The 57,671-nt window shown below is 38.9% G+C and carries 48 protein-coding genes and 1 pseudogene (2 of these 49 cut by a window edge); 21 read left to right on the top strand and 28 right to left on the bottom strand.

Translation table 11 applies throughout. The features are described 5' to 3' along the window. The 6 genes from benB to MSG66_RS08300 form a co-directional block, all read left to right on the top strand. Window positions 1-376, top strand: the 3' portion of a protein-coding gene (gene benB, locus MSG66_RS08325; protein ID WP_420714252.1) for a benzoate 1,2-dioxygenase small subunit. The gene continues 125 nt to the left of window position 1, outside the view; only the last 376 of its 501 coding nucleotides appear in the window; the start codon falls outside the window, past its left edge; its stop codon occupies window positions 374-376. Window positions 377-448: 72 nt separating this feature from the next. After that, a complete protein-coding gene (benC, locus tag MSG66_RS08320; RefSeq protein WP_324653571.1) occupies window positions 449-1,465 on the top strand; it encodes a benzoate 1,2-dioxygenase electron transfer component BenC in 1,017 nt (338 codons plus the stop codon). Window positions 1,466-1,486: 21 nt separating this feature from the next. Next, window positions 1,487-2,272 (top strand): 1,6-dihydroxycyclohexa-2,4-diene-1-carboxylate dehydrogenase, encoded by a 786-nt coding sequence (locus tag MSG66_RS08315; protein ID WP_324653569.1) that lies wholly within the window; start codon window positions 1,487-1,489, stop codon window positions 2,270-2,272. 58 nt (window positions 2,273-2,330) lie between these two features. Continuing rightward, entirely contained in the window at window positions 2,331-3,524 is a 1,194-nt protein-coding gene (gene benE / locus MSG66_RS08310) for a benzoate/H(+) symporter BenE (protein WP_324653567.1), read from the top strand. Window positions 3,525-3,999: 475 nt separating this feature from the next. After that, window positions 4,000-5,358 (top strand): aromatic acid/H+ symport family MFS transporter, encoded by a 1,359-nt coding sequence (locus MSG66_RS08305; protein ID WP_262472981.1) that lies wholly within the window; start codon window positions 4,000-4,002, stop codon window positions 5,356-5,358. Between the two features lie 45 nt (window positions 5,359-5,403). Beyond that, window positions 5,404-6,660, top strand: a complete 1,257-nt coding sequence (locus MSG66_RS08300) for an OprD family outer membrane porin (RefSeq protein WP_324653564.1) — start codon at window positions 5,404-5,406, stop codon at window positions 6,658-6,660. 104 nt (window positions 6,661-6,764) lie between these two features. Here MSG66_RS08300 and MSG66_RS08295 read toward each other — a convergent pair whose 3' ends face one another. Beyond that, window positions 6,765-7,871: a beta-ketoacyl-ACP synthase III gene (locus MSG66_RS08295; protein WP_004642034.1), complete on the bottom strand. Its 1,107-nt coding sequence runs from the start codon at window positions 7,869-7,871 to the stop codon at window positions 6,765-6,767. A gap of 94 nt (window positions 7,872-7,965) precedes the next feature. Next, on the bottom strand, window positions 7,966-11,823 hold the full coding sequence (gene hrpA, locus MSG66_RS08290; RefSeq protein ID WP_324653561.1) for an ATP-dependent RNA helicase HrpA: 3,858 nt from the start codon (window positions 11,821-11,823) through the stop codon (window positions 7,966-7,968). A gap of 351 nt (window positions 11,824-12,174) precedes the next feature. On the opposite strand from hrpA, the gene ahpC reads away from it, so the two are divergent. After that, on the top strand, window positions 12,175-12,738 hold the full coding sequence (gene ahpC / locus MSG66_RS08285; protein ID WP_016138759.1) for an alkyl hydroperoxide reductase subunit C: 564 nt from the start codon (window positions 12,175-12,177) through the stop codon (window positions 12,736-12,738). Between the two features lie 195 nt (window positions 12,739-12,933). Next, a complete protein-coding gene (locus tag MSG66_RS08280) occupies window positions 12,934-13,149 on the top strand; it encodes a KTSC domain-containing protein (protein WP_133974507.1) in 216 nt (71 codons plus the stop codon). A 67-nt stretch (window positions 13,150-13,216) separates the two neighbouring features. Here MSG66_RS08280 and MSG66_RS08275 read toward each other — a convergent pair whose 3' ends face one another. Then, window positions 13,217-13,804, bottom strand: a complete 588-nt coding sequence (locus tag MSG66_RS08275) for an O-methyltransferase (RefSeq protein ID WP_133974510.1) — start codon at window positions 13,802-13,804, stop codon at window positions 13,217-13,219. 44 nt (window positions 13,805-13,848) lie between these two features. Continuing rightward, on the bottom strand, window positions 13,849-14,067 hold the full coding sequence (locus tag MSG66_RS08270; RefSeq protein ID WP_133974512.1) for a DUF1653 domain-containing protein: 219 nt from the start codon (window positions 14,065-14,067) through the stop codon (window positions 13,849-13,851). A gap of 301 nt (window positions 14,068-14,368) precedes the next feature. Between MSG66_RS08270 and ahpF the strand changes: the two genes are divergently transcribed. Next, window positions 14,369-15,934: an alkyl hydroperoxide reductase subunit F gene (gene ahpF / locus MSG66_RS08265; protein ID WP_324653556.1), complete on the top strand. Its 1,566-nt coding sequence runs from the start codon at window positions 14,369-14,371 to the stop codon at window positions 15,932-15,934. A 173-nt stretch (window positions 15,935-16,107) separates the two neighbouring features. After that, entirely contained in the window at window positions 16,108-16,452 is a 345-nt protein-coding gene (locus tag MSG66_RS08260) for a hypothetical protein (protein ID WP_042897933.1), read from the top strand. A gap of 60 nt (window positions 16,453-16,512) precedes the next feature. On the opposite strand, the gene MSG66_RS08255 is transcribed toward MSG66_RS08260, so the two are convergent. Together MSG66_RS08255 and MSG66_RS08250 are read right to left on the bottom strand one after the other, a co-directional pair. Beyond that, window positions 16,513-17,124: a glutathione binding-like protein gene (locus tag MSG66_RS08255; RefSeq protein ID WP_133974516.1), complete on the bottom strand. Its 612-nt coding sequence runs from the start codon at window positions 17,122-17,124 to the stop codon at window positions 16,513-16,515. 207 nt (window positions 17,125-17,331) lie between these two features. Continuing rightward, window positions 17,332-19,770 carry an ExeM/NucH family extracellular endonuclease gene (locus MSG66_RS08250; protein ID WP_324653553.1) on the bottom strand — a complete coding sequence of 813 codons (2,439 nt, stop codon included), beginning with the start codon at window positions 19,768-19,770 and terminating at the stop codon, window positions 17,332-17,334. Between the two features lie 145 nt (window positions 19,771-19,915). Here MSG66_RS08250 and trmB point away from each other — a divergent pair, with 145 nt between their 5' ends. Continuing rightward, window positions 19,916-20,632, top strand: coding sequence for a tRNA (guanosine(46)-N7)-methyltransferase TrmB (gene trmB / locus MSG66_RS08245; RefSeq protein ID WP_004642023.1), 717 nt, complete (start codon window positions 19,916-19,918; stop codon window positions 20,630-20,632). 194 nt (window positions 20,633-20,826) lie between these two features. Further along, a complete protein-coding gene (locus MSG66_RS08240; RefSeq protein ID WP_202742871.1) occupies window positions 20,827-21,453 on the top strand; it encodes a glutathione S-transferase family protein in 627 nt (208 codons plus the stop codon). Window positions 21,454-21,461: 8 nt separating this feature from the next. Here MSG66_RS08240 and MSG66_RS08235 read toward each other — a convergent pair whose 3' ends face one another. The 5 genes from MSG66_RS08235 to MSG66_RS08215 all read right to left on the bottom strand — a co-directional run bounded on the left by MSG66_RS08235 (window position 21,462) and on the right by MSG66_RS08215 (window position 26,711). Next, entirely contained in the window at window positions 21,462-22,247 is a 786-nt protein-coding gene (locus MSG66_RS08235; RefSeq protein ID WP_324653550.1) for a Rossmann-like and DUF2520 domain-containing protein, read from the bottom strand. A gap of 95 nt (window positions 22,248-22,342) precedes the next feature. After that, on the bottom strand, window positions 22,343-23,764 hold the full coding sequence (locus MSG66_RS08230) for an OmpA family protein (RefSeq protein ID WP_324653548.1): 1,422 nt from the start codon (window positions 23,762-23,764) through the stop codon (window positions 22,343-22,345). A 213-nt stretch (window positions 23,765-23,977) separates the two neighbouring features. After that, entirely contained in the window at window positions 23,978-25,213 is a 1,236-nt protein-coding gene (locus tag MSG66_RS08225) for a dihydroorotase (protein ID WP_324653546.1), read from the bottom strand. A 12-nt stretch (window positions 25,214-25,225) separates the two neighbouring features. Continuing rightward, complete coding sequence (locus MSG66_RS08220) at window positions 25,226-26,242, bottom strand: aspartate carbamoyltransferase catalytic subunit (RefSeq protein ID WP_324653544.1); 1,017 nt, start codon at window positions 26,240-26,242, stop codon at window positions 25,226-25,228. A 124-nt stretch (window positions 26,243-26,366) separates the two neighbouring features. Further along, window positions 26,367-26,711 (bottom strand): hypothetical protein, encoded by a 345-nt coding sequence (locus MSG66_RS08215; RefSeq protein ID WP_324653542.1) that lies wholly within the window; start codon window positions 26,709-26,711, stop codon window positions 26,367-26,369. Window positions 26,712-26,950: 239 nt separating this feature from the next. Between MSG66_RS08215 and rlmKL the strand changes: the two genes are divergently transcribed. Continuing rightward, window positions 26,951-29,161 carry a bifunctional 23S rRNA (guanine(2069)-N(7))-methyltransferase RlmK/23S rRNA (guanine(2445)-N(2))-methyltransferase RlmL gene (rlmKL, locus tag MSG66_RS08210; RefSeq protein ID WP_042897915.1) on the top strand — a complete coding sequence of 737 codons (2,211 nt, stop codon included), beginning with the start codon at window positions 26,951-26,953 and terminating at the stop codon, window positions 29,159-29,161. 18 nt (window positions 29,162-29,179) lie between these two features. Here the strand turns inward: rlmKL and MSG66_RS08205 are convergent, their stop codons facing one another. After that, complete coding sequence (locus MSG66_RS08205) at window positions 29,180-29,596, bottom strand: hypothetical protein (RefSeq protein ID WP_042897912.1); 417 nt, start codon at window positions 29,594-29,596, stop codon at window positions 29,180-29,182. 267 nt (window positions 29,597-29,863) lie between these two features. Here MSG66_RS08205 and MSG66_RS08200 point away from each other — a divergent pair, with 267 nt between their 5' ends. Next, window positions 29,864-30,358 (top strand): CinA family protein, encoded by a 495-nt coding sequence (locus MSG66_RS08200; protein ID WP_324653539.1) that lies wholly within the window; start codon window positions 29,864-29,866, stop codon window positions 30,356-30,358. A gap of 50 nt (window positions 30,359-30,408) precedes the next feature. On the opposite strand, the gene clpB is transcribed toward MSG66_RS08200, so the two are convergent. After that, window positions 30,409-32,988, bottom strand: a complete 2,580-nt coding sequence (clpB, locus tag MSG66_RS08195) for an ATP-dependent chaperone ClpB (protein WP_262472970.1) — start codon at window positions 32,986-32,988, stop codon at window positions 30,409-30,411. A 327-nt stretch (window positions 32,989-33,315) separates the two neighbouring features. Then, window positions 33,316-37,236: a Dyp-type peroxidase gene (locus MSG66_RS08190; protein ID WP_324653535.1), complete on the bottom strand. Its 3,921-nt coding sequence runs from the start codon at window positions 37,234-37,236 to the stop codon at window positions 33,316-33,318. Between the two features lie 335 nt (window positions 37,237-37,571). On the opposite strand from MSG66_RS08190, the gene MSG66_RS08185 reads away from it, so the two are divergent. Next, on the top strand, window positions 37,572-38,381 hold the full coding sequence (locus tag MSG66_RS08185) for a M23 family metallopeptidase (protein WP_202742863.1): 810 nt from the start codon (window positions 37,572-37,574) through the stop codon (window positions 38,379-38,381). On the opposite strand, the gene MSG66_RS08180 is transcribed toward MSG66_RS08185, so the two are convergent. The 3 genes and pseudogenes from MSG66_RS08180 to MSG66_RS08170 form a co-directional block, all read right to left on the bottom strand. Beyond that, the gene (locus MSG66_RS08180; RefSeq protein ID WP_324653532.1) at window positions 38,378-38,803 is read right to left on the bottom strand and encodes a GNAT family N-acetyltransferase; all 426 of its coding nucleotides are present in this window, start codon (window positions 38,801-38,803) and stop codon (window positions 38,378-38,380) included. The two genes, MSG66_RS08185 and MSG66_RS08180, sit on opposite strands and share 4 nt — an antisense overlap. A 90-nt stretch (window positions 38,804-38,893) precedes the next feature. Then, a complete protein-coding gene (locus MSG66_RS08175) occupies window positions 38,894-39,316 on the bottom strand; it encodes an OsmC family protein (protein WP_324653530.1) in 423 nt (140 codons plus the stop codon). A 135-nt stretch (window positions 39,317-39,451) separates the two neighbouring features. Beyond that, window positions 39,452-39,514, bottom strand: a pseudogene (locus tag MSG66_RS08170) (hypothetical protein); the annotation flags it as partial. Window positions 39,515-39,755: 241 nt separating this feature from the next. Here MSG66_RS08170 and crp point away from each other — a divergent pair. Then, window positions 39,756-40,463, top strand: a complete 708-nt coding sequence (gene crp, locus MSG66_RS08165; RefSeq protein ID WP_042897906.1) for a cAMP-activated global transcriptional regulator CRP — start codon at window positions 39,756-39,758, stop codon at window positions 40,461-40,463. A 159-nt stretch (window positions 40,464-40,622) separates the two neighbouring features. Further along, window positions 40,623-41,672 (top strand): NADP(H)-dependent aldo-keto reductase, encoded by a 1,050-nt coding sequence (locus tag MSG66_RS08160; protein WP_202742861.1) that lies wholly within the window; start codon window positions 40,623-40,625, stop codon window positions 41,670-41,672. 54 nt (window positions 41,673-41,726) lie between these two features. Here the strand turns inward: MSG66_RS08160 and MSG66_RS08155 are convergent, their stop codons facing one another. The 6 genes from MSG66_RS08155 to MSG66_RS08130 all read right to left on the bottom strand — a co-directional run bounded on the left by MSG66_RS08155 (window position 41,727) and on the right by MSG66_RS08130 (window position 48,071). Beyond that, window positions 41,727-42,506, bottom strand: coding sequence for a M48 family metallopeptidase (locus tag MSG66_RS08155; RefSeq protein ID WP_133974544.1), 780 nt, complete (start codon window positions 42,504-42,506; stop codon window positions 41,727-41,729). 116 nt (window positions 42,507-42,622) lie between these two features. After that, on the bottom strand, window positions 42,623-42,940 hold the full coding sequence (locus tag MSG66_RS08150; RefSeq protein ID WP_133974546.1) for a hypothetical protein: 318 nt from the start codon (window positions 42,938-42,940) through the stop codon (window positions 42,623-42,625). 123 nt (window positions 42,941-43,063) lie between these two features. Further along, on the bottom strand, window positions 43,064-44,383 hold the full coding sequence (locus MSG66_RS08145) for an adenylosuccinate synthase (protein WP_042897899.1): 1,320 nt from the start codon (window positions 44,381-44,383) through the stop codon (window positions 43,064-43,066). A 62-nt stretch (window positions 44,384-44,445) separates the two neighbouring features. Further along, entirely contained in the window at window positions 44,446-45,612 is a 1,167-nt protein-coding gene (locus tag MSG66_RS08140; protein ID WP_324653524.1) for an ATP phosphoribosyltransferase regulatory subunit, read from the bottom strand. A 189-nt stretch (window positions 45,613-45,801) separates the two neighbouring features. After that, a complete protein-coding gene (locus MSG66_RS08135; protein WP_324653522.1) occupies window positions 45,802-46,884 on the bottom strand; it encodes a hypothetical protein in 1,083 nt (360 codons plus the stop codon). A 167-nt stretch (window positions 46,885-47,051) separates the two neighbouring features. Further along, window positions 47,052-48,071: a type I glyceraldehyde-3-phosphate dehydrogenase gene (locus MSG66_RS08130; protein WP_324653520.1), complete on the bottom strand. Its 1,020-nt coding sequence runs from the start codon at window positions 48,069-48,071 to the stop codon at window positions 47,052-47,054. Window positions 48,072-48,340: 269 nt separating this feature from the next. Here MSG66_RS08130 and alaS point away from each other — a divergent pair, with 269 nt between their 5' ends. The 3 genes from alaS to csrA all read left to right on the top strand — a co-directional run bounded on the left by alaS (window position 48,341) and on the right by csrA (window position 52,823). Next, complete coding sequence (alaS, locus tag MSG66_RS08125) at window positions 48,341-50,977, top strand: alanine--tRNA ligase (protein WP_324653643.1); 2,637 nt, start codon at window positions 48,341-48,343, stop codon at window positions 50,975-50,977. Window positions 50,978-51,042: 65 nt separating this feature from the next. After that, window positions 51,043-52,323, top strand: a complete 1,281-nt coding sequence (locus MSG66_RS08120; protein WP_009387738.1) for an aspartate kinase — start codon at window positions 51,043-51,045, stop codon at window positions 52,321-52,323. Between the two features lie 245 nt (window positions 52,324-52,568). Further along, a complete protein-coding gene (gene csrA, locus MSG66_RS08115) occupies window positions 52,569-52,823 on the top strand; it encodes a carbon storage regulator CsrA (RefSeq protein WP_009387775.1) in 255 nt (84 codons plus the stop codon). A 67-nt stretch (window positions 52,824-52,890) separates the two neighbouring features. On the opposite strand, the gene rnhB is transcribed toward csrA, so the two are convergent. Then, window positions 52,891-53,457: a ribonuclease HII gene (gene rnhB / locus MSG66_RS08110; protein ID WP_009387830.1), complete on the bottom strand. Its 567-nt coding sequence runs from the start codon at window positions 53,455-53,457 to the stop codon at window positions 52,891-52,893. A gap of 68 nt (window positions 53,458-53,525) precedes the next feature. Continuing rightward, a complete protein-coding gene (locus tag MSG66_RS08105) occupies window positions 53,526-53,915 on the bottom strand; it encodes a hypothetical protein (protein WP_324653516.1) in 390 nt (129 codons plus the stop codon). A 238-nt stretch (window positions 53,916-54,153) separates the two neighbouring features. On the opposite strand from MSG66_RS08105, the gene MSG66_RS08100 reads away from it, so the two are divergent. Continuing rightward, the gene (locus tag MSG66_RS08100; RefSeq protein WP_324653514.1) at window positions 54,154-54,711 is read left to right on the top strand and encodes a cytochrome b; all 558 of its coding nucleotides are present in this window, start codon (window positions 54,154-54,156) and stop codon (window positions 54,709-54,711) included. 43 nt (window positions 54,712-54,754) lie between these two features. Here the strand turns inward: MSG66_RS08100 and MSG66_RS08095 are convergent, their stop codons facing one another. The 3 genes from MSG66_RS08095 to MSG66_RS08085 form a co-directional block, all read right to left on the bottom strand. Next, the gene (locus MSG66_RS08095) at window positions 54,755-55,753 is read right to left on the bottom strand and encodes an adenosine deaminase (RefSeq protein WP_324653512.1); all 999 of its coding nucleotides are present in this window, start codon (window positions 55,751-55,753) and stop codon (window positions 54,755-54,757) included. 117 nt (window positions 55,754-55,870) lie between these two features. Continuing rightward, window positions 55,871-57,190 carry an NCS2 family permease gene (locus MSG66_RS08090; protein ID WP_042897881.1) on the bottom strand — a complete coding sequence of 440 codons (1,320 nt, stop codon included), beginning with the start codon at window positions 57,188-57,190 and terminating at the stop codon, window positions 55,871-55,873. Window positions 57,191-57,511: 321 nt separating this feature from the next. Next, window positions 57,512-57,671, bottom strand: partial view of a hypothetical protein gene (locus MSG66_RS08085; RefSeq protein ID WP_202742856.1) — the 3' portion only. Its footprint extends 68 nt past the window's final position; only the last 160 of its 228 coding nucleotides appear in the window; the start codon falls outside the window, past its right edge; the stop codon is at window positions 57,512-57,514.

The following is a 57,671-nucleotide window of genomic DNA, read 5'->3' as shown; positions in this document are numbered from 1 at the left end:
GATGCCAGCTTGGGATGACGACGATAAATTAACTGAAGATCCGCAATCTGAAATTTCACTCATTTATTACCCAGACCGTCAAGGTTTAGAAGATCGCGTGTTCCGTATTAAAACTGAGCGCTCATCTGCAACCATGCCAGACACACGCACAAGCCACAATATTGCCAACGTTGAAGTCGTAGAACGCGATGGAAATAAAGTTACCGTTCGCTTTAACTGGAATACCTTGAGTTTCCGTTACAAGACAAATTACAGCTATTTCGGTATGTCACGTTATGTGATCGATTTTTCAGGTGATCAACCAAAAATCTTGAGCAAGTATGTCGTTTTAAAAAATGACTACATCAATCAGGTTATTGATATTTACCACCTTTAAGACATACCCCCCTCAGTTAAACGGACTGTTGGCTGAGGGTAAAAGTTTCAAATATTTTGTAGGATACATGCCATGTCAAACCACAATGTTGCACTTCAATTTGAAGATGGTGTTACACGTTTCATTAACGTAGCTCAAGGTGAAACCTTATCTGATGCAGCCTATCGCCAAAAAATTAATATTCCTTTGGATTGCCGTGATGGTGCATGTGGAACTTGCCGCGCATTTTGCGAGTCAGGTCATTATGACATGCCAGAAGAAACCTATATTGAAGATGCGTTAACACCTGAAGAAGCCGAGCAAGGTTATATTCTTGCTTGCCAATGCCGCCCAACTTCAGACGCGGTGTTCAAGATTCAAGCATCGTCAGATGTTTGCAAAACAGAAATTCATAGCTTCCAAGGCACATTAGCCCGCGTTGAGAACTTATCAGACTCAACCATCACATTTGATATTCAACTTGACGAAGGCCAACCGGATATTCATTTCCTTGCAGGTCAGTATGTGAATGTTGCAATTCCAGAAACTGGCGAAACACGTTCATATTCATTTAGCTCAAAACCGGGCAATCGCTTAACAGGCTTTGTGGTACGTAACGTACCGAATGGCAAAATGAGTGAATTTTTAAGTAAGAATGCCCAAGCTGGCGACAAAATGACATTTACGGGTCCATTCGGTAGCTTCTATTTACGTAATGTAGCGCGTCCTGTGCTTATGCTGGCAGGCGGTACTGGCATTGCCCCATTTATGTCGATGTTACAAGTACTCGAAGAAAAAGGTTCAGAACAGCCTGTTCGTTTAGTCTTTGGCGTAACCAATGACTTTGATTTGGTTGCTCTAGAAAAACTCAATGAGTTGCAGGCGAAATTCCCATGGTTCGAATATCGAACTGTGGTTGCAAGCCCTGAAAGTAACCATGAACGTAAAGGCTATGTAACTGGTCATATTGAAAGTGAATGGTTAAACGGTGGCGATGTCGATGTTTATTTGTGTGGTCCAGTGCCAATGGTTGAAGCTGTACGTGGGTGGTTAGAAACTGAAAATATCAAACCTACTAACTTCCTGTTTGAAAAATTCTCTGCGAATTAATTTAAGGTGGAGAAGTTATCTATGTCAAACCGTCAAAGATTTACTGATAAAGTCGTGATTGTTACGGGTAGTGCCCAAGGTATTGGTCGCGGCGTGGCACTACAAGTCGCAGCTGAAGGCGGCCAAGTCGTCATGGCTGACCGCTCTGAATATGTTGAAGAAGTTCTCAAAGAAATTCAGAGTACAGGTGGTGATGCTGTTACGCTTAATGCCGACCTTGAAACATATGCGGGCGCACAAGCGGTTGTTGCAAAAGCCATTGAACACTATGGTCGGGTAGATATCCTGATTAATAATGTAGGCGGCGCGATCTGGATGAAACCTTTTGAAGAGTTTTCCGAAGAAGAAATCATTAAAGAAGTGAATCGCTCATTGTTTCCAACGTTATGGTGCTGCCGCGCTGTGTTGCCCGCCATGATTAAGCAACAATCGGGTGTTATTGTAAATGTATCTTCCATTGCAACCCGCGGTATTAATCGGATTCCCTACTCTGCATCTAAAGGGGGTGTAAATGCTCTAACAGCATCCCTCGCTTTTGAACATGCTAAAGACGGGATTCGTGTGAATGCAGTTGCGACGGGTGGAACCGAAGCACCGCCCCGAAAAGTACCTCGTAACGCCAAACCACTCAGTCAAAATGAAAAAGACTGGATGCAGCAAGTGGTAGATCAAACTGTAGATCGAACATTTATGGGGCGTTATGGCACAATTCATGAACAAGTAAATGCAATTTTATTTCTCGCATCAGATGATGCATCTTATATGACTGGATCAGTCATTCCAGTCGGAGGTGGAGATCAGGGTTAATCCTGATCTTTTTATATGATCTGATACATAATAGGATTTGCATGGAGGCAATCAAACAATGGCAACCCTGTTAAAAATATTAAAAAATGACTGGTCCATATCAGCAACTGTTGCGGGTTTTCTTGCGGTTTTAATTTCTTACTCTGGCCCACTGATTATTTTCTTTCAAGCTGCTCAGCGAGCCCATGTTTCTACCGATATGATGGTGTCATGGATTTGGGGAATTTCAATTGGTGCCGCCGTTTCAGGCATTTATCTTTCAATTAAATATAAAACGCCTGTCATTACCGCATGGTCTGCACCGGGTACTGCCCTGTTAGTTACTCTATTTCCGCATATCTCATTGAATGAAGCAGTAGCCGCCTATATTACTTCTGCGATTGTTATTTTTTTAATTGGCGTTACCGGTTACTTCGACAAATTACTCAAATGGATTCCGCAAGATGTCGCTGCCGGCATGATGGCAGGTATCCTTTTTCAATTTGGTATTGGCCTATTTACCGCATCTGATAGCATGCCTTTTATTGTCTTTAGCATGCTCATTGTGTTTTTAATTGCTAAACGTTTAATGCCCCGCTACACCATGATTTGGGTGTTAGGGGCCGGAGTTTTATTAAGCCTCATTTTAGGCAAAATGAATCCGGTTGATGTGAGTTTTAGTCTAGCTATCCCGCAGTGGATTAGCCCAGAATGGACGTGGAATTCAACACTTAACCTTGCCCTTCCTCTGATTCTAGTCAGCTTAACTGGTCAATTTTTACCGGGTATGGCGATTATGAAGCTCAGCGGTTACGACACGCCAGCCAAACCGATTATTAGTGTTACCAGCATTGCTTCTTTAGCTGTTGCCTGCGTGGGCGGTATTACCATTGTACTTGCCTCAATTACCGCGGCCTTATGTATGGGCAAAGACGCTCATGAACTTAAAGAAAAACGGTATATCGCAGGCATCGCCAACGGAATTTTTTATATTTTAGGTGGCTTATTTGCTGGCAGTATTGTCATGCTATTTAGCTTACTTCCTAAAGAGTTGGTTGCAGCACTTGCAGGTTTAGCTTTGCTTGGTGCAATTGCGACCAATATTTCTGTTGCCATGAGAAATGACAGCCAACGTGATGCTGCACTCATTACCTTTCTAGCTACAGCTTCGGGCATGCATTTTCTCGGATTAAGCTCGGTTTTTTGGGGCATTTTTATTGGTGTCATTGCTCATTTCATTCTTACGCCACGATCAGCTCCAGCCACAAATTAAATTTTACCTAAGTAATTCAACCCAAATAAAGCCTTAATAGTCAAATCAGGATGCAAATAATTTGCTATCCCTGTTTTGGCTATTTTTATTTATTGTCAATTAAATTTCTTTTTATAAAGTCAATTTCTAAAATAATTAAATAATAGATTTCAATCTTTCATCTTAGTATTTTTCCGATCAATTCATAATATTAACTAATCTATATTTTTAGTGGTGATTCTCAGCAATAAAATCAAGAATAAAACACCAATAAAACCCTTAAAATTCTCATAATATAATATTTAAACCCATTTAAAAAATAAAAACCCCAGTTCACACATTAAAAATAAAATTATACTTTTCAAACAATTAAACTATTAAAAACCCAATACCTTAAAGACATAAAGATATATCAATTAGGTTTTTGACTCTAACTCAATAACAAAATAGTTTATTAAACAATAACGCGATACTTCACAAATTGGAGGTGAAGAAAATGGATGCGAGTAAGGTTAATATTAATGAGCTCATTGATAAGGCCCGTTTTACAGCTTTTCATTGGAAAGTTTTAATCTGGTGTTTACTTATTATTATTTTTGATGGGTATGATTTAGTCATTTATGGCGTTGCACTTCCTTTATTAATGCAACAATGGTCGTTAACTGCTGTTGAAGCTGGTTTGCTGGCAAGTGCTGCTTTATTTGGCATGATGTTTGGTGCCATGATTTTTGGCACACTTTCGGACAAACTCGGGCGTAAAAAAACCATTCTGATTTGCGTGACTTTATTTAGCGGATTTACCTTTTTAGGTGCTTTTGCTAAAGGGCCAGCTGAGTTTGCAATTCTTCGCTTTATTGCTGGCCTTGGTATTGGCGGGGTCATGCCAAACGTGGTCGCGCTTATGACTGAATATGCACCTAAAAAAATCCGCAGTACATTGGTGGCAATCATGTTTAGCGGATATGCGATTGGTGGCATGACATCTGCACTACTCGGTGCATGGCTCGTTAAGGATATGGGCTGGCAAATCATGTTTTTAATTGCGGGTGTTCCACTTTTACTACTCCCACTGATCTGGAAATTTTTGCCTGAATCTCTCACATTTTTAGTGAAATCTAACCAAAGTGAACAGGCAAAAAGTGTTGTCAGCAAAATTGCGCCTCAAACTCAGGTAAATGCCAATACTCAACTGGTGTTAAACGAAAGCACTATAACAGATGCACCTGTCCGCGCGCTTTTTCAACAAGGCCGTACCTTCAGCACATTTATGTTCTGGATTGCTTTCTTTATGTGTTTACTCATGGTGTACGCCTTAGGAAGCTGGTTACCTAAACTCATGTTGCAAGCAGGCTATTCGTTGGGTGCGAGTATGTTGTTCCTGTTTGCACTCAACATTGGTGGCATGGTCGGTGCAATTGGTGGCGGTGCTTTAGCAGATAGATTTCATTTAAAACCTGTCATTACCATCATGTTTATTGTGGGTTCAGCAGCTCTAATCTTACTTGGCATTAATAGTCCACAATTTATTTTATATAGCCTGATTGCCATTGCTGGCGCTGCCACAATTGGTTCACAAATCTTACTCTACACGTTTGTTGCACAGTTCTACCCGACAGCACTTCGCTCAACAGGCATGGGCTGGGCATCAGGAATTGGTCGCATTGGTGCAATTATCGGTCCAGTTTTAACTGGAGCCCTACTCACATTTGAACTTCCTCACCAAATCAATTTCTTGGCGATTGCGATTCCTGGTGTGATTGCTGCACTTGCAATATTTATGGTCAATCTTAAAGCCTCTGTTGGTGCGCAAGCTCCATCAACATTTAACACTCAAAACACACTTACCCAGCAGTAAACATACATGCGCCGAGGACTGGCGCATTTATCTCGGAAATGGATTATGGAATTAATACACCGTTTTAAACCGCAGACTTTAGCTGTAGCAACTTTAGTATTGATGTGTGGCAATTCATGGGCAGCAGATACCGCGCAACAAAGTGAAGATGAATGGAAATTCACTTTAAAGAATGCCTACGTTAATCGTAATTTTGACAATGATGCACTCAAAGATACAGGTAGCTGGTCTCAGGCAGCGTCGTTATTTTATAAATCGAAAATGCATAACACCCCGCTGCAAATTGCAGATAAGCCCATTACCATTGGTGCAGATGCCTCTGTTCAATACGCAGTACGTTTAAGTTCAGACAAACATGTCGCCGATACAGTTTTGCCTTTTAATAAGGAAACACAATCTCAGGCATCAGATTATCTAAAATACGGCGCTACATTAAAGCTGGGTTATGACAAAACGCTTTTGAGTGTAGGTGAACTGTGGTTAGATTTGCCAGTTACAGCGGTAGATACGAGTCGTCAATTACTTACTTCGTATTGGGGAACCAATTTAAAGTCTCAACTTTCAGATCAGCTTTATGCGGAAATTGGTCGGGTTGAAAAAGTATCTCCACGAAATGAAGAAGACTTTAAAAAGTTTTCCTTCACGGCCAATGGGGTTACCAAAGAATCTGATGGCTTAAACTACTTAGACCTTCTTTATCAATTTACGCCGTCACTCAAGGGTGAGTACTACTTTGGTAATTTAGAGGATTTGTATAACAAGTATTATGTGGGACTTGAGCATACATGGAAGCAGCCAACTTTTGCCCTGACTTCCAAGTTTAAATACTTCAATGCCAAAGATGATGGCAATACTTTTGATATTGATGCGCAAAACATTGGAGTGCTAGAAACCCTCAAAGTAAAAAACCATACCTTTGGTTTAGGCTACCAACAAATCATGGGTGAATCGGCTTATCCATTACCGGATGGTTTCTTGCCAGAAACCTATTTTATTAACTGGAACGCTACTGGTTTCTTTAAAGAAGATGAAAAGTCTTACCATGTGATGTACGGCTATGACTTTAAGGACTATGTACCGGGCTTAAATGCAATGGTGAAATATGTGTATGGGCATGATTTTAAAGCAGCCAATGGCCAAAAAAACAATGAAACTGAGTCGAATGTGATTGTTAACTATGCGTTTCAGCAGCCGTTCTTAAAAGGCGTTGCTCTTCAATACATTCGTATTGATTATAATGTTAAACATGGCAATGACTTTGGTGAAGATCGCCTATTCGTCAATTACACCAAAAAGTTCTAAAGTTTTTTAATTTAATCTAAGCGGGCTACTTTTGGTCCGCTTTTTCTATATTATTTCACCCATAAAAAAACGCCCTTACGAGCGTTTTTAATCAAACTTCTAACTTAAGCCACATGCTTTTGAACAACAATCGAACCTACTGAATAACCAGCACCGAAAGATGAAATCACACCATATTCGCCATCATTCACTTCATGACCTGTGCGGTGTAAAGCAATAATTACGCCTGCTGAAGAAGTGTTTGCAAACTCATCTAAAATAATTGGCGCACGGCTTAAATCTGCTTCTTTACCAGCCACATATTTCAAGATTAATTCATTCATGTTGGCATTGGCTTGGTGTAACCAGAAACGCTTAATATCGTTTGCAGTTAACTGCATTTTTTCCAACTGTGCATTAATGATTTTAGCCACTAACGGACAAACATCTTTAAATACTTTGCGGCCATCTTGACGGAATAACTTGTCGTCAACGATCGCATCTTCGCTACGGTTTAAGAAACCGAAGTTATTACGAATGTTGTTTGAAAATTGAGTAAATAGATGAATATCTAAAATTTCAAAACCAGTTTTAGTCGTAGTCTCTTCAATAATAGAAGCTGTTGCAACATCACCAAAAATAAAGTGGCAATCACGGTTACGGTAGTCTAGGTGACCAGAGGTAATCTCAACATTCACCAATAAAACACGGCGAGCACCTGAACGAATTGCATCTGCTGCTTGTTTCAAACCAAAAGTGGCGGCTGAACACGCAACATTCATGTCATATGCATAACCTTGAATACCGAGCGCTGATTGAATTTCAATCGCAACTGCTGGATAAGCACGCTGCATGTTTGAACATGCCAAGATGACGACATCGATATCTTCAGCAGTCACGCCTGCATTTTCCATGGCTTGTTTAGCCGCAATAACACCCCATTCAGCCTGAAGTGACAACTCGTCATTTGAGCGCTCAGACAAACGAGGACGTAAACGAGTCGGATCGAGAATTCCTGATTTTTCGATGACGTAACGGCTTTTAATACCAGAAGCTTTTTCAATAAATTCAGCACTTGAACCACGTAACTCTTCAAGTTCACCAGATGCAATTTTCTCTGCATTGTCTTGGTTATATTGTTCCACATAAGCATTTAAACTGACGGCCAGTTCTTCATTAGAAATGGTTTCTGTTGGATGAAATAGCCCAGTACCTGTAATACGAATGCCCATGTAAAACTCCTAAAAAAATGAAAAGGGTCTATTAATCTTTCATTTATAAATTGCGTTGTTCGCTAAAAACAACATAAACAGACCCATATCTATTTTAACTGATTCCCAAACGATCCCATAACTTTTGCAGTCGAGTTGGCGAAATAGGCATCTTGGTTTTCATCGGTTGAGAAAATAAAGAAATGCGAAATTCTTCCAACATCAAATACAATTCTTTGATTTTAGGATCATTTTTAAATTTAAATACCTTGTCCATCCATGGATCGACATCATCAATAGCGGCATGATCTCGCTGTAGATTATTGGGCAATCGATCTAAACGCAATAGCAGCGCTTTTAAATAACGCGGGTATTCCTGCCAAAGATCGACAGGCTGGCAATAAACAAAATTACTCAGTGACATTAAATCTAGCTGATCTTCAATATCATCAACGCTACGGCCAAATATGTCTCGGTCGAGCACCAAAAGCTGACGGCGAATTTGCTGCCATTGAATATAAATATCACTCAATTGCTCAAGTGCTTGCTGACCATAACTCAAAAATTGTTTTTTGACATGCTCTAACAGTTTATTAAATTCATCAGCATTAATTGGCAAAGTCGTAATCGCCATTTGCAGGGTTGCATAAACTAGCATCTGCTCAAGTTTAGCTTTATCACCCAGCGGTGAGTATGCCAAAGCAAGCGGTTTTGAAATCTGCTTTTTCAATTGACGGACCAAATCACCAAGCTGCATGTGAACCAGACGAATAATGCCTTCACGATGCTGTTTAATAGCTTCAGCCTGATCATTAAAAGTCTGGATGACAATACCAGATTCGTCTTTCGCTTCAAGGTCAGCAAAAGCTTTGGTCGGTACTAAAGCCTGATATTGTTTTACAACAACACCCGTGACTTTATGAGAAGCCTCAAAATTAAAGTTTTCAGGAAAGTCTTTAAACTCACCTTTTTGCTGTTTTACTGGACGATGAGTTTCAACGCGACAACGCGCTTTTAGCTCTGGCAAATCACGGCCTTTCGCAATCAGCTTTCCTTTTTCATCAATGACCTTAATGAAAGGCACCAAATATGGATCAATGCGCTCAAACGAAAAATCTTTTTCAGTAATTTGCTCACCACGTAAGGCAAAAGCTAAATAACTAAAAATATGCTGTCGTAAATGTACAGCATCAATGCCTTGCATGAGTTTACGAGTTGTATCTGGAATAGGCACTACATTACGGCGTTTATCTTTTGGTAGAGCTTTGAGTAAAGCCTCAATTAAATCTTGGCGCCAACCCGGAATTCCCCATGACCAGATATTTTCGTCAACCTGAGGCAGTGCCTGAACAGGAATCTGAACTGTTGCACCATCTTCGTCATGGCTTGGGTCAAAATGATATGTTGTCGCTAAACGTAGCTGACCGTTATGTAAATAATCTGGAAATTGTTGGGTAGTTGGTCGGTCATTCAACCAAAGTGAATCATCCTCAACAAATAAATAACGTGGATTATTTGCTTCTACCGTCGCCCGCCAGTCTTCAAAACTACGACGGCTTGCAATTTCTTCAGGAATTTTAGAGGCATAAAACTGATAAATTGTTTCTTCATCAACCACCAAATCACGGCGACGCAATTTATCTTCAACTCGCTCCACTTCTTCAAGTTTAAGCAGATTATGTTTTAGAAATGGTGGGACTATACCCAAATTACCTGTAGTTAATGCATCACGTAAGAAAATCTCATGTGCAGCAGGTTGATCAACTTTCTCAAAATTAATCAAACGCTTTGGTTCAATAATTAAACCAAACAAAGAAATTTGTGCATAGGCATTTACAATGCCAGCTTTTTTAGACCAATGCGGCTCAAAATAGTGATATTTCAACAGGTCACGTGCAGCAAGCAAAATCCATTCAGGGTCAATTTTTGCCAAAGTACGTAAATATACCTGAGACGTTTCGACCATCTCAAAAGCCATGACCCAAGAGGTATTGGTTTTGTGCAAAGTACTTGCCGGAAAAACTTTTGCCTTTTGCTGACGCACAGCCATAAAGGTGTTGCGTTCATCAGTTTTATTGGCAATGAAAGATAATAAACCAGTCAATAATGCGCGATGCAAGTTTTCATAGTTTGCAGTTTTTTCATTAAAGCTGAGTTTTAAACCTTCCGCCAATTCAACCAATTGTTGATGTGTCTGTTTCCATTCACGTAAACGCAACCAACTTAAAAAATTCTGCTTTGCAAACTGACGTCGTTTATTTTCCGACATTCCAGCTTCACCTTTAGGATTTAGAGTATCCCAAAGTTTCAAATAAAACAGAAAATCTGAATCTGCTTCTTTGAACAATGCATGTTTTTGATCGGCCTGCATTTGTTTGTCTGCTGGACGTTCACGTGGGTCTTGAACAGCCAAAGCACTGACTACCACTAAAATTTCTTTTAGCACGCCAAAATGAGCACCACCAATAATCATACGTGCTAAACGTGGGTCGATCGGCATACGTGCCATCATTTGCCCGATTTTAGTCAACTCACTTTTCTTTTCGTTCAGTGCCCCTAACTCAATCAAGAGCTTTCGGCCATCATTTACAAGGCGGAAATCTGGTGGCTCAATAAAATCAAAGTTTTCTAGTTCACCCAACCCCAAACTTTGCATTTGCAAAATGACGGAAGCCAAGTTTGTCCGTTTAATTTCTGGTTCAGTAAATTCAGGACGGCTTAAAAAGTCTTCTTCGCTATATAAACGGATACACACACCAGCAGCAATACGACCACAACGTCCTTTACGCTGGTTTGCAGCCGCTTGGGAAATAGCTTCGATCGGTAAACGTTGAACCCGTGAACGGTAGTTATAACGGGAAATACGTGCAAAACCACTATCAATCACATAGCGAATATTTGGGACCGTAAGCGCAGTTTCAGCAACGTTGGTCGCAATAATAATACGACGTCCCTTTCCGCTTGGACTGAAAATCTTTTGTTGTTCAGAAACCGCTAAGCGCGCATATAGAGGAAGAATTTCTGTATGTTTCGGTCCGTACTTTTGCAAGGTTTCTTGTAATTCACGAATTTCTTGTTCGGTGCTTGAGAAAATCAGAATATCGGCATATTCAGGATGACCTTTTGCCTCTGCATCCGCAAAGCACTCTTCAACTGCTTGTACGACTGCACGTGGTAGATTTTCTTCAAAATCATCAAATTCGTCGTCGTCACTTCCGCCAATATTCATCTCGGAAATTGGACGATAAATTACTTCAACCGGAAAACTACGACCCTCAACTTCGAAAACTGGCGCATCGTTAAAATAGCTGCTAAAACGATTAACATCTAAAGTTGCCGAAGTCACAATGACTTTTAAGTCTGGGCGTTTTGGTAGTAATTGTTTTAAATAGCCCATAATAAAATCAATATTGAGCGAGCGTTCATGTGCTTCATCAATAATGATCGTGTCATATTTAGACAAATAACGGTCATTGCCTAATTCTGCCAGCAAAATACCGTCAGTCATTAACCTTACAATTGAGTCTTGCGAACCTTGTTCATTAAAACGGATTTTAAAACCAATCGATTCGCCAAGCTTTTCGCCGACTTCTTCAGCAATACGCTGTGACACACTACGCGCAGCCAAACGTCGTGGCTGGGTATGACCAATCATGCCTGTTAGGCCACGGCCCGCTAACATAGCAATTTGGGGAAGCTGCGTGGTTTTACCTGAACCAGTTTCACCTGCCACAATAATGATCTGATGTTTTTGAATTGCATCAATTAAACGGTCAGCGTATTGAGAAACAGGTAAATCCTGATTTAATTTAATTTTAGGTAAACGTTCAAACCGTTGTCTTACTTTGGCATTAGACTGTTCAAATAATTTCTCAATCTCTGCTGTATTCGCTTTTTTATCTTTACGTAAACGATTTAAACGGTAACGATCTCTCGCCATCACCCATTGATCTATATTTAAACCATTCTGCACAGACAAACTTTCCTGAAAATACACCAATCCGCTATTTTACGCTTTAATGACCTTAAGGTAAAACAGTTGATTTTTTATATATTTTTAATTTTTTACATTTTACCCTTGAATTTTAACTAAGTAGACTTCATGTTGTTAGGCAAGTTTCTTTTACTATAACTGTCATTTGATTTACATGTTTTTGCAGTCAAATCGAATACAGTGTTTGGGGACTTAAAAATCGTAAATTTATCACTTATTCAATTTTCCGATTTTAGTCATGTAAAAATACTATTTCCCCAATAAAGAATTTTTATTTATTCTACATCTCGTAAACAAGTTTAAATATAAACCTCAATCATGGAGACAATGATGAGCTTGATTAATACTGAAGTTAAACCATTCCAAGCAACTGCTTACCACAACGGCCAATTTGTTGAAGTTAACGAAACTAACCTTAAAGGTAAGTGGTCTGTTGTATTCTTCTATCCAGCTGACTTCACTTTCGTTTGCCCAACTGAACTTGGTGACTTAGCTGACAACTACGCTGAATTCCAAAAACTTGGTGTTGAAATTTATGCTGTATCTACTGATACACACTTCACACACAAAGCTTGGCACGACACTTCTGAAGAAATCAAAAAAATCCAATATCCATTAGTTGGCGACCCAACTTGGACTCTTTCTAAAAACTTTGACGTTCTTATCGAATCTGAAGGTTTAGCTGACCGCGGTACTTTCGTTATCGATCCAGAAGGTAAAATCCAAATCGTTGAACTCAACGCTGGCGGTATCGGCCGTGACGCATCTGAACTTCTTCGTAAAGTAAAAGCTGCTCAATACGTTCACTCTCACCCAGGTGAAGTTTGCCCAGCTAAATGGAAAGAAGGCGAAGCAACTCTTGCTCCATCTATCGACCTAGTTGGTAAAATCTAATCTCTAATTAGATTTTAAAAACCTAAAGAACCATCCTTCATCGGATGGTTCTTTTGTTTTGAATAAGCACATCACATTTTCTACTGATACTTTTACAATTCTGCCCTTCCCGATTACATGAACTTTGAGTAATGTCAAATACAGAACTGATGTTTTTTTGAGCTTAAGTAATATGAAATAAAAGGGGAAAAATTTATGACGAATACAGTGGCAGTCACTTCATGGAAATACAATGCAACATCACGTCATTTAAAAATATTTTATAGCGATGGTTCAGGCGACCTTTATCATCCTGTGCCTGTATTTATTTATGACAATTTACTACGCTCAACTGATAAAACTGCTTTTGTGCATAAATATTTAGAATTTGATTTACATTTTACGCGTCTATCTTTAGTGAACGCTTCTTAGCAGGAACAAAAAAAGGCCTGATTTGAACAGACCTTTTTTTAAAACATTGATGATGACTTTACTCAACTCATTTTGCGACCACAACACATAAACCAGCGCCAACAGGTAAAATAGTACTCATAAAAGTACTATCTTTTTTAATTAAAGAAAGTAAAGGCTTTACTTCAGCAGCATGTGAAATGACATTATCAATAATCAATACACCACCTTTTGGCTTGATAAGACGTTTTAAGTCGGGCCAATAATTCTCATAAGCATTGCGCTCAGCATCTAATAAAATGAAATCATAAGTTTCTTGAGCTTCTTTTAAATAATCGGCTGCATCTCCTACCCAAAAACTAACCATTTCACTCAACTCTAATTCAGTAACGTGGCGTTTTGCTTCCGCACTACGAGTTGCATCGATTTCGAGAGTTATAACTTGTCCATGAGTAGCCTGAGCTGCTTCTGCGAGCCATAAAGTAGAATAGCCTGTTGAGGTTCCAATTTCTAAAATTGTCTTAGCTTGCTGCATTCGAATAAGTTGAGAAAGCAGTTGGGCTGATTCGGCCTCAATATTACGATAACGCTGTAAGCGATCTGCCTGTTGGGCGTCATGTCGTTTAAAGGTGTCATATAAATCTGCAACTCTTTCTAAGAAAACAGTATTTGTCATACATTCACCCTTTAAATTGTTATTTTATATGACAGCCGTTTGGATTAAGTGCTTTGGACTAATTTAAACCGCGGTACGATACTTCCATCTACCACTTGAACGGTTTCAGTAAACATATCTAGTGGACGTACCCAAGTTGAATAATCACCATAAAGACACTGATAAACGACCAACTCCTCTTCAGTCTCACTATGTTTTGCCACAGAAAAAACTTGATAGAGATTACCTTTATAATGCTGATAAATGCCGCGTTGCAATGCCATGAAGTTACCTTTTAAAGTTATAATATAAAATCTTTACAGCCTTATAACATATATAAAATTTCACATATTTTCATTAAAAAGCATCTCAAAAATTAGAGTTAGAATTTAAATTGCTCAAATACTATGATTTAGATAGAAATAACAATTTTTTTCTTATAAAAGCATTCTATAACAGCTATAAATCTCAAAACAACATTCAAAAAACCGATCAAATCTATAAAAACATACTGTTTTACCTATTTTGTGTTTTGACGTACTATGCATCTATTGAAAGAATTTGGATGCATTGGAGTAAAAACAGATGTTAGATCAAAACATTAAAACTCAATTAAAAGCTTATTTAGAACGTTTAGAAAGTCCAATCGAATTAGTTGCCGCTTTAGATGAATCGGATAAAGCTGCTCAAATTAAAGAGCTAGTGAGTGAAATTGCTGAACTTTCTGAGAAGGTGACTGCCCGTTTTGATGGCAACAATACACGCCGTCCAAGCTTTGGTGTGGCTAACGCAGGTGAACAACCTCGTGTGTTCTTTGCCGGCTTACCAATGGGTCATGAGTTTACGTCTTTGATCTTGGCACTGTTACAGGTGTCTGGTTATGCGCCTAAAGTTTCTGATGAAGTGCTGAACCAGATTAAAGGTTTAAACCTGAAAGCCAACTTCGATGTATTTGTATCGCTAAGCTGTCATAACTGTCCGGACGTGGTGCAAGCGCTTAACCTGATTGCCATTTATAACCCGAACACAACCGCAACCATGATTGATGGTTCATTCTTCCAAGACGAAGTGGAACAACGCAAAATCATGGCGGTTCCAATGGTGTTCCAAGACAACGAACACATTGGTCAAGGCCGTATGACCCTTGAAGAAATCGTGGCGAAACTCGACACCAACTCTGCTGAAAAAAATGCAGCAGCGCTTAATGCCAAAGATGCCTTTGATGTATTGGTGATTGGTGGTGGCCCTGCGGGTGCAACGGCTGCAATCTATGCGGCACGTAAAGGCATTAACACAGGTATTGTGGCTGAACGCTTCGGTGGTCAGGTCATGGATACCATGGACATTGAAAACTTCACGTCTGTGCAAAAGACTCAAGGTCCTAAGTTTGCTGCCGAAATGGAAGCACATGTCCGTGAATACGATGTCGATATCATGAACCTGCAACGTGTCAGCAAAATCGTTGGTGCAGATCAGACTACAAATGGTCTGGTCGAAGTTGAACTTGAAAATGGTGCAAAGCTTGAATCAAAAACAGTGATCCTTTCAACAGGTGCACGTTGGAGAGAAATGAATGTACCGGGTGAACAAGAATACCGTACTCGTGGTGTAGCGTATTGCCCACACTGTGATGGTCCATTGTTCAAAGGCAAACGTGTTGCAGTGATTGGTGGTGGTAACTCTGGGGTTGAAGCTGCAATTGACCTTGCGGGAATTGTTGAGCATGTCACTTTGGTTGAGTTCGACACCAAACTTCGTGCTGACCAAGTCTTGCAAAACAAATTGCATAGCTTGCCAAACACGACTGTGATTCTAAATGCATTAAGTACAGAAGTGTTAGGTGACGGATCACAAGTGACAGGTCTTAAATATAAAGATCGAGCGACTGATCAAGAGCATGTGGTTGAGCTTGCAGGCATCTTTGTACAGATTGGTTTATTGCCAAACACTGACTTCTTGAAAGACAGTGAGCTTGAATTAACCAATCGTGGTGAGATCATGGTGAATGACCGCAACGAAACCAATGTGAAAGGTGTGTTTGCTGCGGGTGACTGTACGACAGTTCCGTACAAGCAAATCATTATTGCCACAGGTGAAGGTGCTAAAGCATCACTCTCTGCTTTTGACTACATCATTCGTTCTGGCCAGTAAAATCATCAAACCATAATTATTTAAATCAAGCCTAGCATTACAAAATGCTAGGCTTTTTTAATATTAGAGTTACAACTCTTTAACAATTTTCGATCTTTATTAATTAGTTAGTTTATGTTTATATTTTAAACATCCATTTTTTGGATGCCTTAAATTAAAAAAGGAAAAACACAATGAATAAATTACTTGTTGCTTTAGGTCTTGCTGCGACCGTTGCTCTTGTTGGTTGTAATAAAGATAAAGCTCCAGAAACAGGTGCGACAACGGGTGAACACTTAGAAAATGCAGCTCAACAAGCAAGTGCAGATATCAAATCTGCTGGTGATAAGGCTGCAGACGATATTGCAACTGCAACTGATAATGCTACTGATAAAATCGATGCTGCTACAGATCACGCTGCTGATGCAACTGCTAATGCCGCTGCTCAAACTGAAGCGACTGCACGTAAAGCAACTGCTGATACAGCTCAAGCTGTTGAAAATACCGCTGCTGAAGTAAAAAAAGATGCTCAGCACTAATCTCCAGAATTAAAAAAGCCCCTGTTCATACAGGGGCTTTTTTTTAGGCTTTAAAATCTTTTATGAAATTAAGCCTTCATCACGCATCGCAATTTGTACAGATTGACGTTCTGCTACTTTATTACGCAATGCAATAATGTGTTTATATGGTGTTAAGTCATGCTCAATTGAGTTTGACCAATTTGTTAAAACAAATAGATAAGCATCTGCTGGACCGAAATTATCATTTACCAAATAATCGTAATCAGATTCAGATAAATAATTATCGATATATTTTAAAAGGCGATCAATTTCTGCATAAGCTTTGGTTTTTTCATCAGTTGTTAAAGGCGCCCCAAAGAAGACTGCATAAGCATCATGTAATTCAGAGTTTAAATACCCCAACCACTCCAATACTTTCGCACGACCCATACCAGATGGCGGAATTAAATCCTGCTTAGGGTCATGCTGAGCAAGAAACGGTAAAATCGCAACGTTTTCAGTTAACATTAAACCCGGGTTAATTTCTAAAGCAGGTACATATCCTTTTGGGTTAATCTCGTAATAATCTGCGCCTTTTTCTGTTTTATGTGTTTTTAAATTTACCCGTTCTAAGTCAAAATCAACATTAATTTCATTTAAAATAATATGTGCAGCTAAAGAACATGCGCCTGGCGAATAATATAATTTCATATCTGATCCTTGTTATCTGATATTAACGTTTTAAATTGCTTCTAGAAAACCTGCAAGGTTTGCACAATTCTTTAATTGTAAAAAAGCGTAAACTTATAAAATACTTACACCATCTAATATTCTTGAAAAAGTCATTCCTTGCAAGTTGTCTTGCGTGACGATTGTTTAAAATATGATAAAACACATTTGCGTCACGCAATTTTTCCGTTAATTACGCTTAAAAAGCTGGCTAAGCCAGTTCATTAATTCAGATAAGAAATCAAAAATACCATTTTTCTTATCATCATCGGGATGGCTTGAGTCTTTTCCATTTAAATCCAGATCTACAATTACAGGGTCATGATCCGAAGAACGATAAGCATCTTCACCATAGAACAATGCCTTCTGCTCATCCGTTTTATATTCTTCGTTGTAATCTAGAACTGTTGGCTCATCTGCATTGATATGCCATGCAAAGGTTCTGACCACTTTTGGATATAAAGCTGCATCAGCAATTGCATGATCTAAGTTACCTGCTCCACCATTACCATTGGCATCACTCGCAACACCAAAAACATAGCTATATGCCTGAGTGCCCTGACCTACTTTAGCGTCATTAAGTAAAACTTTATAATTCGCTTTTTCAAATGACAAAATAGGCTCTTCTTTTGCATAACTGTTCATATCCCCGACAAGCAAAGCATTTTGCTTAGGTACTTGAGTTGGATTTTTCGCTAACCATTGAACAATTTGATCAACTGCTTTCACACGAGTTGGATTCCAGCAACCTTGACCATCTTTTTGGTCTGCATCACTAGAGTTAGCATCCACCCCACTACAGCTTTTCGATTTAAGATGGTTTGGAATAACGGTAAAGGTTTTATTACCACGAACTGCTTGGAAACTTTGCGCCAATGTCGTTCTGTTCTTGTCCCCTAAATCAAGCACAACAGGCTTATTTAATGGTTTAACACGTTTGCTGTTATAGATAATGGCAACCGCAATTGCATCAGTACCTAAACGATCCAGATTTTCAGGAATGACGTATTTCCAATCACTACCTAAAGCTTTGGTCAAATTAGCAATAGCACTGTCTGGACCATAACCGTTGTTGGCAATTTCCATCAAACCGTATACATCGGCATCAATCGCTTTGAGTGCACTCACAATTTTACGATGCTGTTTATCAAACTCAGCTTGGGTCGTTGCACCACGTTCTGTTGGGAAACCTGTTGCGCCGTTGTCATAATTCAAAACGTTAAATGAAGCAACACGAATATGATTGGCATTTTTGGTAAGGACACTTTGACGTGGATTTGTTTGAGCAATAACTTCAGGTTGATTGCGCCCAAGCACAGGTTGCACACGCCAACCATTAAAACGGTACTCTAAAATACCTTCAGCATTTTTAAGTTGATAACCCGAGCGTAGCGTATTGGCAGCACTAAAATTACTTGGTAACCATGGCGTACGGTTTTGGTTGTTATAACCATCATCAAAAATAATTTTCGATAATAAGTTTTTCTGAGCTAGAGTTTTAGCTTCAGGAGACAGCGCTGGATATAAATTGGTTGGAATATATAAACGGCCTAAACTTAGCGATAACTCACCATAACGGCCATAATTATAGTTCTCACTCACCGTTAAAGTCTGAGGCAATTTGACCAACATACCTTGATAACGCTGCGGAGAATTAATTGAGCCACCTGTTAAGCTAGCAAACGGAAGTTCAAGGCTAATCGGCTGAACCTGATTTACCATATTGCTATTACAGGTTTGAATATCTTGTTGTAATTGATCTATCTGTAGCTGGTTTTGATAAGACGTTAAACGGCCACGTAAAATAACTTCATCGCCAACTTGTCCACCTTTTACAGCGCTGCTATTTGGAATATAAATAAAAATTGCATTACTGACATTTGCTCTAGCCTTCGTATCAGGCGTCTGAACATAAAAACCAGAGAATCCATTGGCATAACGATAGTCAGCCGTAATCACACCACGCACAGTATAAGTCTGGTCTTGAGTTGCTGCCGCTAAGTCAGCAATCGCTGTATCTGAGCTTGAACAACTGACTGATTCAACTGGAGGCTGTGTTGTAGAGCCCGATAAATTTGAAAAGTCATTTCGGTTTGTCCAAGCAGACCATGAATGGTCCAAATCAAATGCTGCTGTTGCATCAACACTTAAAGCTGGGTTTTCTGTTTCAATACGCTTAAAACTATTTCCTAAGCTTGAAACTGCCGTCCCCCATCCCGCTGCTGGGCGTTCACCAATACGGCCAAAACGGTCTACAGGTGTACCTTTATAAACGAGTACAATGGCATCGTCACCATTAAAAGATAGCGCTGCAACCTGATTAACTTTGCTTCCAAGTTCTGTTTGCAACTCAGAGCGACCCACCAAAAACTTTTGCTTACTGGTTAACGTACCTTGTAAACGAAAAGTTGCTGTTTTTGCAGTTCCGCCATTATTAAATTGTTGAATCTCATAATCGGCTAAATTGACTGTAGTGCCATCTGGATTATAAATTTCCAAACCTTTTTTATTGCTGCTGCCATCAACATATTGGCTAAACATGAGCTGTGCCTGAGCAACAGAACTATATGAAAATGCGCCTAATGCACTTAAAAAGACAGAAAGTGTTCTTAATTGAAAAGTTTTCATGAGTAAAAATGTTCATTTGAAATTTATATAGATTCATAGATTAAATATTGAACATGACATCTACATGAAGAAAAACACCGAAACATTTGACTTGACCACCCGAAGACTTAAAATACCGCATTTGAATTTCAATATTGCCAAGGTTATGTCGATCGATCAGTTAGAAACGCAAATTGCAGACTTAGACAATTTGCCTGAACACCGTGAAATTGTGACGTTTATGCGTCGTTCAGCACCACTTAATACGTCTCAACGCACGGCATTAGAACAACATCGCGATTTAATTTTGGAATATCCTGTTGGCGACTTACGTCAACACTTCGAACATCCAGAGCGCCCTTTAACTGTTGAAATCGGTTTTGGTATGGGTCGTTCGTTAGTTCTTATGGCAAAAGCGAACCCTGAACGCAACTATGTGGGTATTGAAGTCCATGTACCTGGTATTGCTCAGTGTCTTTATGAAGCTGGTATAGCAGAAGTTAAAAACTTACGTGTACTTGATGCAGACGCGATTCAGGTTTTACGTGAAATGCCAGACAACAGCATTAACTGCGTACAACTTTACTTCCCAGATCCTTGGCAAAAGAAACGTCATTTTAAACGTCGTTTTGTTGCTCATGAGCGTATGCCATTGGTTGAACAAAAGCTTGAGCTTGGCGGTACATTCCATGCTGCAACAGATTGGGAACCGTATGCAGAATGGATGCTAGATGTATTAGACAACCGTCCAGACCTTGAAAACTTGGCAGGTAAAGGCAACAGCTACCCACGTCCAGACTGGCGCCCAGTGACTAAGTTCGAACGCCGTGGTATTGAGTCAGGCCATAAGATTAATGACTTTATCTTTAAAAAGATTAAGTAAATAATAAAAAGGCTTAGTAATTAACTAGGCCTTTTTTCTTTTGATCATAAAAAATTATATAACTAAAAATCTATCTTATTCACTGCGCCAATCTATTCATTTCTTCTTTCCAATTAATCATTGCCAACATGACAGAATCTAGCTATTTATAGAAATACTTACTTGCCATAGCTAGAAATCGATAAGGACAACACATGCTAAAAATCTTAGGGCGCGATAACTCCATTAATGTTCGCAAAGTCTTATGGCTCTGCGAAGAATTAAATCTTGAATATGAAAGAGAAGATTGGGGAAGAGGCGTTCGTTCAGCACAATCACCTGAATTTTTGCAATTAAACCCAAATGGGCAAATCCCTGTTGTTTTAGATGGTGATTTAGTACTTTGGCAATCCAATAGTATTATCCGTTATCTAGCAAATGCCTACGATAAAGAAAAACAGCTTTACCCTACTCAAGCGAAAGAAAGATTTTTTGTAGACCAGTGGCTTGATTGGCAAGCGATCGAGCTGAATAACAGCTGGACTTATACCATTATGTCCCTGTTGAGACATTCACCAAATCACCAAGATCCAAATTTATTACAACAAGGTATTGATAACTGGAATCATCATATGCAGATTCTTGATCAACAACTTGCAAAAACTCAAGCCTATGTTGCAGGTACAGAGTTCACTCTAGCTGATATTCCAATTGGTCTGTCTGTACAACGCTGGAAGGCAACGCCTTTTGACCATCCAACGCTTAACCATGTTGACCAATATTTTGAACGTTTAAATCAACGTGCGGGCTTTTTAAAATGGGGAAATAACGGCGAGCCTTAACTTTTAAATCAGCTTGAAGCTGAGTGATGGCGTTGTAAGATGCCATCACTTAAAAGTTGATAGACCTGTTTTAAATCATCTCGTTCTGCTTGAGCTAATAGATTTTGATGCATGGCCAAGATATTTTGATCGCTTCGTACTGCGGGCCCTGTCTGCATTTGCTTTGGATCATTTTCAGTAGCTTTTTTTGCTGTTTCCACAATTAATGGATAAAGTAAACTAAAGTCGACCTGCTCTTCATCTGTAACCTGCTTTGCCATGTCAAAACAATAATTACTAAAATTACAGGCAAACACGGCTGCTAGATGCAAAGTTAAGCGCTGTTTTGAGGTGTATTGATATACTCGACTGCTTAGGCTATTTGCTAAATTAGAAAGTAAGGCTAAGTCATCTTTATAAATTGCTTCAACAAACAACGGCGTTGCAGACCAGTCAACCTCTCTTTCAAAGCTAAATGTTTGTAATGGATAAAACACCCCTGCTTTTTTATGCACATGACTGATGACTTCAATATTGGTGCTACCCGAAGTGTGAACAATAAGTATTTCAGGAAATAACTCATGAACCTGTTTTGCAAGCTCAGCAATTGCACTATCTGAAACTGCCATAATAATTAAATCAGTTGGCTGAAATTGCTGTAGAGACTGGCATGCTTTCGCTTGAATTTTCTCTGCAAATTTTTGGGTTTTATCAAAATCACGTGCATAGACTTGTACGATGTTATGCCCTTGAGCCAATAAAGCCTGTGCCAAATGAAAGGCAACTCGTCCACTTCCTAATAAACTGATTCTCATATCAACCCAACACTATTTATCTCTATAAAAAAAAGCTTCTCAAAATGAGAAGCTTTTTTCAAATTAAAATAACTAATTTTTCATAAATCATTCGATTATTGAGCTACTGAAAACTCAATACGACGGTTTTTGAAACGTCCTTCGTCAGTTGTATTTTCTGCAACTGGCTGATCAGAACCATGGCCTTGTGCAACTAGTTTAGACGCGTCTACACCTTTAGATGTTAAATAATCTACTACGGCTTGAGCACGGCGTTGAGACAAAGCTTTATTTGCAGCAGCATTACCAGTTGAGTCGGTATGTCCGCCGACATTTAATTTCACTCCAGACACTTTATTTAAAAGGGTTGCAGCTTGATCAAGAATGGCTTTGTTATCTGCAGGTATATCACTTGAACCACTCGCAAAATTAATAATTTGCAAGTTAAGTGCTTTGACCAAAGCATTTACATCGACATTGTTCGGGTCAATTGAGCCTAGAGCAGTTTGCGAAGCAGTTAAGCTATTGCTTACAGATTGCTCAGCTGTTGCTGGTGCGGCGCCTACAACTTCAGTATGTGGCACCAATGCTTTTACTTTTGCAGTTAAAGCTTCTAATGTTGCCGCATCACCCGCTTTCAAAGTAATTTTGTCACCCACCCATTCTAAAGATGCATTTGGCACGCCTTTTAATGCACCAAGCACACCAGCAAGTGCATCTTTGTCTGTAAATGAAGCTGCATAAGTTTGGCTTGTATCCACATTACAATCTTGAGTTGTCGAAAAAACCTTTTTAACGTTTGTTTGTAGCGTTGCCAAGAAGCCTTGGTCGCCAATCCCAGCCTGACACTGACTCACTGCTCCTTTATCATCTGTGCTTAAAGTTAAACTAGCAGGTGCAGCAGCGGCTTCAACACCACTTGCAGCTGATGGTTCTGGTGCTGGTACAGCTTCTTTATGCTGACAAGAACGCCATAACCACGCAATGATAAGACCCAGAATAATTAGAGCGATAATGGGCAAAAACCCACGAGACTTACCTGTTTTTTCGCTGGCTGCGGCTAATGGTGGAGCTGTTGAAGTTGAATGTGTAACCGAAGATAAGCCTGCTCCAACACCTAAAGGTGCTAATAGACCCACTGCCCATGCAGGTAAATATGAACGAATTGTTTCTGCATGTTGACGTAAATAATTCACGATACTTTGCTGGTCATTTCCGGCAACATCTGAAATTGCATTAAGGCTGGGTTTAATCGCGCTGTTGAGTGTACTTTCAATTTCATTATTTGGTGCTGTACCGCTTAAATGGGTAAGCACGGTATTCTTGATTTGGTCATTATGAGAAAAAAGGTCTGATAAAGAAGGAGCCAAACTGTTTTTCAATTGTCCGATAAGATCAGGTTTAGCAGCTAATAATGAAAGTAAAATTGGATAAAACTTAGATAAAGCATTCGATTTTTCGCCTAGGTATCCATCCTGTTCATCTAATAATATTGAAGATACTTTTTCTTTAAGCAATTCTATAGGGTTTATCGACATTGGTTATTCTCCCGAATCTTATACGTCGTAACCAGCAACTTTTGATTATTCAAATAGTTCTCTTTGCTGATAGTTTTTTATTCTAATCTTCCTTCAACCTTTTGTTGTTTTTTATATAATTTATATACAATTTTCCATCTAGTATTTACAAAACAGGCAGATCGTATTGATCTGCCTGTTTATATTTTAAAATTACTTTAACTAATCGTCTGATTATTTAGCAAAAGTCTGAAGCACTTTACCCGTTAAGGTTTGTCCTAACAAAGGGGTGTTTTTCCCTTGCGATAAAATAGTATCTTTGCTTACTGTCCAGTTTAAAGCAGGATCTACCAATACCCATCCGGCTTCATCTTCCCAACGTGAGGTCATATTGGCAACCTGCGCTGGTACGCTCGTTACTTTAGCAACCCATTCGAGTGGTTCGAATAAACCCTCATTAATGAGTTGAATCCCTAAAGATACATAGGTATCAAAAGCTGTAATACCCGGCTGAGTTTCTGCAAATGGTGCCATTTTTGCCGAACTGCTTAAAGGCTCATGGTGCGTACAAATTGCATCAATTACACCTTCTTTTAATCCTTGACGTAAAAGTTCTTTATCTTGCTCAGAACGCAATGGTGGGCGAACGTGTGCAAGTGAATTAAAACCGTCTATTAAATGTTCAGTTAAATGTAGCTGGTGCATTGCAACATCGGCAGTCACAGGTAAGCCCTTTGCTTTAGCAGCACGAATTAGGTCAACCGATGCACCACAAGACAACAAACCAAAGTGAGCTTTTACGCCAGTTGCTTCAATCATAAGCAAATATTTGGCAATCGCTACAGTTTCAGCAAGCGCCGGAATCATTGGCAGACCTTGGCGAGAAGCAATAAAACCTTCGTGTGTACATCCATCTTTAGCAATCTGTGGTTCTTCGGCATAGAACACAACCGTTAAGCCAAGACCCGCTGCATATTCCAAAGTACGAATAACCACATCATCATTTTCAAAAGCGGCGTTGGCATTTGAAACAGCAGTACAACCACCCTTTTTCAGGCCAGCCATATTTGCAGGTTGTTTACCATTTAAGCCTTGCGTCTGAGCACCAATGATATGCATATGAATGCCACCATCAAGCCATGCCTTTTCAATCAAGCCATGAATAAGCGCACCGTTGTCTTGTACAATCGGCTTTGAATCTGGTGGGGTAATGACATGCAGAATACCATTAGTACGTGCTGCCTTACCTTCAGATTTAAGTGTACCGTGTTGCTGTTGACCAGGTTCACGTAAACGTGCGCACAAATCAACCATGGTTGGCATTAACCATTTGCCTTGGCCATCAAGTGTTTGTTCAACTTGCTCTACCGCAGCAACCAGTTTGCCATTTTGAATATATACGGTTTGTACGTTGTCGGTTTTCTGGATTGGGTCTAACACACGTACATTTTCAATTTTTACAATACTCATGTGATCCATTCCTTACAACGTAATCGCTTCAATTAAACCTTGCTCTTGGAGTTGGCCTTGCATTGACAGTGCCAACACAGCCATACGAACAGCAATACCGTTAGTTACTTGTTTTAAAATAACCGACTGGTCTCCATCCGCCACACTTGAGTCAATTTCCACACCACGATTCATTGGTCCCGGATGCATCACAATACAGTCTGGTTTAGCCAAACCAAGACGTTCTTTGTTTAAGCCATACATTCGGTAAAATTCAGACTGTGAAGATAATGCTGGAGAGTCAATACGCTCATTTTGAATACGTAGAGCAATAATCACATCACAATCTGCGATTCCTGCATCCATGTTGTTAAACAAGCGGACATGCTCGCCATATTCAGGAAAGCCCACTGGTAATAACGTATTCGGTGCAATCACACGAATATCTTTACAGCCTAGTGTTTGTAATGCTGCAACATCAGAACGTGCTACACGAGAATGTTTAATGTCACCAATAATGGCAACGCTCAACTCTTCAAACGGTTTCTTTGTTTCACGGCGAATTGTAAGCATATCGAGCATCGCTTGCGTTGGATGGGCATGACGACCATCTCCAGCATTAATAATCGCGACCTTTGGACACACATCTTTAGCAATGAAATGTGCAGCACCCGAAGATGAATGGCGGACAACAAAAATATCGGCAGCCATTGCCTCAAGGTTCCAGAGCGTATCTCGTAGCGTTTCACCTTTTGATGTACTTGAACGTGCAATATCAATATTCAATACATTGGCAGACAAGCGTTTTGCTGCTGCTTCAAAAGTAGTACGAGTACGGGTGGAGTTTTCAAAGAAAAGATTCATCACCGTCAACCCTTCTAAGAGCGGACGGTTAATTAAATTATTATTATCATCTAAAAAGCTTTGTGCGGTATCTAAAATCTTAGTGAGGTTTTCTTTTGAAAGCCCCTCAATTGTTAAAAAATGTTTTAAATTTCCGTCTTGATTGAGCTGAACCTGACTCGGCTGATGCAACGCTGCAATATGCATAATGGATTCCTATGGGTCGAATCGCGAAAACGTGCATAGTGTAGCTGAATTCCGCTCTTTTCGCAGAAGAACTTTACAGAATAAGGCCCTAAATTGACCAGAAAATTTAAGACCGTGATCTAGACTATCTCAATGCACCTATATAATGGTGTGGAACTTGTGCCCGATAAATGTCTTCGGCGGTGATTTCTGAATCTTCATTGGCTTTAACAACAGCAATTTTTTCTTTTTCAGAAGGTTCAGGTAGCGTGTCTACCAACATTTTTAATCTCTCAACGCATCGTCTTAAATCGTCATCTTCTGTTTCTAATGCCAGCGCAATTACATACTTTGCGTAATCTTTATTTTGAATCACGTACATTGCATCTATTACTCGCCCTGTCACTCTACGCATACGTACATATATTTGTGTGGTTACTGAGAAAGCATCCGCATTAGCAATAAAACCTTTCCCCATCATGTCTTTCATTTATAACATCCCCATCCATTAAAATTATAAAAATGGTTAAAAACCGACTATGTCTGTTAAATAAATAACCATCCATAATATTGGTCTAGCAAAATACATACCATTTTCAAGCTATTCCTCTTTAAAAATCAGTTTATTGGTTGCTAAATGATAGGTTGCAATAATTTAAAAACCTTTAGGCATCAAAATACGTTAAACTTTGCATCGTTAATATTTATATGTTTTGGTCAATCGAGTTTATGAATACCTCTTTACGTTTAAACCACTATTGGATTACTTGTGCTGATGGTTTAGAACCCCTCTTACAAGAAGAAATAGAACAACTTGGCACCAAAGTGACAGAACGTAAAGCAGGACGTTTAATCATTGAAGGGACGCTTGAAGAAGCTTACCGCATTTGTATGTGGTCGCGTCTCGCTTCTCGTGTTTTACTTCCTATTCATACGTATGAACTTGAATTTACGCATGATGCCCGTGATGTAGCAGAAGAGCTTTATGAAGGCGCAATGAGCTTTGATTGGTCGCTTATTTTTGCACCACAAAGTACTTTCGCAATCCGCTTACATGCAGAACGTGAAATTATGGTAAATACGCAATTTGCTACATTGCGTGTAAAAGATGGCGTTGTTGATTCCTTTATGGAAGCTGTAGGTCGCCGTCCTAGCATTGACACCAAACAACCAGAAATTACGATATATGCTTTGGCAGGTAAAACTGAACATACTTACTGCCTAGATTTATCAGGTGACTCGCTACATAAACGTGGCTACCGTCGTTTTATGACGGATGCACCAATTAAAGAAAACCTTGCTGCTGCAATTTTACAAAAAGCTCAGCTCAAACAGCGTAATCCAGAGATTATACTTGACCCTATGTGTGGTTCAGGCACATTTATCATTGAAGCATTAATGATTTTAACTGACCGTGCACCCGGACTTGTTCGCCGTTTCGGATTTAATGGCTGGCATGGTCATGACCGCGACCTTTGGCTTTCAATTAAAGCAGAAGCAGCAGAGCGTCACGAAAAGGCACTTGAGTTACCTTTACCTAAATTTTATGCCTACGATGCAGACTGGGAAGCAATTAAAGCAACCCGTGAAAATATTATTGCGGCAGGCTTTGAAAATGTATTAGGTCAGATTCAAATCGAAGAACGTACTTTAGCTGACTGGCCAGATTTTGCTGCTGAAGGCAAAACTGCATTTATTGTGACTAACCCGCCGTATGGTGAACGTTTAGGTGAAAAAGCTTCAAACCGTTCTCTATACCTAGGTTTATCAGCACTTTTACAAAAACATTTTCCAAATCAATATGCAGCAATTATTGCAGCTCAAATTGAACAATCTGATGTTTTAGCGTTTGAAGCACCTGAAACTTTACGTTTAATGAATGGTAAGTTGCCAATCTATATTCGTTTCGGTGTAATCAAACCAGAAAAAGTGAATCAACCATTTTTAGTAAATTGGCAAGCCCAACCTATTGAGATGGAAGAAGCACAAGACTTCGCTAATCGCTTGCAAAAAAATATGATTGCCTTGAAAAAATGGGCAACTAAAGAAAATATTTATTGCTTACGTTTGTATGATGCAGACTTACCTGACTTTAATGTCGCTGTTGACTTATATGGTGACCGTTTACACGTTCAGGAATATGCACCACCAAAAACAATTGATCCTGAAAAAGCTAAAAAACGTTTTAATTTAGCGCTTGCTGCGATTCGTGCTGTTACTGGTTTAAACCGCGATGCCATCTTTATTAAGACACGTGCACGTCAAACTGGTACAACTCAATATACGAAACAAAGTACGGCTTCAAAACGTTTTATCGTTCAAGAAGGTAAAGCTAAAATTTTAGTTAACCTGACTGACTATCTCGATACAGGTTTGTTCCTTGATCACCGTCAGATGCGTTTACGTATTGCTCAAGAAGCACGTGGCAAACACTTCTTGAACTTATATAGTTATACGTCTACTGCAAGCTTACATGCTGCGCTGGGCGGTGCTGCCAGCACAACAAGTGTAGATTTGTCGAATACCTACTTAAACTGGTCAAAAGAAAACTTCGTTTTAAATGGCTTAACTGTAGATCACCCAGATGAACAACACATGTTCTTTGCCAGTGACTGTTTTGAGTGGTTAAAAGAGGGTCATGAACAATACGATCTTATTTTTATTGACCCACCGACATTCTCAAACTCGAAAAAATTCTATGGTACATTCGATGTACAACGTGACCATGTTTCACTTATTAAACGCGCAATGAACCGTTTGCACAGTGAAGGTACGCTCTATTTCTCGAATAACTATCGCGGTTTTGAAATGGACGAAGAAATTGAAGCTATTTTTCAGATTGAAGAAATCACTTCTGAAACTATCGGTCTTGATTTTAAACGTAACCAAAAAATCCACCGTGCATGGAAAATTCAGCACCCTGCTCTAGATCAATATTAATGAAACCAGAGGTTATTATTACTTCACGGTAATAATAACCTCGCCATGAACATTTTTTGACTCAAAATCATATTTAGTAAATCGATCTGCTCTTTCAGGTAATGCAATCATTTCTAACTTCTTCTTTTCTTTATTATCAATAACATGATTCTGTTTTTGTTCTTGATAAGGCGAAAGTACGCTAGTTCTAAGCGCATTCCATCGAACTTGCTGTAAATAGTTATCTCCTAATGCCTGCCGCACTTGTTGTTGTTCTATCGCAGGTTTTTTGGCATCGTCCTGAGCTTTCGCAATAATGACGGGTAAAGACGTGGTTATCGCTCCTGTTTGAGTTGCAAGCGCACTTTCTGACATTGGTTGTGCTGCCCATGTATTTGATAATAATACAGATACACCGCTCAAAATTCCCAGCATATACCCTTGTTTATTGTTCATTTCATTCATCCTAAAATTGTTATTGTTTGTTATATCGAACAAAATTAACAATTTTTTGAGCATGTCGCAATGTTATAAATAAACTTCCCGACCATTAACATGGATCATTTTAAAATCTGATTTTTTTCACAGAGATTTTTGAATATTCAATTCGTTTTATAGATTGTTATCTCAGACTTGAACGATACCTCTAAATCACTTACTGTGATTTTATAATTTATTTGTATTTGATTTTATTTATAAGTAGACACAATACGAGGTGACATAATGCTTCAGCAGTGCTGCCAATTATTAGAAAATCTTCAACTTAAAGTCGCATTTATTGAAAGTGCCAGTTCTGGTTATTTGACTAGCCAATTTTCCATTCATAAAAATAGCGGTGCAGATATTTTACTCGGCGGTTTAGTCAGTTATGACCCCAGCATTAAAGTTAGTATTTTAAATATCAATCCAAAGTTAATAGAGACTTACACAGCAGAGTCACCACAAGTCACAGAAGAAATGTGTAAGCTGGGTCAAACGTTATTTCAACAAGCCGATCTTATTGTAAGTTGTACTGGTCTATTAAAATCTGGAGGGAGTGAAACTCCAGAAAAGCCTGTAGGTACTTTTTTTATCTGCATTTCTTACCAAGAGCATATTTATCATTACCATTATTTTTTATCTGGCCACCCCGAACAAAAATTAAGAACATTAACTCAGAAAGTTTCAGATGCCGTAGTTGCTTTACTCACATCAACAACACAAACAGCCTCACCATAAAAAAAGAGAATATGTTTCCATATTCTCTTTTCGGTTTTAGCAGAAAAAGCTTAGCTGAGTTTCATTTTATCGAAGACTAAATGCCCATTTTCGCCTTTAACCAAAATGGTATCGCCTGCGACAAAATCACCCGACAAGATTTTTTGAGCTAATGTGTTTTCAATCTGTTGTTGAATCGCACGTTTCAATGGGCGCGCTCCATATACAGGGTCGAAACCAGCATCAATCAATAAATCAAAGGCAGTATCATCTACAGTTAAACTCATATCACGATCAACAAGTCGTGAACGTAATCGATCCAACTGAATATCGGCAATGCCTCGAATTTGTGCTTTCTTGAGTGAATGGAAAATCACAAGCTCATCAATCCGGTTAATAAATTCCGGACGGAAATGCTGACTTACCGCATTCATTACAATGGCACGCACGTCATCATCTGTTGCACCCTCACCTAGCTCACGTACATCTTGTGAACCTAAGTTGGATGTCATCACAATAACCGTGTTTTTAAAGTCGACTACTCGACCCTGTGAGTCTGTTAAACGTCCGTCGTCCAACACTTGTAGCAAGATATTGAATACATCTGGATGCGCTTTTTCAACCTCATCAAACAACACCACACTATATGGTTTACGGCGAACAGCTTCAGTTAAAACCCCACCTTCTTCATAACCCACATATCCTGGAGGCGCACCAACCAAACGGCTGACCGAATGTTTCTCCATGAATTCACTCATATCGATACGAATCATAGCATCATCACTGTCAAACAAGAAGTTCGCTAGCGCTTTTGTTAACTCAGTTTTACCAACACCTGTTGGCCCCAAGAACAAGAATGAACCACTTGGACGATTCGGATCGGACAAGCCTGCACGCGAACGACGAACTGCATTCGAAACGGCAACCACAGCTTCATCTTGCCCTACAACGCGGTCGTGTAAAAAACCTTCCATATTAAGTAGCTTTTCACGCTCGCCTTGCAGCATTTTCGCAACTGGAATTCCGGTTGCAGCACTCACGACTTCAGCAATTTCATTTTCAGTTACTTTAGTACGAATAAGTTTTGGCTCTTCGTTCTCTTCTGCAACTTCATCTTGCTCAAGTTGTTTTTGAAGCTCTGGAATTACACCATACTGTAAACGTGCTGCTTCAGCCAAATCACCCTCACGCTGAGCCTTTTCAAATGCAATACGCGCTTTATCAAGTTCAACCTGAGCTTGTTTAGTACCTTCTACAAGAGTCTTCTCAGATTTCCAGATTTCTTCCAGATCGTTGTATTCTTTCTCGACTTCAGCAATCTGTTTTTCAAGATGAGTAACTTCGGCTTTACTGCCTACATCTTCATCTTTTTTTACAGCTTCCAATTGCATTTTCAACTGAATTAAACGGCGATCGAGCTTATCAAGCGCTTCTGGTTTGGAGTCAATTTCCATCTTAATACGAGAAGCTGCTTCATCAATCAAGTCAATTGCTTTGTCTGGTAATTGACGATCTGTAATGTAGCGATGAGACATTTTTGCCGCAGCAATAATCGCTGAGTCTAAAATCTGCACACCATGGTGAGTGGCATATTTCTCTTTTAGACCACGTAAAATCGCAATGGTATCTTCAACACTTGGTTCATCAACCAACACTTTTTGGAAGCGACGCTCTAATGCAGCATCTTTTTCAATATATTGGCGATACTCATCTAAGGTTGTTGCACCTACACAGCGCAACTCACCGCGCGCCAATGCAGGTTTTAACATGTTCCCTGCATCCATTGCGCCATCACCTTTACCTGCGCCTACAAGCGTATGTAGCTCGTCAATAAACAGGATGATTTCGCCTTCATGTTTTGCCAAATCTTTTAAAACAGCTTTTAAGCGCTCTTCAAACTCACCACGATATTTAGCACCAGCAAGTAATGAACCTAAATCTAATGATAAAACTCGTTTGCTTTTTAAGCCTTCTGGTACTTCACCATTTACAATACGCTGTGCCAAACCTTCAACAATAGCGGTTTTACCAACACCCGGCTCACCAATGAGTACAGGGTTGTTTTTTGTACGACGCGATAAGACCTGAATAGTACGACGAATTTCATCATCACGCCCAATCACTGGATCAAGTTTTCCCGCTAAGGCACGTTCAGTTAAATCAATCGTATATTTATTAAGTGAGTCACGCTGATCTTCGTGATTATTACTCATGACTTTGTCACTACCTCGAATATGTTCAATAACTTTACGTAAGCTGTCAGGAGTTACACCTACGGCACTTAAAATATTTTTAGTTTCGCCTGTCTCTGCTAAGCCTAATAGAACCCAGTCAGTTGATAAAAATTCATCACCCGCTTTTTGCGCATATCTATCTGCCAGATTAAGTGCTTTAACGGCTTCAGGGTTTAAATTGACATCTCCAGTCGGATTCGCAATGATCGGAGCATCTTTTATAGCTTGCTCAAGCTTTTGTTTAAGTTCAGGTAACCGTGCACCTGCTTGTTGCAACAAACTAATATTTGATGGCTCTTGTAATAGGGTAGACAAAATATGAATACCTGCGATCGCGGTATGGTCTTTACCCATCGCTAAAGATTGAGCATCTGAAAGGGCTTGCTGCAAGCGGTTTGTAAATTTTTCAAAACGCATTCTTGTTATTCCTCACAACAAATTTGTACTTGTCTAATAGATGGGAACACTTCTTCAGATTTCAAATAAATTTTTATATATTTTTCATAATGTTATTAAAACAACAATGAGTAAAACTCCATTATAATATGGGTTTATGAATGATCTATTTCAAGTACATTTTGTATAATTTTTAAGAGACAGCAAAAATGTCATGTTTTTATCTGAATTTTTATAACAAATGGCAATTTGAAAGCTGTGATATTTTTAAAAGTTATAAATATTAAAATAATTGAAGGCAGCCTTTATTTAAAAAGACTGCCTTAACAAAATGATTAATCAATTAATCTATTGATGAAATGGGCATCTTGCTTGTTCTGTTTTTTCTTTGGGTAAGTCTGGCGTTGACACTGGACGACGCTGATGTTGCTCTTGAATAGTAGGGAACACAGATGTAAAGAAGTTTGACCAACCACCAGTACGTACTCTTAACAAATTATATTGCTCAGGTGATGTCACAGCTTGAGCAAATGTTTCTGGGTCAGCTACTGTTATTGTTAAAATATTAGATGAACTACCTTGACTGAATTGCTTCAGGATAGCTACAAGTTCTTTAACTCCAAAGTCTTCACCAATATTAAAATCTGTAGGTGCTCCATCAGCCATTAAGTCTGTGCCGATACCATCAAAACCTTGTAAAGCACGGCTAAACTCAACTTTTTGATGATCAATTTCCAAATCTGCTGGACTTGGTGATGGACTTAGATCAGAAGCTACTGTCGTACCTAAACGGCGACCATCAGCACTCGCACCATTCCATGCCCCCATTTCTACATGATTTTCAAAAGTTCCTACACCCGGTTGAATCTGAATACCAAATGGATGCTCTGTTGAACCATAGCGTTCAGCCAAACTTTTAAGACTTTGTGCGAATTGTGGCCATGGATGAGTAAATGTCTTGACTGATATCTCAGCAATCATTTTAACAATCTCATCACCTAGTTTATCAACTTCAGAACTCCCTCGCCCATAACGTGGTTGTGCCAAAGCAATTTCACGTAAGCGCTTATAACGATCCGCTTGAGCAGCAATACGGGCATGACCAGCTAAATTGCTAATAAATGGCTCAGTCATTTTATATCCCCAGTCACAGCACAGACACTCTAATAGTTCAGGCAATGTAGTAACTGCAGTTAACGGGTCAAAAACCATCGCCTTAATGGCATACAACGAGTTAATCGTATTACTGAGCGAGATATAACACGGTCCATAAATATTATATTTAGCACCGCCACTATAAAAATCTTGCCCTTTAGCCAAGCAGTCATCCATCAAGATATTTAGAATTGGAGATGGACAAATATCTGTATTGGCACCGTAACCTAGAATTTGCCCATTGAATGCCTTGCGATTGAGCAATTCAAAATGCTGTTTGTATAACTCTAATAATTCTTCAAAGCTATCAATCTGATCGGCAGGTTTAGTATTTAATGAAACAGTTTGCCCAAACAGATAACTTTGTCCGGCACTTGAAATTGTTTTACCCTGATTTAGTGCACACTCCAACGGCTGTAAAGTTGAGAAACCACCTAAAGAGAACCAGTTTTCGCCTGGGAACTGAGGTTCATAACAACCATCGCAAGCATAATTTTGAGCTGAACGAATATCGACTTTAGAATTCCAAGTTGGCAAATTAGTGAGTGTATCTCCCCCTACACCATTTCCACTCTGGTGAAGACTAGGAATGAGTTTTTCATCATTTAATAAAATTGGATGAGCACCACCAGATAAAATTGCATGGGCAGCTTCTTCTAAAATATCTTCAGGAATATCTTTTCGGGTTCTTAAAGACAAACACGGGGCATTTAATGGTAAGCGACCTGATGCACGAATGAATAATTTGGTGACCTCATTGTAAGCTGGTTTGGTTTTTAAAAAATCTGCTTCACCATCAGCTACTGTGCCACCCACTGTAATCTGTTGAATCCATTGCCCCAATGATGCTCCTTGAGGATAAGGGCCTGAACTGCCACCCATCGCAAGATTACCGAAAGGTTGATGATCTTCCATAAAAATACGGTTCTGCTGTACTTTTTCATCTAACTTAATATAGAACGCATCGATAATTTCTTGCGCTTCTTCAAGCGTAGCCGAATGGTTGTCCAAGAAAGGTTGCAACAGTTGATCCATTCGTCCAAATGCGGTTGGTTCCCCATTTAAATGCAAACAGCTATGCAATGTAAAAATAAATTGAACTGCCTCAATAAATGTCTCTGGTTTACCCTTCGACAACTTTTCCATTCGATGACCAATCGCAGTTAAATTATCTTTTTCAAATTTTTGTCCTTCTTGCATCTGCCCTGCAATTTTAAATGCGAGTTTTGAGTAATTTAAAAAATATTCAGAAATACCTTTCAATGCCAATACTGAAGCTTGATAGAAATCTTTCTTCTCTGGAGTCTGAGCATTATTTGCATGTTTAGCAATTTCTTGTTGTAGACCAGCTAAACCTAAATCTAGTGCTTTTTTATAATTCGGAATAACATGCCCTACACCTGAGGCTTCACTTAAGTTACGCAGAAAGCCCTGAAGACGCTCCTCCTCAGATAAATATTTCATTACATAGCGGCCTTCACCCAAAGTCAGGTTTGGCATAGCTCCAACAATAATTTCATCAGGCATAATGCGATACGTATCTGATCCATAAATGACCTTACCTTCACATTCACGTCTACTCGAATAGGGAATCATTTCACCATTTTTTAATAATATTTTCCGTCCACGGAAACCATATTTTTCTGATGAGAATAACTGTAAGCTTAATCGGATGGCCCAGCCTTTACGTAGCATAATTGATAAACCCATAATATTTTCAGGCTTATCATGGATATTAAACTGGTTAATGTAATAATCTACACCTTGCTCAATTTCTTCTTGTTTTCGATTGAAATACCAGTTGTCTTGCCATAAAGAAAATGTATTCTCTAGTAGACTTAAAATACGATTAGAAGGTGGATTAAAAAAATCACTATGGGGATTTAGCCCAGTCGCCATATTAAAAAGATAATTACTGTGGTTGTAATACATTAACCCATTATCAGAACTGTTCGTATAATGTCGATCAAAACGCGTCCAGTCCATACCTGGGAATGACTCCCAATCCATGTTGTCGTTGTCGTTCAGATAATTAAAATTATTTAAATATTCTGGAGCATCGTCTAATTTTAAATCTTTTAAACTCGGAACATAGAAGATACCGCCCAAGTCTGAGTGAAGATTATTGAATAGACGATCATTCATGAAGCCTTTCATGGAATCTTGTCTTGGTCCAATTTGGTTTGCCATCACTTCTTCTAAAATGGCAGCAGTTTTTGCAAAACCAGCAAAGTAAATCCCTTCTTCATCTGCTTTAGTTACCGATTTGGGTACTCTAAAACTTGAATTTGCCTCAGCACGGCCAAACGGTAAGCCCAGACGCAAAACAGGTGTAGTATTTCCATTTTCATCTTGCACACGAGAAGCTTTAATGTGCGAACGGCTATCACGGTCTGGAATAATCGTGTCGTCAGTTTTACGTCCAATCAAATCTTCAATTTGATCTTCCGACATCATGTTGATTTGATCCCAGTTAATCAGAAACCTTTGAGATAAAATGTATGAACCACCAAAGTGCTCAATATCCTCTGCACCAATTAAAGTATGCTTTGCCAGTGAAATTGGATCAGACGGATTATTTAAGTTCTCAGAAAAACGACAACCTAGAACCTTACCATTGCGACCAGTTTTAGATTGTGAAGCAGTAACCTGACTCACTACTTCCTTAATATCTGAAGCTAAAAATTTCTTAATATATTCCTGTAATATCTTACATGCATTAGCATCATCACTTTTCACATGCAGCCAAATATCACCATTCGAGTTTTTAAAACTTTCATTAGAATCAGTAAAAACTTTTGAGATATTTGGATTTTTTTCTTCTGGATAATGTAATTGCATTCCTTTTGGTCGTGATAAACCATCTTTTTTACAAATTGCATCCCAGTTATCAAAAGATACTCCAATCGCCAAAGTTGTATTTTTACTAGAAAGTGCAGGATTCTTATTGACCTCTTGACGCACAGCTATCATTAACTGACGAATTCTTTCCCGTGTAATCTCTTTATTAAGCCAAACCGTACTAAAAATTGCATGGGGTGAAGGATAAACCAACCCACGTTGCATATATTTCCATACTTCAGTAAAACGATTTTCATAAGAGTTATTTAACATTATATTAAAGTCCTTTAAAATATTTATATAATAATTAGAATTTTGATTACAAATTTAACCAAAAAATCATTATTGACAATAAAAATTAAAATAACAAGATATTTAAAATAAAAGAAAAATACTAAGGATTAACAAACAATTTTAATAAAAAATGAGTTTAGAAAATTTAAAATATAAGATAAAAAAATATAAAAACAAAGATGAATATATTAAAAAAATACTGAATTATTAAAATAAAATAACAAATAAAACTCATTGTTAAAAAAATTAAAATATCTCTTAATTAAAACTTACTGATATAATCTCTAATATTCTTTTATAAAATTATTGTTGTTATGCTAATAAAAAAACTCATCTCCACTTTAATTTTTACATCAATACCTTTTTACTGCTTTGCCGAGCTTCCCCAAGACTCTCGAAGAGCTGGCGGAATCGCAGTGATTCCTTTAACAAGTGATATTACTCGGGTCACCTTTCAACAAAAGCCAGTTTTAATCAGTCAGGAAGGCCAGCAGCGTTATGCTGTATTCGGTATTCCGTTATCTACCCCACTTGGTACTGTACAACTTGATACGAACAAAACCCCTATTCAAATAGAAGTTAAGTCCTATCCTTACGCTGAGCAACGGATTAAAGTTACTAACCAAGACTATGTGAATCCCAACCAAAGTCAGTTAGATCGTTATGCTCAAGAAGCGAAAGAACAAAATAATGTGTATAGCTCATTTACACAGAGTTCATGGCAAGCCCTACCAGCATTTATACGCCCAACTTCAGGGAAATTCAGCAACTCTTTTGGAAGAAAACGCTTCTTTAATGGTGAAGAGCGTGCACCCCACTCAGGTTTAGACATCCCTGCACCAGTAGGACAAAAAGCAGTTGCACCAGCAGATGGTGTTGTAATCCAAACAGGATCTTATTTTTTTAATGGTCAAACGGTATTAATTGATCACGGGCAAGGCTTAATCAGTATGTTCTGCCATTTAAGCGCAATTAAAGTAGAGAAAGGTCAACATATTCGCCAAGGAGAAGTTTTAGGCTTGGTGGGTAAAACTGGACGTGTTACAGGCCCGCACTTACATTGGGGTATGAGCCTGAATAATGCACGAGTAGATCCTCAGTTATTCTTAGGTAAAACGCACTAATTTAGTTTTTTTCGAAAATATTTAGGCGCATCAACATAACCTTCTCGTAAGTAAAACTGGTGCGCCAATGTTCTCTGTTCTCCAGAATGCAGTTCCATCCGGTCACATCCCCGTTGCCTTGCCAATTGCTCAGCCTGTTGTAAAAGCAAATGCCCAATACCTTTACTTCGTATATTTTCATCAACACACAAATAGCATACTTTGGCAAAGTCCCCTTGTAATGCAATTTGTGGAATAAAATAAAGCGATAAAAAACCGAAAATCTGGTCATCCTCTTCAGCAATCAAGATTACTGCTTTTGGGTCGTTATGTAAGATTTTAAATTTTTCTTGAATAAGAATTAGTGGCTGTGAGTAGCCCATCTGTTTAAGTAAATCGCATATTGCATGAGTATCTTCCCATTTAGCAAAACGAATATTCACTTTCATCCCCTCTTATTTTTTAGTTATTTTTGACAATAAAAAAGCCAACTCTAATGTTAGCTTCTTCTTTCTATCTATCAAAAAACTGCCTTATTCCGCTTCAATAATTTCGAAGTCATGGGTAATTTCAACACCACCATCGGAAAGCATTTTACTCGCTGAACAATATTTTTCAGCAGACAATTCAACCGCTTTCGCAATCTGTTTTTCTTTCACAGCTTTGCCCGTTACCACAAAGTGTAAGTGGATTTTAGTAAAAACAGCCGGAATTGTGTCAGCGCGCTCAGCTTTTAAATTACATACGACATTCGTCACATCTTGGCGAGATTTCTTTAAAATAGTCACAATATCAAACGAAGCACACCCACCAAGTCCCATTAATAGCAACTCCATAGGACGTGGGCCACGGTTTTCACCCCCATACTCAGGTGAGCCATCCATGATGACACTATGCCCACTATCAGATTTCGCTTCAAAAGCAACATTCTCTAGCCAATGTACACTTGTTTGCATTGCAACTACCTAAAAAAAATTATAAATTTAAGCAGGGTCTGTTGACATTTCATCTATGGATTGCGTTAGAGCTAAAAATTAATCCAAATAAGACGCAAAACCCAGACAATGGCAATCCTTTGTCCAGTTTTGTTATATAGTTTGTGAAATTTCAGCCATAATCTGAGTTGCCATTTAAGCAGCGCAGGCATAGCGCAAGACCATTTTATTTTGTACGTTCCGTTGTTAAGATCTATTTATTTAGAATGGCTAAATTTCATAGCTCTTGCTTGGTAACGTCTAAAAGAATTGTCTTATGTCGCAACCATCTGTGAAATGTCAACAGACCCTTGTTTTGTACACTAACATAAAATGAGTTGATAAGGAATTTCATCTCTTCTGTGTAATAGCTCATCTCGGGCTTGTGTGAATTGTTTACCCTATTCGGAACATATTAAGCATGACTTCAAATTTTTCACAACTCAGCACAGATGCTTTATCCCCGGGGCAACTACCTGAATCCGTTAAAGCATTGTTAAAACGTGCTCACATCAACAGATATCCAAAACGAACCACAATTGTTGATGCAGGAACAGAGTCGAAATCTTTATATTTAATTTTAAAAGGTTCAGTTTCAATTATTTTACGTGAAGATGATGAACGTGAAATCGTTGTTGCATATTTGAATCCAGGCGACTTTTTTGGGGAAATGGGGCTTTTCGAACCGAACCCTCAACGTACAGCTGAAGTTCGTACTCGTGATGTCTGTGAAATTGCAGAAATTTCTTATGACAACTTCCACGAACTTAGCAAACAATATCCAGACTTAAGTTATGCTGTTTTTGCACAATTGGTTCGTCGTCTAAAAAATACGACTCGTAAAATGACAGATCTTGCATTTATTGATGTGTCTGGGCGTATTGCGCGTTGTTTAATCGACCTCTCTTCACAGCCAGAAGCAATGATTTTGCCAAATGGTCGTCAAATTCGTATTACTCGTCAAGAAATTGGCCGTATTGTAGGTTGTTCACGTGAGATGGTTGGCCGTGTACTCAAAACCTTAGAAGATCAAGGCATGATCCAGACAGATGGTAAAGCTATTCTTATTTTTGATGTTTCATTAGAAGAGGCACCTGTTACTGATGAAGAATTCGAAGATGAAGAATAAAATTTATTAAATTTTTAATAAAAAGCAAACTTCGGTTTGCTTTTTTTATGTGCAACAATGAGTTAATACACAAAACTTACAAACTATTCTAATTTTATGATTTAAGTTGAATACATATTCTCCGTTAGGCTAACTCAAAATTTCCAAGGATTCCGCTGTATGCAATTTAACCCACTTAGTCGCACAGGCCTCAAGCTTCCAGAAATTTGTTTAGGCACCATGACATTTGGTGAGCAAAACTCCCAGCAAGAAGCATTTGAACAACTCAATTATGCTTTGGCACACGGTTTATATTTTTGGGATACGGCAGAGATGTATTCGGTTCCGCCAAAACCTGAAACTTATGGTGCAACAGAAACCATTATTGGCAATTGGTTTGCCCAAAATGGTCAACGTGATAAAGTCTTCCTCGCCTCTAAGATTGCCGGACCAGGCTTTGGAGGAACACACATCAGAGAAGGCCATACGCGCTTCAACAGCGATCATATTGCTAAAGCCCTAGATAACTCACTAAAACGTCTCCAAACCGATTATATCGACCTTTATCAACTCCATTGGCCTGAACGTCATACCAACTTCTTTGGTACGCTAGCTTATGGTAACCAACAAGCTCAAAATGATTACGACACCACTCCTTTAGAAGAAACATTACTTGCTCTACAAGAAGAGATTAACCGCGGGCGCATTCGCTATATTGGTTTATCGAATGAAACGCCATGGGGCACTATGAAGTTTTTACATTTGGCTGAAAAATTAGGTGTAAGCAAGTTCGTAAGCGTTCAAAACCCATATAGTCTACTCAACCGTACTTATGAAATAGGTATGTCTGAAATTGCTAAATATGAAGATGTTGGTTTACTCGCTTACTCTCCTCTTGCTTTTGGCTATCTCTCTGGCAAGTTTAGAAATGGCGCTCGCCCCGCTAATGCTCGTGTCACATTATTTCCACGTTTTAGCCGCTACAGTAACCCTCAAAGCGAATGGGCAACTGAGCAATATGCACAGCTAGCTGAGAAACATGGACTAAGCTTAACCCAAATGGCATTAGCCTTTATCAAACAACAATTCTTTGTGACCAGCACAATTATTGGTGCCACGAACCTAGACCAACTTAAAGAAAATATTCAGGCATTTGAAATTGAATTATCTGCTGAAGTTTTGCAAGGTATTGAGGCCATTCACACTCAACAGCCCAACCCTGCACCCTAAATAAAAAACGGATGCTTAAGCATCCGTTTTCTTTATCTATAAAAAATCTATATCTTATTTACGGCTATTATAAACTGCCATTGCCGCAGGTAAGTTCTTACGCATTTCGCCAATACGCTGCGAATTAGATGGGTGAGTAGACAAGAAAGATGAACCACCACCACCTTCAAGCTTGTTCATTTTTTCCCAAAGTGTAATCGCAGCATTTGGGTTATAACCTGCACGCGCCATTAGCATTAAACCACCTTGGTCAGCACGACTTTCCAAGCTACGAGAATATGGTAAGCCTACACCCACTTGCGAACCCAACTGAGCAGCAGCAGTTCCAAGCTGGCCTACATTGTTACCGGCATAGCTTAAACCAATACCTAATGCCAAATCAGTCAAAGCCTGAGCGCCAATTTTACTTTTTGCGTGCTCTTCTAAAGCGTGAGTCATTTCATGCCCCATAACCGCTGCAATTTCCGCATCAGTTAAGTTCAATTTGTTGACAATACCTGTATAGAACACAACTTTACCACCTGGTGCTACATAGGCATTAATCGTATCAGACTTCAACACTGCCAATTGCCAGCTAAATGGCTGACCCGTCTGGTTCATCTGGTTTGCATACGGTTTCAAACGGTTGAATACAGCATTAATGCGGTTATATGTACTAGAGCTAGCATCTAGCGCACCCTTACCACGTGCTTCCTGCACCATTTTATTAAAACCTTGAGCCGATTGAGCATTTAAGGTCGCTGTATCGGCACCTGCCATATCAGCTACGGTTGCACAGCCAGAAATGGTCATCACACTTGCAGCACACAAGCTTAAAAAGAGTTTTTTATTCATAACACGGATCACCTAAATCGTTAAAAAAGCTGTTTATTCTTTTACACTTATTATAAGAAATACTGCCCACGCTTTGAATGTCTCATTTCTTCATGATCATAGTATTTATGTAACGATCAAGCAGATAAAGTCATCAAATAAATCCAGAAAATCAAACATATTATATTTAAGCCAAGATAGACATGACTTAAGGTCTTAACTTTCTCTTCAAGATTAGGACTTTTCCTTTTCCAGAGTAAATAGCTATTTTGTATGAAAACAACAGGAATTAACACGCATGCGAACAATACTGACAAACTCATAAAAGCAGTCATAAAGAAATCTTCATGATATGTTTGTCCATAAATGACCAACATCGCTAATGTTGGTGAACCACCTATAGCAAATAAAAAAGAATAAAAAATTGTTTTTGAAATAGTTGGTTGCAGCTTCATCCTAAGCCCATCATTCCTTATCTATATATAACGTTTTAATCTGAATCGAATAAAACAAAAACTGCACTTTAGTCGCGTATAAAAAAAGCCCCCCTTTCAGGAGGCTTTTCAATCTTTGCCTAATTAAGCAGAGAATGGATGACGTAAAACAATTGTTTCTGCGCGGTCTGGACCAGTTGAAACAATATCAATCGGACATTCGATTAACTGTTCAATACGCTTCACATATGCCAAAGCATTTGCTGGTAATTGGTCGATACTGGTTAAACCAACAGTCGACTCGCTCCAACCAGGCATAGTTTCATAAATTGGTTTCAAGCATTCAAAAGAAACCGCATCAGAAGAACCTACACAGCCTGAATCTGTATTTTCATAGCCCACACAGATTTTCACTTCTTCTAAACCATCTAAAACGTCAAGTTTAGTTAAGCAAATACCAGAAAGTGAGTTTACATCTACAGAACGGCGAAGGATTTCAGCATCGAACCAACCACAACGACGTTGACGACCAGTAGAAGCACCAAACTCATGACCTACTGTGCCAAGGTGTTTACCCACTGGATCACCAGCATCAGCTGCTGCATCGTAAACCAATTCAGTTGGGAATGGACCAGCACCTACACGTGTTGTATAAGCCTTAGTAATACCTAATACATAATCAAGATGTAAAGGTCCCATACCTGAACCAGAGCTTACGCCACCAGCAGTTGTATTTGAACTTGTAACATATGGATAAGTACCGTGGTCAATATCTAGAAGTGAGCCTTGAGCTCCTTCAAACATTACAGCTTTACCTTCTTTGCGATAATCATGCAACACTTTAGTCACATCAACTATTAATGGAGCAAGGACTTCACGCCATTGGTTGCAAAGAGCCAATACATCTTCAAATTTAACAGCTTCTACACCGTAGAACTGAGTTAACTGGAAGTTATGTAACTCAAGCATTTCAGACAGTTTTTCTTCTAATGCTGCGCCACCACGAACAAGATCAGCAACACGCACTGCACGACGAGCTACTTTATCTTCGTACGCAGGACCGATACCACGACCTGTAGTACCGATTTTAGCATTACCACGTTTCTTTTCACGCGCCTGATCAAGTGCAATGTGGTTAGGCAAAATGAGTGGACAGTTTGGAGAAATACGTAGGCGTTCTTTAACAGGAACTCCTTCTGCTTCCAAAATTCCCATTTCTTCAATTAACGCGGCTGGTGAAAGTACCACACCATTACCAATTAAGCACAATACGTTTTCACGTAAAATACCTGATGGAATGAGGTGCAATACAGTTTTTTTACCACCTACGACAAGAGTATGACCTGCGTTATGTCCGCCTTGATAACGTACTACCGCAGCCGCCTGATCTGTGAGCAGGTCGACGATTTTACCTTTACCTTCGTCGCCCCATTGGGTACCAAGTACCACAACATTTTTGCCCATAATAGCCTCATTACATCATGCTGTTAAAATTGAGAGCCGCCAGTAAAATTTACTGGTGGCGATTAAATCTTTTCAATATTCCATTGTCCATTTTGCGACACAAGTTGATGTGTAGCATAAGGAATAGAACTTAAATCATCATTACCGAGCAATTGAACCACACGTAAACCTTGAGCACGTGCATTAGAAATTGCTTTGAGTAAATCCTGTTCTGTACCTTTTGGAGCAACAACAGTTTCGATCTCTGCGAACTGATTTGCACCTAAGGCATATAAATCACAACTAAAGCCAGTAGCAGGACGTGCGCGACCAAAATGCTCACCAATACCATCGTAACGACCACCCTGCGCTAACGGCGCAGCACGGTTCGGCGCATAGACTGCATACATTAAACCAGTGTGGTAGTGGTAACTACGTAGCTCTACAACATCGATACCGATATTGAGATTTGGCCAACGACCTTTAATTTGCTTAAGCGTCGTTTTAAGTGCATCTAATGCTGACTTAAATTCAGAATCTTGCAAAATATTGGCACTTAAATTCGTCTGTAATGCTTCTAGATCACTAGAATAACGGCCAAGCGCATAGAAATCAGAACCCATATTCAGGCTTTGAGTAAATTCTGCTAACTCTGGTAACGCTTTTCTTTGATAAAGATCAGACAGCTCATGTTCTTCATTTTTTGGCAGTCCAGCATACTTGACTAGACTACGGAACAACCCTACATGGCCCAAATCTAAATGCGCGCCTTGCAAAGTATAGATGTTCTCAATCAACCCCAGCATAACACCGACCATTTCGACATCAGCTTCGATACTGTCGTGGCCATATAACTCTGCACCTAATTGTAAAGGTGCACGAGTAGCATTGAAATTTTGTGGTTTAGTATGTAATACAGTCCCTGAATAACAGTAACGTGCAACGCCTTCAACTGGTCTTACATGTGCATCAATACGTGCAACTTGTGGTGTCATATCAGCACGAACACCGAGTAAACGGCCTGAGAGCTGATCAATAACCTTAAAAGTTACTAAATCCAAGTCTTGATTTGATTCTGATAATGAAGACAGCGATTCGATGTATTCGATAAATGGTGTATATACCAATTGATAACCTCGCACCGCGAGGAAATCTAAAGCTTCACGGCGAAGTTTTTCAATGACTTGTGCCTGTTCCGGCAATACATCTGCTACCCCGTCAGGCAGCAACCATGTCTCTGAAATGGTCATATTTCAAGCCTAAAATCTGATCAACGTGGAACGACCCCACATAAAAAAATCGGGAACACACCCGATTTCTCTTAGTGTAGCATGATACTTTGTGCCATGCACCTGACAATTTGCATAAATCTTTCCTAATAAACTCTAAAGTCAAAAAGAAGTTTTTATGAATTAGTAAATGGATTCAATATCTTACTATCACTCACTTAAATTATAATCAAAAGTTCTTCGACCAAAGAAAGGGCCAATAACTGAACTATCGCCTTGTTTCCAATTCACCAGATTTAATCTTTGAATAGCTTGAGCTGCTTGAGTATTAAAAGCAAAGCAACCTTTTTCAAGATTTGCGATTTTTAGTTTCTGTTTTAAAGCAATTGATGAATACACAGGGTTAAGCGGGTTATCTTCTATAGAAACAAGATGAGATTTCTCATATGCCAAACTTCTATCAGCATTCCATAAGCTGCTTGATACAAAATCGATCAAAGCAGACTGGTCATTATTATTTCCTAATGCACTTTGAATATCACCAGTTTCTAAGTTTTCCAACACAGTTAATTTATAGCCATACCATTGCGAATTTAGGAGCCTAAAATACTTTCTATCTTGGCTTAAGTTATTATACCTTTCGATGATTTGCTGCTTTCGCTCACTAAAAGACGAGTTTGTATTAAAGCTAGACATATATGAAATATAAGATTGATTCCACTGCATCTCTTTTAAACGGTAACAATAACTATTTTTAGGAAATGTAGCACTATTATAGTTTTGATAGAATTCAATTAAATTTTTATCAAGTTGATTATGAAGGCCCGTTTCTAGATTTTTATGTTCTTTATAGCCCGGTAATACACGGTCAAAGATATTTTCCCCATCTAACTTAACGATTTCAAAATTTAAGTTTTGTTTCAGATCAGAGGTTAGTTCATAAGTCCAACTACTAGGATTCAATCTTTTTACAACATTTGTTTGTAGTGTGCCTTTATTTAAAACTTTCTTTTCAGTTAAAAGTTCGGCTTCTAACGGTTTGTTATGTGACTTTGCAAAGAAGATTTCATCATTTTTAATTGGATATTGAGTGATTTCAAAAAAATCACTATAAACTTCTGAAGAAAAATTAGAAGGTTGATAATAAACTTGATAAATCGCATCGTCTTTTTCTAAATTATTTTCAGCTTGATCATTAGTATTTTGATCTGAGCCTCCACCACCACAAGCAGTTAAAATAATAGTAGATGTAAAAACTAAAAAACCACTTATTTTTTTTGAGTTAAATTTCATATGAACTCTATAATTAAAATTTTAATGTTTGCGAATCATACAAATAGATATAATTTTACACAACACTAATATTTAGAATTTTAATTATTTTTAACTTTTTATATTTCAAATTAGTAATTATAAAAAAGGATGTTAATTTAACATCCTTAAATTATTTAAATTCACTTTTAGAAAGAATCACACAAATCCAATAATCGATTTGCATAGCCCCATTCATTATCGTACCAAGCAAATACTTTAGCCTGATGCCCCACCACCATTGTCTGGGTTAAATCAACAATAAGAGAATAAGGAGAATGGTTGAAATCACTTGAAACTAATGGTTCATCAGTAACAGCCATAATTTCCGCATAATCTGTTTGAGAAGCTTTAATCAGTACTTCATTAATATGATGAATAGTAATTGGCGATTGAGCGATAAAAGTTAAGTCAATTGCCGCCACATTAATGGTAGGTACTCGAATTGAATAACCATCGATACGGTCTTCCATTTTAGGCATAACACGCTTTAATGCACCGAGTGCGCTAGAAGTGGTCGGTATAATATTTTGCCCAGAAGCTCTAGCACGACGTAAATCACGATGCGCGTGATCAAGTACAGACTGGTCTGCTGTCACCGCATGGATTTCTGTCATAAGCGCAGTTTCAATACCAAAAGCATCATCAATGATTTTTACCAATGGGACCAAAGCCTGCGTAGTACATGACACACTCGATATGATCTGATCTGTTACTTTAACTTCATTATGGTTCACACCATAAACAATTGCTGCGTCGACATGGTCAAAAGGTGCTGCACCAATAATTACCCGTTTTGCTCCAGCTTGTAGATGGCGAGTTGCATCAGCATGGGAACGGAACAGTCCAGTACACTCAAGTACGACATCAACATCTAAACTAGACCATGGCAAAAGCTCAGGTTGTTCCTGTTTTAAAACTTCCACTTTTAGCGTTCTTTGATTTGATTGAATGTTCAAAAAAACTTTTTCATTTTCAATAAATATTTCTACATTTCCATTAAAACGGCCATGTGTTGAGTCATATTTAAATAAATGCACGAGTGTTTGTACATCTGCTATGTCGTTAATCGCCACGATTTCAAAATGAAATTGTTTTGGACTCTCAAACCAGGCACGTAAAACATTACGTCCAATTCGACCAAACCCATTAATGGCGATACGTTGCATGACCTATCCTTATCTACAAAACTACAAGCTAAAGAAGGCATATAGTAAAGCACGTCACGGCTAATTGAATATAGATTTTTAGCCAAATCACAGTTTTGTAAGATATTCCTTTTAAAATCGTTGGTTCGGTGGGGTTTTTCCGCTACAATTTAGCGTTTTTAAAAAATAAGCCCCGTATCAAATGCTCAGGTTTGGCATAAACAAACAGGCATTGATACATTTAGCCAAATTCGAAAATATGGAGTGACTTGGTTGTGAGTACTCGTTTAATGACATCTGCTGAAATTCGTGAAGCATTTTTGCGCTACTTTGAGACGCAAGGGCATACACGTGTCGCGTCGAGTTCTCTTGTTCCTGCCAACGACCCAACTTTATTATTTACAAATGCTGGGATGAACCAGTTTAAAGACTGCTTCTTAGGTCTTGAAAAACGTGACTATGTACGTGCAACTACATCACAAAAATGTGTACGTGCTGGCGGCAAACATAATGATTTAGATAACGTTGGTTACACTGCTCGTCACCATACATTCTTTGAAATGTTAGGTAATTTCTCATTTGGTGATTATTTCAAGCGTGATGCACTTAAATTTGCTTGGGAATTTTTAACTAGCGATGAATGGCTAGCTCTTCCTAAAGACCGTTTATATGCGACCGTTTATCACACCGATGATGAAGCCTATGACATCTGGAATAAAGAAATTGGTTTAGCGCCTGAACGCATTATCCGTATTGGTGATAATAAAGGCGAAAAATACGCATCTGATAACTTCTGGGCAATGGGTGACACAGGTCCATGTGGTCCATGTTCTGAAATTTTCTTTGACCATGGCGATCACATTTGGGGTGGTTTACCAGGCTCTCCAGAAGAAGATGGCGACCGTTTCATTGAAATTTGGAATAACGTTTTCATGCAGTTTAACCGTACTGCTGATGGCGTACTTCACCCACTCCCTGCTCCATCTGTTGATACAGGTATGGGCTTGGAGCGTATCTCAGCTGTATTGCAACATGTTAATTCAAACTATGACATTGACTTGTTCCAGCACTTATTAAAAGCTGCTGCAAACATTATTGGTATTGAAGACGAAGGTCAGCCGTCTTTACGTGTAGTTGCAGATCATGCGCGTTCATGCTGTTTCTTAATTGCTGATGGTGTAAACCCAAGCAACGAAGGCCGCGGCTATGTATTACGTCGTATTATCCGTCGCGCTGTGCGTCACGGTAATAAACTTGGTGCAACAGGTACATTCTTCTACAAAATGTTGCAACCGTTAATCGAAGCTATGGGTGAGGCTTATCCAGAACTTGTAGCGCGCAAAGATGTAATCGAAGCAACTTTAATTCGTGAAGAAGAACAGTTTGCTAAAACACTTGAGCAAGGTTTAAAACTACTTGAAGGTGAACTTGCTCAATTAAAAGATAAGACCATTCCTGGTGCGACTGTATTTAAGCTTTACGACACTTATGGCTTCCCAACAGACTTAACTGCTGATATTGCACGTGAACGTGACTTTATTATTGATGAAGCTGGTTTCGAAGTAGAAATGGCTGCACAACGTCAACGTGCACGTGATGCTGGTAAATTCGCAGTTGATTACAACAGCATTGTACAAGTTGAAGGCGAAACCCAATTTGACGGTTATATCAACACCACTGGTCAAGGCCAAATTGTAGCGATCTACAAAGATGGCGTACAGGTTGATGAAGTTTCTGAAGGTGATGAAGCACTTATCGTTTTAAACCAAACTCCTTTCTATGCAGAAAGTGGTGGTCAGATTGGTGATACGGGTATCTTCAAAAATGAAACTGGTATTTTTGAAGTTCAAGATACGAAAAAGTCAGGAGGTGCCTTTGTTCATCAAGGTATTGTGACCGTTGGTAATCTTAAAGCCGATCAAAACGTTGAAGCGATTGTTAAAGCAGACATTCGTGATGCAACAGCTCGTAACCACTCGGCAACTCACCTATTACATGCTGCTCTACGTCAAATTTTAGGATCACACGTACAACAAAAAGGTTCTTTAGTTGCAAGTGATATCTTACGTTTTGACTTTGCTAATGACCAACCAGTAACTTTTGAACAGTTGCAACAGGTTGAGCGTTTGGTCAATGCAGAAATTATTGCAAATACCGCAGTAACCACTGAACTACTTGACATCGAAGCGGCAAAAGCCAAAGGTGCCATGATGTTGTTCGGTGAAAAATACGGTAATGAAGTTCGTGTTCTTGCTATGGGTTCAGTAATTGATGAGAAAAACTTCTCGATTGAACTTTGTGGTGGTATTCACGTTAAGCGTACAGGTGATATTGGTTTATTTAAAATCACTTCTGAAGGTGGTGTGGCTGCTGGTGTACGCCGTATTGAAGCAGTTACAGGCACTAAAGCTTTAGATGTAGTACAAAAAACTGATTCAGATATCCAGCACATTAATGGCTTATTAAAAGCACAGAAAGACCAAACTGTTGAGCGTGTACAAGCCAATGTAGAGCTTGTTTCTACATTACAAAAGCAGATTGAACAACTCAATCAGAAATTGGCAAACTTCCAAGCGTCAGAATTGATTGATCAGGTACAAACGATTTCTGGTCGTCAAACGCTTATTACCACTGTTCAAGGTGTAGATGCGAAATCACTTCGCAACTTGCACGACAGTGTTAAATCAAAATTAGAGAACGCAGTCATTGTGTTAGCTGGCGTAGAGGGTGACAAAGTTAGCCTGCTTGCTTCAGTTGCATCACAATACACTGCAAATCTAAAAGCAGGTGACATCATCAAGCATCTAGCAACCGAGCTAGGTGGTAAAGGTGGTGGTAAACCTGACTTAGCACAAGGTGGCGCGCCACTTAACGAGAAGTTTGGACAAGTTATTGCTGCATTACCTGCATGGCTTGAACAAAAATAAGACTTCACTTTTTGTGTAACTGACCCTGAAAAGCCTCTCAGGGTCATGGCTTATATGGAAAAACTATGGCATTAATCGTTCAAAAATATGGCGGTACTTCTATGGGTACCCCCGAGCGCATTTTAAATGTTGCTCGTCGTGTGAAGCGTTGGCATGATCACGGTCACAAGGTTGTTGTGGTCGTATCTGCAATGAGTGGTGAAACAAACCGCTTACTAGCTCTCGCTAAAGCCATTACCGAAACACCTGACCCACGCGAGTTAGACCAAATGGTTTCAACCGGTGAACAGGTGACGATTTCCATGTTAGCTATGGCACTTAACTCGATTGGTGTGGAAGCTAAATCCTATACCGGACGTCAAGTCGGTATTAAAACTGACAGTGCATTTACCAAGGCGCGTATTGAGTCTATTGATACAGATGTCATGACCAATGACCTAAATGCAGGCCGTGTTATTGTCGTTGCGGGTTTCCAAGGCTTTGATGCTAACGGAAATATCACAACTCTAGGTCGTGGCGGTTCAGATACTTCTGGTGTTGCTCTTGCTGCTGCTCTAAAAGCAGATGAATGCCAAATTTACACTGATGTAGATGGCGTTTACACCACTGACCCTCGTGTTGCTCCTAAAGCCAAAAAAATCGACCGTATTTCTTTTGAAGAAATGTTAGAAATGGCTTCATTAGGTTCAAAAGTTTTACAAATTCGCTCAGTAGAATTTGCCGGAAAATATCAAGTTCCTTTGCGTGTATTATCAAGTTTTGATAATGATAACGACGGCGTGTTTGACGACGAATTTAAAGAAAATGTAGGTACACTCATTACTACTGAGGCGGAAGATACTATGGAACAGCCAATTATTGCAGGTATTGCTTTTAACCGTGACGAAGCAAAATTAACGATTTTAGGTGTACCTGATGAACCAGGTATTGCTTCTAAAATTTTATCACCAGTAAGTGATGCCAATATCGAAGTCGATATGATAGTGCAAAATGTTGAAGAAGATGGCACAACAGATTTCACCTTTACTGTAAACCGTGTTGATTTAGCTAAAGCTGAAAAAATCTTAAACGAAACTGCCAAAAATATTGGTGCACGTGAAGTTTCAACACGTGATGATATCGTTAAAGTGTCTATCGTGGGTGTAGGTATGCGTTCACATGCAGGCGTAGCGAGCAAGATGTTCACTGCCCTTGCTGATGAAGGTATTAATATCCTCATGATTTCAACATCTGAAATTAAAGTTTCTGTCATTATTGACGAGAAATATCTTGAACTTGCTGTTCGTTGTCTACACACCGCTTTTGGTTTAGATCGTGAACATGGTGAAAGCAGCGCGCGCGCTTAATTTTACCAATCGGTCAATAATTCATTAAAAAATGTATACTTGTCCGACAATAATCAAATAAAACACAGAGCCGCTATAGTTTTTTTTATAGCGGCTCTGTTATATTAAAGGGAAAGTTTTTTAGCAGAGATTATCAAAATATGACTTTGTTCTCATATTTCTGTTAGAATCTGACTGAAAACTGAGGTTGAGCTTTTATTTGGGTATTACTATTGCAGTTTTAAGCGTTTAGCAAGGAGATAAACATGCTGATTCTGACCCGCCGTGTCGGGGAAACGTTAATGATTGGGGATCAAGTCAGTGTTACTGTGCTTGGCGTCAAAGGAAACCAAGTTCGTATTGGTGTAAATGCACCAAAAGAGGTTTCTGTTCATCGTGAAGAAATTTACCAACGTATTCAACACGAACGTGCAATGCATGAACACCTTCAACACCTTGATCAAGATTATCAAGTTACATTTGAAGATGAAAATTATGCACAGAAAAACTTCAATCGTTAGTATGAAGTTGTTCTCTCCCTAATTAAAGCGACTTTCTAGTCGCTTTAAATTTTTTAGGACACTGTATTTATAAGCCTAAAGCACGTTTAACAGGCGCATAACTACGGCGATGTTGATCAATCACTCCATGTGCAGCAATAGCTTCAAAGTGCGCTTTAGTTGGATATCCTTTATGCTTAGCAAAACCAAATAGTGGATATTGTTGATCTAATTCTACCATTTGTCGGTCCCGCGTAACCTTTGCTAAAATACTAGCAGCACTAATTTCAGCATGACTTGCATCTCCCCCAATAATCGCTTCACAAGGAATAATGATTCCTTTTGGAATTTGATTACCATCTACAATTACTTTTTGCGGCTGAGTTTTTAAGCCTTCAACTGCACGCTGCATTGCTAAAAAAGTCGCTTGCAAAATATTTAATTGATCAATTTCGCCATGCGTTGCTTCAGCAATGGACCAAGCTAAGGCTTTTTCTTGTATTTCAATAAACAACTTTTCACGTTTCTTTTCAGTTAATTTTTTAGAATCATTCAACCCTAAAATTGGGTTATTGGGATCTAAAATAACAGCCGCTGCAACAACAGAACCTACTAAAGGACCTCGCCCGGCCTCATCTACGCCAGCAATAAACATGAATTCTCCACCTTTAAAAAAGAGGCTGATCAATAGTAATCAGCCTTCTTTAACACACAAATCATTAATTATTTTTGTAAAGCTTCTGCTACGCAAGCATTTACAGTTTTAGATACGACTTGATTTACAATTGTTGCGCGTGCATTCACATCCAATGCAGCCGCAGCTAAATCAACAGCAGTAACGCTATTCGGTGCTTTTTCACTTACGCAACCACAAACATTCGCTTGAATGCTCTCACTTTGTTCAGCAGTCATATATTTTGTTGCTGTTTTCCAAGCCGCAACATTATTAATTTCTGTCACACATTTAGCATTTACAGCAACTTTTAATGCAGCCATACCCAACTGTTGAGTTGTGGTTTGTGCTGAAGTAGCGCCTGTACCAGTACCTGTAGTGGTTGCACATGCAGTTAAAGCTAAGATAACTGGTGCTAAAGCGAGCATCAATTTTTTCATCATTTTTTCCTTTGATTGAACGTTGGCAGCGCGTATTGTGCCTAAACTCGACTTTAGAAGAAACAAATAATTTGATGCATTTATGCAATCTATTTTCCCTTGCAAGGCTTAGCTCATCAAATGCGTTTTTCCTTAAACGTTCTGTTTTTAGCACGCTCCGTTACATTTAAAACATTTCTCAAAATCAGCACTTTGCCCTAGAATCAAAAATCAAAACGACAAAAAAATAGGGTCTTTTATGCCTGCTGTTTCATCTCAGTATTACACCCGTACCGCACAAATCCTGCATTGGGTGATGGCAATCATTTTCATCGCAGCGTGGGCTATTGGCTTCTATAGTGGAAATTTTTTAAATTATGACGTTGATGGCAGCTTTAAAGGCGACGTGATTACGTTGCATAAGAATATTGCAACAACCATTATCTTTTTAGTGATTATCCGGATTTTATGGCGCTATACACATCCAGCTCCAAAATTACCAGATACGATGTCACCGATGATGAAAACACTCGCACATATTGGACATCTATTGCTTTATGTGATTTTGGTCGCTTTACCTGTCACTGGTTGTTTATTTAGCTGGAGTGCTGGTCACCCTGCCCCTGTTTTATATTTATTTGAAATTCCGCGTTTAGTACAAGATAACCCAGAGCTTTTAGCTGTTGTTAAACCTTTACATATTTATATTTCTTGGTTTGCCGGCTTACTCATTGTTGGGCATGTACTTGCTGCTTTAAAACATCACTTTGTTGATAAAGACAATATTTTAAATAGTATGATCAAACAACCGAAATAATTTTGTTATATAAAAAACCGCCTGAGATAGGCGGTTTTTTTATTTAGATTTTCTGGATTTCTGCAACCCACTTCTGTTTCTCTTCATCTGAGATGAAAGAAGCTTCAAATGAGTTCACTGCGAGCTGTTTTAGCTCGTCATTGCTTAGGTCTAGTGCTTGCTGAATTGCAAAGAAGTTATCATTCATATATCCACCGAAATATGAAGGATCATCTGAGTTAACAGTCACGTGTACGTCTTTTTGTAGCAAACGACGGATATTATGATCTTTCATATCATTTACGACACAGAGCTTTAAATTACTTAAAGGACAAACCGTCAAAGGCATTTTTTCATTAATTAAACGCGTCATCAATTGTTCGTCTTCTTCAGAGCGCACACCATGGTCAATACGGTTCACTTTGAGCAAGTCTAAAGCTTCCCATACATATTCAGGTGGGCCTTCTTCACCAGCGTGAGCAACGATTAAGAAGCCCTCTTCACGTGCCTTAGCAAAAACACGTTCAAACTTAGCTGGCGGATGCCCCACTTCACTTGAATCAAGCCCTACAGCAATAATGTCTTGCTTAAATGGTAAAGCCTGCTCTAAGGTCTCAAAAGCTGCTTCTTCGCTTAAATGGCGTAAGAAACACATAATAAGCTGAGAGCTGATACCAAACTTAGCTTTGGCATCGGCACAAGCACGTTTTAAACCGTTAATCACTGTTGAGAAAGCAACGCCACGATCAGTGTGAGTTTGCGGATCGAAGAACATTTCTGTATGAACCACACGATCTTCGGCACATTTCTCAAAATAAGCCCATGCTAAATCATAAAAGTCTTGTTCATGTACAAGAACATTCGCACCAGCATAGTAAATATCTAAAAATGATTGAAGATTATGAAAGTTATAAGCTTGCTTTACTTCTTCAACAGATTTGTAAGGAATCTGAATCTGATTGCGCTGGGCAATTGCAAACATTAATTCAGGTTCAAACGTCCCTTCAATATGTACATGCAATTCGGCTTTTGGTAAGGCACGAATCAGCTCGACTTGATTCATATTAACTCCACATCTAAAGAAAAAAAGGGTGTGGTAAAAATCACACCCTTCTATAATTTTCTTCTTATTAAAAACTATGACTAAGACAGCTCAAGAAGAAAATTATAAAAAATCATATTAACCGCCAAACGCGATAAATTTAAATACCCAAAGTGCAGCAATAATCCATACCATGTACGGTACAGTTTTTGCCTTACCCGTGAATAATTTAACTAATGCATAGCTGATAAAGCCCATTGCAATACCATCAGCAATTGAATAGGTAAATGGCATAAATACAATGGTTAAAAATGCTGGAACAGCTTCTGTAATATCATCCCAGTCAATGTGAGTGATCCCTTGAATCATCAACACACCAATGAACAATAAAGCTGGTGCTGTTGCAAAACCTGGTACAGATTGAGCAAGAGGCGCTAAAAATAAACAGCAAATAAATAAGACTGCAACCACAACAGCAGTTAAACCAGTACGTCCACCTGCTGCAACACCTGAAGCCGACTCAATATATGGCGTAGTTGAAGATGTACCTAATGCGGCACCCGCAACAATTGCAGTAGAATCTGCAAATAATGCCTTTTTCAAACGAGGTAATTTACCATCTTGCAAAAGACCAGCACGGTGTGAAACGCCAACCAAAGTACCCGTACTATCAAACAAGTCGACAATAAAGAATACAAAGATTACGCCAACCATACTTGCAGTAAATAGACCTTTAAAGTCCATTTGCATGAATGTTGGGGCAATTGAAGGAATTTGGCCCACTACACCCTTAAATTCGTTTAGACCTAAAGCAGTCGCAATTGCGGTAACAACCAAAATACTAATAATGATGGCGCCACGAACTTTTAACTGGTGTAAAACCACAATCATTAAAAATCCAAATAACGCTAACAATACTGTAGGTTGTTTAATATCACCCAAGCCAACTAATGTCGCTTGATTGGCAACAATAATGCCTGAATTTTTTAAAGCAATAAGCGCGAGGAATAAACCAATCCCCCCACCAATCGCAAATTTAAGCGACATTGGAATTGCATTTACAATCGCTTCACGAATTTTGAAAAAGCTAATTGCAAGGAAGACAAGACCTGAAACAAAAACAGCAGCCAAAGCTGTTTGCCATGGCACACCCATACCCATACAGACTGAATAGGTAAAGTAAGCATTTAAACCCATACCAGGGGCCAATGCGATTGGATAATTAGCAATGATCCCCATCACTAAACAGCCGATTGCTGCTGCCAAACAGGTCGCAACGAATACGGCGCCATGATCCATGCCGGTTTCAGATAAAATGAGTGGATTGACAATAATGATGTAACACATCGTTAGAAATGTAGTTACACCAGCAAGAACTTCAGTTCGGAAAGTGGTTTTGTTGTCGCTTAACTTAAATAAACGCTCTAACCAGCCTGCCGAAGAATTGGGCGCCGCCATAAGTAGCCTCTATGCAAAATCTGAACTATGAAATATTTACTTCTATGTAGATAACTGAACAATATTGTTTTTCTGTTCAGACCTATAAACAAGAACCTCAAATAAAAGAAGCAACAAATATGCCACTCATTTGGTTTCTAGTTCATACATAGGAAATAACCACAGCCCCTCTTGAAACACAAAAAAGCTGCATAACCCCTATGCAGCTTTTTTACTATACGTTCAATAAGTTTAACAGATTCAACAGAAACATGATCAAAATTTATGAAAAGATATGACCAATAACATTGTTAAAATTAAAAAATTTATAGCGCTTTATTATTAGAAAATAATTTTTTTCTCGCCGATATATTCTTGTATGTTATAGGAAGCTAAATTGCTGTGATGAGCATGATTCGGATTGCGTTCGATACTTTGTAGATTTATTTCTGCTTCTTGAATAATCCGCATCAATTCTTGATGTCTTTTATTTTGAGTATCT

Source organism: Acinetobacter sp. IK31 (genome assembly GCF_035615195.1).
Classification (GTDB): Bacteria; Pseudomonadota; Gammaproteobacteria; order Pseudomonadales; family Moraxellaceae; genus Acinetobacter; species Acinetobacter calcoaceticus_C.
The sequence above is the reverse complement of the archived record's forward strand: the minus strand, read 5'-3'. Positions and strand labels throughout refer to the sequence as shown.

Bases quoted from the DNA above. Each gene is read 5' to 3' on its own strand.
- benC (WP_324653571.1), top strand. From the start codon at position 449: ATGTCAAACCACAATGTTGCACTTCAATTTGAAGATGGTGTTACACGT.
- MSG66_RS08315 (WP_324653569.1), top strand. From the start codon at position 1,487: ATGTCAAACCGTCAAAGATTTACTGATAAAGTCGTGATTGTTACGGGT.
- benE (WP_324653567.1), top strand. From the start codon at position 2,331: ATGGCAACCCTGTTAAAAATATTAAAAAATGACTGGTCCATATCAGCA.
- MSG66_RS08305 (WP_262472981.1), top strand. From the start codon at position 4,000: ATGGATGCGAGTAAGGTTAATATTAATGAGCTCATTGATAAGGCCCGT.
- MSG66_RS08300 (WP_324653564.1), top strand. From the start codon at position 5,404: ATGGAATTAATACACCGTTTTAAACCGCAGACTTTAGCTGTAGCAACT.
- MSG66_RS08295 (WP_004642034.1), bottom strand. From the start codon at position 7,871: ATGGGCATTCGTATTACAGGTACTGGGCTATTTCATCCAACAGAAACC.
- ahpC (WP_016138759.1), top strand. From the start codon at position 12,175: ATGAGCTTGATTAATACTGAAGTTAAACCATTCCAAGCAACTGCTTAC.
- MSG66_RS08280 (WP_133974507.1), top strand. From the start codon at position 12,934: ATGACGAATACAGTGGCAGTCACTTCATGGAAATACAATGCAACATCA.
- MSG66_RS08275 (WP_133974510.1), bottom strand. From the start codon at position 13,804: ATGACAAATACTGTTTTCTTAGAAAGAGTTGCAGATTTATATGACACC.
- MSG66_RS08270 (WP_133974512.1), bottom strand. From the start codon at position 14,067: ATGGCATTGCAACGCGGCATTTATCAGCATTATAAAGGTAATCTCTAT.
- ahpF (WP_324653556.1), top strand. From the start codon at position 14,369: ATGTTAGATCAAAACATTAAAACTCAATTAAAAGCTTATTTAGAACGT.
- MSG66_RS08260 (WP_042897933.1), top strand. From the start codon at position 16,108: ATGAATAAATTACTTGTTGCTTTAGGTCTTGCTGCGACCGTTGCTCTT.
- MSG66_RS08255 (WP_133974516.1), bottom strand. From the start codon at position 17,124: ATGAAATTATATTATTCGCCAGGCGCATGTTCTTTAGCTGCACATATT.
- MSG66_RS08250 (WP_324653553.1), bottom strand. From the start codon at position 19,770: ATGAAAACTTTTCAATTAAGAACACTTTCTGTCTTTTTAAGTGCATTA.
- trmB (WP_004642023.1), top strand. From the start codon at position 19,916: ATGTCGATCGATCAGTTAGAAACGCAAATTGCAGACTTAGACAATTTG.
- MSG66_RS08240 (WP_202742871.1), top strand. From the start codon at position 20,827: ATGCTAAAAATCTTAGGGCGCGATAACTCCATTAATGTTCGCAAAGTC.
- MSG66_RS08235 (WP_324653550.1), bottom strand. From the start codon at position 22,247: ATGAGAATCAGTTTATTAGGAAGTGGACGAGTTGCCTTTCATTTGGCA.
- MSG66_RS08230 (WP_324653548.1), bottom strand. From the start codon at position 23,764: ATGTCGATAAACCCTATAGAATTGCTTAAAGAAAAAGTATCTTCAATA.
- MSG66_RS08225 (WP_324653546.1), bottom strand. From the start codon at position 25,213: ATGAGTATTGTAAAAATTGAAAATGTACGTGTGTTAGACCCAATCCAG.
- MSG66_RS08220 (WP_324653544.1), bottom strand. From the start codon at position 26,242: ATGCATATTGCAGCGTTGCATCAGCCGAGTCAGGTTCAGCTCAATCAA.
- MSG66_RS08215 (WP_324653542.1), bottom strand. From the start codon at position 26,711: ATGAAAGACATGATGGGGAAAGGTTTTATTGCTAATGCGGATGCTTTC.
- rlmKL (WP_042897915.1), top strand. From the start codon at position 26,951: ATGAATACCTCTTTACGTTTAAACCACTATTGGATTACTTGTGCTGAT.
- MSG66_RS08205 (WP_042897912.1), bottom strand. From the start codon at position 29,596: ATGAACAATAAACAAGGGTATATGCTGGGAATTTTGAGCGGTGTATCT.
- MSG66_RS08200 (WP_324653539.1), top strand. From the start codon at position 29,864: ATGCTTCAGCAGTGCTGCCAATTATTAGAAAATCTTCAACTTAAAGTC.
- clpB (WP_262472970.1), bottom strand. From the start codon at position 32,988: ATGCGTTTTGAAAAATTTACAAACCGCTTGCAGCAAGCCCTTTCAGAT.
- MSG66_RS08190 (WP_324653535.1), bottom strand. From the start codon at position 37,236: ATGTTAAATAACTCTTATGAAAATCGTTTTACTGAAGTATGGAAATAT.
- MSG66_RS08185 (WP_202742863.1), top strand. From the start codon at position 37,572: ATGCTAATAAAAAAACTCATCTCCACTTTAATTTTTACATCAATACCT.
- MSG66_RS08175 (WP_324653530.1), bottom strand. From the start codon at position 39,316: ATGCAAACAAGTGTACATTGGCTAGAGAATGTTGCTTTTGAAGCGAAA.
- crp (WP_042897906.1), top strand. From the start codon at position 39,756: ATGACTTCAAATTTTTCACAACTCAGCACAGATGCTTTATCCCCGGGG.
- MSG66_RS08160 (WP_202742861.1), top strand. From the start codon at position 40,623: ATGCAATTTAACCCACTTAGTCGCACAGGCCTCAAGCTTCCAGAAATT.
- MSG66_RS08155 (WP_133974544.1), bottom strand. From the start codon at position 42,506: ATGAATAAAAAACTCTTTTTAAGCTTGTGTGCTGCAAGTGTGATGACC.
- MSG66_RS08150 (WP_133974546.1), bottom strand. From the start codon at position 42,940: ATGAAGCTGCAACCAACTATTTCAAAAACAATTTTTTATTCTTTTTTA.
- MSG66_RS08145 (WP_042897899.1), bottom strand. From the start codon at position 44,383: ATGGGCAAAAATGTTGTGGTACTTGGTACCCAATGGGGCGACGAAGGT.
- MSG66_RS08140 (WP_324653524.1), bottom strand. From the start codon at position 45,612: ATGACCATTTCAGAGACATGGTTGCTGCCTGACGGGGTAGCAGATGTA.
- MSG66_RS08135 (WP_324653522.1), bottom strand. From the start codon at position 46,884: ATGAAATTTAACTCAAAAAAAATAAGTGGTTTTTTAGTTTTTACATCT.
- MSG66_RS08130 (WP_324653520.1), bottom strand. From the start codon at position 48,071: ATGCAACGTATCGCCATTAATGGGTTTGGTCGAATTGGACGTAATGTT.
- alaS (WP_324653643.1), top strand. From the start codon at position 48,341: ATGACATCTGCTGAAATTCGTGAAGCATTTTTGCGCTACTTTGAGACG.
- MSG66_RS08120 (WP_009387738.1), top strand. From the start codon at position 51,043: ATGGCATTAATCGTTCAAAAATATGGCGGTACTTCTATGGGTACCCCC.
- csrA (WP_009387775.1), top strand. From the start codon at position 52,569: ATGCTGATTCTGACCCGCCGTGTCGGGGAAACGTTAATGATTGGGGAT.
- rnhB (WP_009387830.1), bottom strand. From the start codon at position 53,457: ATGTTTATTGCTGGCGTAGATGAGGCCGGGCGAGGTCCTTTAGTAGGT.
- MSG66_RS08105 (WP_324653516.1), bottom strand. From the start codon at position 53,915: ATGAAAAAATTGATGCTCGCTTTAGCACCAGTTATCTTAGCTTTAACT.
- MSG66_RS08100 (WP_324653514.1), top strand. From the start codon at position 54,154: ATGCCTGCTGTTTCATCTCAGTATTACACCCGTACCGCACAAATCCTG.
- MSG66_RS08095 (WP_324653512.1), bottom strand. From the start codon at position 55,753: ATGAATCAAGTCGAGCTGATTCGTGCCTTACCAAAAGCCGAATTGCAT.
- MSG66_RS08090 (WP_042897881.1), bottom strand. From the start codon at position 57,190: ATGGCGGCGCCCAATTCTTCGGCAGGCTGGTTAGAGCGTTTATTTAAG.